At 44.0% G+C, this 46508-nt stretch carries 37 protein-coding genes (1 of these 37 running past the window's edge); 20 read left to right on the plus strand and 17 right to left on the minus strand.

Annotation, left to right across the window (positions count from 1 at the left end; all coding sequences use genetic code 11):
* On the minus strand, window positions 1-1139 hold the 5' end (the start) of the coding sequence (gene putA / locus CWO08_RS02370; protein WP_108019748.1) for a bifunctional proline dehydrogenase/L-glutamate gamma-semialdehyde dehydrogenase PutA. It extends 1999 nt beyond the left edge of the window; only the first 1139 of its 3138 coding nucleotides appear in the window; it begins with the start codon at window positions 1137-1139; the stop codon falls past the left edge of the window.
* A gap of 182 nt (window positions 1140-1321) precedes the next feature.
* The gene (locus CWO08_RS02375) at window positions 1322-2146 is read right to left on the minus strand and encodes an AraC family transcriptional regulator (RefSeq protein ID WP_048660513.1); all 825 of its coding nucleotides are present in this window, start codon (window positions 2144-2146) and stop codon (window positions 1322-1324) included.
* 478 nt (window positions 2147-2624) lie between these two features.
* Between CWO08_RS02375 and CWO08_RS02380 the strand changes: the two genes are divergently transcribed.
* From CWO08_RS02380 to CWO08_RS02390, 3 genes are all read left to right on the plus strand, one after another.
* On the plus strand, window positions 2625-3728 hold the full coding sequence (locus CWO08_RS02380) for a PEGA domain-containing protein (protein WP_055319250.1): 1104 nt from the start codon (window positions 2625-2627) through the stop codon (window positions 3726-3728).
* A gap of 223 nt (window positions 3729-3951) precedes the next feature.
* Window positions 3952-5781 carry an SUMF1/EgtB/PvdO family nonheme iron enzyme gene (locus tag CWO08_RS02385; RefSeq protein WP_108019750.1) on the plus strand — a complete coding sequence of 610 codons (1830 nt, stop codon included), beginning with the start codon at window positions 3952-3954 and terminating at the stop codon, window positions 5779-5781.
* Window positions 5782-6204: 423 nt separating this feature from the next.
* Complete coding sequence (locus CWO08_RS02390) at window positions 6205-6939, plus strand: helix-turn-helix transcriptional regulator (protein ID WP_048664436.1); 735 nt, start codon at window positions 6205-6207, stop codon at window positions 6937-6939.
* A gap of 96 nt (window positions 6940-7035) precedes the next feature.
* Here the strand turns inward: CWO08_RS02390 and pdxH are convergent, their stop codons facing one another.
* A complete protein-coding gene (gene pdxH, locus CWO08_RS02395) occupies window positions 7036-7671 on the minus strand; it encodes a pyridoxamine 5'-phosphate oxidase (protein ID WP_017061203.1) in 636 nt (211 codons plus the stop codon).
* Between the two features lie 167 nt (window positions 7672-7838).
* Between pdxH and CWO08_RS02400 the strand changes: the two genes are divergently transcribed.
* The 6 genes from CWO08_RS02400 to CWO08_RS02425 all read left to right on the plus strand — a co-directional run bounded on the left by CWO08_RS02400 (window position 7839) and on the right by CWO08_RS02425 (window position 17422).
* Window positions 7839-9761, plus strand: a complete 1923-nt coding sequence (locus CWO08_RS02400; protein WP_108019752.1) for an ATP-binding protein — start codon at window positions 7839-7841, stop codon at window positions 9759-9761.
* Window positions 9762-9845: 84 nt separating this feature from the next.
* On the plus strand, window positions 9846-11141 hold the full coding sequence (locus CWO08_RS02405) for a sigma-54 dependent transcriptional regulator (RefSeq protein ID WP_048664434.1): 1296 nt from the start codon (window positions 9846-9848) through the stop codon (window positions 11139-11141).
* A gap of 112 nt (window positions 11142-11253) precedes the next feature.
* On the plus strand, window positions 11254-12645 hold the full coding sequence (locus CWO08_RS02410; RefSeq protein WP_048660519.1) for an HlyD family type I secretion periplasmic adaptor subunit: 1392 nt from the start codon (window positions 11254-11256) through the stop codon (window positions 12643-12645).
* A 59-nt stretch (window positions 12646-12704) separates the two neighbouring features.
* Window positions 12705-13373 carry a transglutaminase-like cysteine peptidase gene (locus CWO08_RS02415; RefSeq protein ID WP_048660521.1) on the plus strand — a complete coding sequence of 223 codons (669 nt, stop codon included), beginning with the start codon at window positions 12705-12707 and terminating at the stop codon, window positions 13371-13373.
* Between the two features lie 5 nt (window positions 13374-13378).
* Window positions 13379-15289, plus strand: a complete 1911-nt coding sequence (locus tag CWO08_RS02420; RefSeq protein ID WP_048664433.1) for a LapD/MoxY N-terminal periplasmic domain-containing protein — start codon at window positions 13379-13381, stop codon at window positions 15287-15289.
* 18 nt (window positions 15290-15307) lie between these two features.
* The gene (locus tag CWO08_RS02425; RefSeq protein WP_102480788.1) at window positions 15308-17422 is read left to right on the plus strand and encodes a type I secretion system permease/ATPase; all 2115 of its coding nucleotides are present in this window, start codon (window positions 15308-15310) and stop codon (window positions 17420-17422) included.
* Between the two features lie 151 nt (window positions 17423-17573).
* Here the strand turns inward: CWO08_RS02425 and CWO08_RS02430 are convergent, their stop codons facing one another.
* The 4 genes from CWO08_RS02430 to CWO08_RS02445 all read right to left on the minus strand — a co-directional run bounded on the left by CWO08_RS02430 (window position 17574) and on the right by CWO08_RS02445 (window position 24047).
* Window positions 17574-19244 (minus strand): DUF342 domain-containing protein, encoded by a 1671-nt coding sequence (locus CWO08_RS02430; protein WP_108019754.1) that lies wholly within the window; start codon window positions 19242-19244, stop codon window positions 17574-17576.
* Between the two features lie 418 nt (window positions 19245-19662).
* Window positions 19663-21756, minus strand: coding sequence for a GNAT family N-acetyltransferase (locus CWO08_RS02435; protein ID WP_108019756.1), 2094 nt, complete (start codon window positions 21754-21756; stop codon window positions 19663-19665).
* A gap of 93 nt (window positions 21757-21849) precedes the next feature.
* Window positions 21850-22824: a ParB/RepB/Spo0J family partition protein gene (locus CWO08_RS02440; protein ID WP_102431371.1), complete on the minus strand. Its 975-nt coding sequence runs from the start codon at window positions 22822-22824 to the stop codon at window positions 21850-21852.
* Between the two features lie 5 nt (window positions 22825-22829).
* Window positions 22830-24047 (minus strand): ParA family protein, encoded by a 1218-nt coding sequence (locus CWO08_RS02445; RefSeq protein WP_108019758.1) that lies wholly within the window; start codon window positions 24045-24047, stop codon window positions 22830-22832.
* Between the two features lie 1261 nt (window positions 24048-25308).
* On the opposite strand from CWO08_RS02445, the gene CWO08_RS02450 reads away from it, so the two are divergent.
* On the plus strand, window positions 25309-27288 hold the full coding sequence (locus tag CWO08_RS02450; RefSeq protein WP_108019760.1) for a replication initiator protein RctB domain-containing protein: 1980 nt from the start codon (window positions 25309-25311) through the stop codon (window positions 27286-27288).
* A gap of 381 nt (window positions 27289-27669) precedes the next feature.
* Here the strand turns inward: CWO08_RS02450 and CWO08_RS02455 are convergent, their stop codons facing one another.
* From CWO08_RS02455 to CWO08_RS02465, 3 genes are read right to left on the minus strand one after another with little or no spacing between them, the layout of a single operon-like run.
* Window positions 27670-28188 (minus strand): transcriptional regulator, encoded by a 519-nt coding sequence (locus CWO08_RS02455; protein WP_102433017.1) that lies wholly within the window; start codon window positions 28186-28188, stop codon window positions 27670-27672.
* Window positions 28185-29117 (minus strand): ATP-binding cassette domain-containing protein, encoded by a 933-nt coding sequence (locus tag CWO08_RS02460; protein WP_048663996.1) that lies wholly within the window; start codon window positions 29115-29117, stop codon window positions 28185-28187. The genes CWO08_RS02455 and CWO08_RS02460 overlap by 4 nt, the downstream gene beginning before the upstream one ends.
* A 9-nt stretch (window positions 29118-29126) precedes the next feature.
* Window positions 29127-29951 carry an ABC transporter ATP-binding protein gene (locus CWO08_RS02465; RefSeq protein WP_102433015.1) on the minus strand — a complete coding sequence of 275 codons (825 nt, stop codon included), beginning with the start codon at window positions 29949-29951 and terminating at the stop codon, window positions 29127-29129.
* A gap of 362 nt (window positions 29952-30313) precedes the next feature.
* Here CWO08_RS02465 and CWO08_RS02470 point away from each other — a divergent pair, with 362 nt between their 5' ends.
* Both CWO08_RS02470 and CWO08_RS02475 read left to right on the plus strand, forming a co-directional pair.
* Window positions 30314-30508: a PA3496 family putative envelope integrity protein gene (locus CWO08_RS02470; protein ID WP_048660531.1), complete on the plus strand. Its 195-nt coding sequence runs from the start codon at window positions 30314-30316 to the stop codon at window positions 30506-30508.
* Between the two features lie 190 nt (window positions 30509-30698).
* A complete protein-coding gene (locus CWO08_RS02475; protein WP_102433014.1) occupies window positions 30699-31229 on the plus strand; it encodes an NADAR family protein in 531 nt (176 codons plus the stop codon).
* Window positions 31230-31368: 139 nt separating this feature from the next.
* Here the strand turns inward: CWO08_RS02475 and CWO08_RS02480 are convergent, their stop codons facing one another.
* Entirely contained in the window at window positions 31369-32127 is a 759-nt protein-coding gene (locus CWO08_RS02480; protein WP_102479832.1) for an ABC transporter substrate-binding protein, read from the minus strand.
* Window positions 32128-32215: 88 nt separating this feature from the next.
* Here CWO08_RS02480 and CWO08_RS02485 point away from each other — a divergent pair, with 88 nt between their 5' ends.
* The 6 genes from CWO08_RS02485 to maiA all read left to right on the plus strand — a co-directional run bounded on the left by CWO08_RS02485 (window position 32216) and on the right by maiA (window position 39935).
* Window positions 32216-34600 (plus strand): response regulator, encoded by a 2385-nt coding sequence (locus tag CWO08_RS02485; protein ID WP_102433012.1) that lies wholly within the window; start codon window positions 32216-32218, stop codon window positions 34598-34600.
* Between the two features lie 327 nt (window positions 34601-34927).
* Window positions 34928-35587, plus strand: a complete 660-nt coding sequence (locus CWO08_RS02490) for an HAD family phosphatase (protein WP_102433011.1) — start codon at window positions 34928-34930, stop codon at window positions 35585-35587.
* Window positions 35588-35962: 375 nt separating this feature from the next.
* Window positions 35963-37036 carry a 4-hydroxyphenylpyruvate dioxygenase gene (hppD, locus tag CWO08_RS02495; RefSeq protein WP_102479834.1) on the plus strand — a complete coding sequence of 358 codons (1074 nt, stop codon included), beginning with the start codon at window positions 35963-35965 and terminating at the stop codon, window positions 37034-37036.
* Window positions 37029-38159: a homogentisate 1,2-dioxygenase gene (locus CWO08_RS02500; RefSeq protein ID WP_102479836.1), complete on the plus strand. Its 1131-nt coding sequence runs from the start codon at window positions 37029-37031 to the stop codon at window positions 38157-38159. Before hppD ends, CWO08_RS02500 begins: the two co-directional genes overlap by 8 nt.
* Before the next feature lie 12 nt (window positions 38160-38171).
* Window positions 38172-39209 (plus strand): fumarylacetoacetate hydrolase family protein, encoded by a 1038-nt coding sequence (locus tag CWO08_RS02505; RefSeq protein ID WP_102479844.1) that lies wholly within the window; start codon window positions 38172-38174, stop codon window positions 39207-39209.
* 21 nt (window positions 39210-39230) lie between these two features.
* Entirely contained in the window at window positions 39231-39935 is a 705-nt protein-coding gene (gene maiA / locus CWO08_RS02510) for a maleylacetoacetate isomerase (RefSeq protein WP_102479846.1), read from the plus strand.
* A gap of 219 nt (window positions 39936-40154) precedes the next feature.
* On the opposite strand, the gene CWO08_RS02515 is transcribed toward maiA, so the two are convergent.
* Both CWO08_RS02515 and CWO08_RS24405 read right to left on the minus strand, forming a co-directional pair.
* The gene (locus CWO08_RS02515) at window positions 40155-41084 is read right to left on the minus strand and encodes a carbamate kinase (protein ID WP_102431585.1); all 930 of its coding nucleotides are present in this window, start codon (window positions 41082-41084) and stop codon (window positions 40155-40157) included.
* A 901-nt stretch (window positions 41085-41985) separates the two neighbouring features.
* Complete coding sequence (locus CWO08_RS24405) at window positions 41986-42186, minus strand: superinfection immunity protein (protein WP_371957750.1); 201 nt, start codon at window positions 42184-42186, stop codon at window positions 41986-41988.
* A 113-nt stretch (window positions 42187-42299) separates the two neighbouring features.
* Between CWO08_RS24405 and CWO08_RS24150 the strand changes: the two genes are divergently transcribed.
* Window positions 42300-42674: a phage protein gene (locus CWO08_RS24150; RefSeq protein ID WP_108019764.1), complete on the plus strand. Its 375-nt coding sequence runs from the start codon at window positions 42300-42302 to the stop codon at window positions 42672-42674.
* 93 nt (window positions 42675-42767) lie between these two features.
* Here the strand turns inward: CWO08_RS24150 and CWO08_RS02530 are convergent, their stop codons facing one another.
* Together CWO08_RS02530 and CWO08_RS02535 are read right to left on the minus strand one after the other, a co-directional pair.
* Window positions 42768-43094 (minus strand): hypothetical protein, encoded by a 327-nt coding sequence (locus tag CWO08_RS02530; protein WP_102549349.1) that lies wholly within the window; start codon window positions 43092-43094, stop codon window positions 42768-42770.
* Window positions 43095-43508: 414 nt separating this feature from the next.
* On the minus strand, window positions 43509-44351 hold the full coding sequence (locus CWO08_RS02535) for a GyrI-like domain-containing protein (protein WP_102431583.1): 843 nt from the start codon (window positions 44349-44351) through the stop codon (window positions 43509-43511).
* A 421-nt stretch (window positions 44352-44772) separates the two neighbouring features.
* Between CWO08_RS02535 and CWO08_RS02540 the strand changes: the two genes are divergently transcribed.
* Window positions 44773-45950 (plus strand): IS3 family transposase gene (locus CWO08_RS02540; RefSeq protein ID WP_102420178.1). Its coding sequence is split into 2 segments (ribosomal slippage): window positions 44773-45031 and window positions 45031-45950, totalling 1179 coding nucleotides; the frame shifts between segments, so codons are not numbered across the junction.
* 92 nt (window positions 45951-46042) lie between these two features.
* Here CWO08_RS02540 and CWO08_RS02545 read toward each other — a convergent pair.
* Window positions 46043-46273 carry a hypothetical protein gene (locus CWO08_RS02545; RefSeq protein WP_108019766.1) on the minus strand — a complete coding sequence of 77 codons (231 nt, stop codon included), beginning with the start codon at window positions 46271-46273 and terminating at the stop codon, window positions 46043-46045.
* A partial coding sequence (gene gspS2 / locus CWO08_RS02550; protein WP_108019768.1) for a type II secretion system pilot lipoprotein GspS-beta occupies window positions 46274-46508 on the minus strand: 235 nt, incomplete at its 5' end.

The raw sequence follows: 46508 nt of genomic DNA on the forward strand, positions 1-46508 counted from the left end.
TCAGTAAAGCCCGCTTGTTGCGACCATTTGATTTCGCTGTCCCAGTAAGCACCTTTAACTAAGCGAAGCGGGATCAAATCACCCTGCTCTTTCGCTAGGCGGTTTAGCCATACTAGAACCGGAAGTGCACGCTTTGAGTAAGCTTGAATAACCAGACCAAATTTACCCCAACCTTTTACAAGATCAGTACGGTACAGTTTTTCGAATAATTTAAGAGAAAGCTCTAGGCGATCCGCTTCTTCAGCATCAATCGTAATCGCAACATCGAGCTCTACTGCTCGGCGCAATAACTGCTCTAGCGTGTCGCAAAGTTCAGTCAGTACGCGGTCTTCGTTCGCTACTTCGTAACGTGGGTGAAGCGCAGAAAGCTTGATAGATACCGATGGCGCAGGGCTCGATTTTGAAGAGACATACGTGTCTCGACCTACAGCTTCAATCGCCATTAGGTAATCTTTGAAGTATTTGTTTGCGTCAGCTGTAGTCAGTGCCGCTTCACCTAGCATGTCGTATGAGTAGGTAAAACCTTTGTCACGCATAGACTTACCGTTCTTCTGCGCTTCAGCAATGCTGCGACCAAGAACGAATTGGTGACCCATCACCTTCATCGCTTGGTGCATCGCTTTACGAATCACAGGCTCAGAAAGCTTGTTCACTAAACGGTTAACCGCTTGACCTGCACTCTGCTCTTTAGATGAAAGTCCAACCACCTTGCCCGTTAACATTAGGCCCCAAGTGGATGCGTTCACAAACACCGAATCAGAATTCTTAAGGTGAGACTTCCAGTCCGCAACGCTCAGTTTGTCGCGAATCAGTGCATCAGCTGTTGCTGAATCAGGAATACGCATCAAGGCTTCCGCCAGACACATCAGCAAGATGCCCTCTTGAGTATCTAAGCTGTATTCAAGCAGCAGTGCATCGATCATCTGGATAGAAGTCTTATCCGCACGGATAGCCTCGATCAATGATGTCGTTTTCTCTGTGATTTGCTGCTTTTCAGACTCAGAAGGGGTAGCTAGTGGCAGAAGTTGCTCTAGCCATTGGGTTTCATCCACCATATATAATGGTGAGATAAGCGACCATAGATCAGCAAGCGGCTGCTCGTTGAATTCTGGCTTTAACACATCAGTAGCTGTAAACATGCGTTTTCCTTAATCTCACACCCGGAATTAGCCCGGGGATCTCTACAATGGCTGCAGTGTATTTAGAGTATATAAGGATTACTTGTCAAAAACTCCGAGTTTTTTGCTAAAAACTCGCTTTATTAACAAAACAAACACAACGTCACATATGAAACTTTAAAATAATATGCCGTTTTGTTTCACTATTTAACAGAAATTTTCTTTTTGTATTGGGATGGTGACATGCCTTGAAGGCGTGAAAAGGTGTGAGTAAAGGAAGATTGACCGGAGAAACCGGCCAATTCTGCAACCTGACCAAGACTCAGATTACCTTGTTCGATCAAGCGGCGAGAGCGGTCGATACGCTTACCTAATACATACTGGTGAGGAGTAATGCCCATTTGCTCTTTGAATAGCATGTGGAATTGGCTTTCGCCCAAAAACACGCTGCCTGCAAGCTGCGCGACTGAGATCTTATTCGCGAGGTGTTGCTCGATGTAACGATCCAGAGCTTCAAGGTCGAAACGCGAATCTTTGATTGAGGTTTCAAACGCCGAGATGTGTCTTTGCATCAATGCGATCACCGTATCATTACAGGCACGGCTTAATAGCAGATCATCAGGGCTTGCCTGCATCTCTTGTACCAACATATGGATAAGTTTTTGAATTTGCGCGTCTAATTGGAAGTAGACATTTGATGACTCTAGCTGGTTAATCTTCTCTAGCATCAGAGGGTCGTCGTCACTCGGCACAGGCATGTTAAGTACCAGAATATCCGACTGACCGACCACACCACCGAAAGCATGATCAGAGCTTGCTGTCACCACACATCCTTGCCCTGGACCGACAAGATTACCCTTACCGCTGACTTCAAATTCCGCCTGACCTTTTAGACCAATCACCACCTGAGAATAATGGTGATCATGACAATCCATATGCGAAGGCAAGGTAATGATCTCTGCGGGACGAGGGCCAGTAAGGCCTAGCGGAGACAAATCTAGGTTTGGAAAGGGTAAAGGTTTTGGCATGACAGCAAAGTACTCAGGTCAACATAGTAAGAATAATACTCTGAAATCTGCACAAGATGAATTTGTAAATGATCATGAGAGTCATTTCCTGACCTCAAACAAAAGATCATCACCGCGATCGTCTTGATCATGCCTCCGGAAAGATGATCAAGAGTGTATAAACTACGGCCATTGTAAAACCAATCGTTCCGGCAAGTTTAGGGGCTTCACAAGCATTCAAGCACGAAAAACCATGTCATCAATAAATGCTTCACCGCTCTAACATAATGAATAAATTTTCTTATATAGCTCAAATAATTGGCTATAAACCTGTAAAAAGTGTATCCGAAGTACCGAAACTTGGCTTTTGAGTAGATTGGATAGCAATAAAACGGTATAAAGACGGGTACTGTGTTAATTGCTAATAACTAGTGACTCACAACTAGGAAGTAGACACTTTATTAACGAGCCAATTTCAATCTACAAGTTGCAGGGACCTATGACTAACTTTCGAATTTCAGCGCTTTTACTTGCGCTATCCCCTCTTTGGGTATCTGCATCGGTATCAGCTGAAGAACTGAATCAAGTCGATCCCGTTTCAGCTATCGATGCAAAGCTAACAGAGAAAAACTCAGATATTGAGCGTATTTCAGCAACCAAAGTATCGGCGACTGAAAACCTAAAACAACTTCAAAACAAGAACAGCAAGTTGTTACGCGAAGGTGAAGAACTTAAGGCAAAACGCAACAGAGCCAAGTCTGTACTCGACAAACAGTACAGTCGCTTGCTTGAAGATCCAGAAACGGATTTGGTCTCTTTCCAGAAAAGTTACCAAGACGCTTGGGCTGCGGTTAAAGAGAATCAATCGGCTCAGCTCGATAACGAACAAGCGATGAACGAGAGCGAAATTCACCTTTCTCAAATCAAGCAAAAGCAAGCTCGCCTGAATAATGAGCTAGCAAACTTGAGAGAGTCAAAAGTTGAAGCTCGTGTAAAACGTATCGCGACAGAATTGCGTGAAAGTGCGGTTCTTGAAACCAGTTACACCACCACATGTTCATCAACAATGACACTGGGTGAGTGTACTGCACAGGGTAAACACCTAACCAATCAGAAAGCCGTGCAAACGTTCAAGAGCCAATTACTTGAGCAGCTCACAGAAAGCACACTAGCGAAGCAAAACTTGCAAGGTGTTCAACTGAACATCCATGTTCAAGACAGCCAAGCAATCAAGAGTGGTTTCTCTGGTAACAACTCTTACTTCATGCAGATGCAAGCTCAGCTTCAAGCAAAACCTGAAGCAGTTGCAGCATGTAACCTATTGAATGTTTCGACTCGCTACTGCTTAACAGGCAGTGACGCTGCGGTCGTTAAGAAGAGTGACAAACAGTGGGCTAACGTGACGGTACGTTCTGATCAGTACAACGACTCAGTAACCATCAACGGCATTAAGTACGGCAGCACGCCTCTTGAGGTTGCGCTACCAAGCGGTCGTCACCAAGTAACCATTTCAAAACAAGGTTACGAGTCTTACAACCGCACAGTTACCATCAACGGCAGCGACACTATTTGGGTTAAGCTTCTTCCTAGCAAAGAAAGCTAAACACCCTTTCTACATAGAGCTAAGCCGATATAAACGCTTAGCTCTATATCAGATAGCCGTGCCTATTTCACAAAGCTGAATGAACACTCGCCATTTTGTTGATAGTTATAAACTGTATGATCGTTATAACCTTGTATAGTCGTTATAAACAGTAGCTGCAGACGAAATGGCGTTCTCGTTTAGAATATTCGATTAACCTAAATTACGATTGAAGTAGCCCATCATGCGCCAAGGTCTTCCTACTCTACTATTTGCACTTGCTCCCTGCCTAATGACTCCTGCTGTTTTCGCAGAAGCAACACCACCAGCGATCGCGCCTTCTGTCACCGATATTGAAAGCTCACTATTCGAAAAGCATGCCGACTTAACGGCTGTTGAGAAGAAACTGGCTGACAAACAAAATGAAGTCGACAATCAAGCGCAACAAACGGCACGTCTAACCAAGTTATCAGCTCAAGCTGAGCAAACACTCGCAAAAGCGAAAGCCAGCCTAGAGCAAGATTATACGCGCATGATTGATGAGCCCGACTTCGACATCTCGCCAGCTCAAAGCCTATTCCAAGACGCGTGGAAAACAGTAAAAGAAGGCAAGCTTGCGATTTCAGACTCTGAGCAGAAGCAGCAAGGCTTGGTGATGGAACTTGAGGCTATTCAAGCCGAGAAAGCGACGGCAGAAGCTTCAATCGCAACCCTAAATCAAGACAAGCTAAGAGCAAGAGCAGAGCGACTAAGAAACGAGATCACTCAGACGGAAGAGCAAACAGTGAGCTTTACTAACCGTTGCAGCAGCGATATGACACTGGCGCAATGTTCAGACCAAACGGTGACCTTGGCACTGCAAAAAGCGGTAAAACAGTTCCAACTTAGTCTGGTAGATAACGCGACTGAATCGAACACAGTGAAAGAACACCTTGCGTCTGCTTCGCTGAATATTCATGTTCTGCAACACAAAGTGAAATCCTCTGGCTTTTCTGAAGATAACCGTTACCGAGCGGTGATTGCGGCGAACCTAGAAACACGCCCAGATAAGAACACACCTTGTCGTCTGCTTGGTATTCAATCATCAAACTGTTTCACGCAAAGCGAGCAACAAGCCAACGACCAGCAAAAAGAAGTCGCTTGGGTTAACTTGGTGGTGCGTTCCAATCAATACAACGACAATGTTTCTATCAACGGCGTGAACTATGGCAGCACACCGGTTGAAGTAATGTTGCCAACGGGCCAGCACATGGTCACGATCGAAAAAGAAGGCTACCTTTCTTTCCATCAAGAGCTGAAGATAGCCCGCGATCAAAACCTAAGAGCCGTACTACAAGCCAAACAGAATTCATTGAATGTCGGCACTAAGTTTGCCGACCCTATGGGTAACGACATTCAGAGCCCTGAAATGATTGTGGTTGGATCTGGTCGCTACCTGCTGGGTGAAAACAATGCCAAGCAAGTGACCATCAAACAGCCATTTGCATTAGCCGCAACTCCGACTCGTGTTCAAGATTTTAAAGCATTCGTTGAAAGCACAGGCTACCAGACAGACGCAGAACTGATGAACACCTGCGATACGTTCGTCAATGCAGAGATCACAACCGTTTCAGACAATGACTGGCAGAACCCAGGCTTTAAGCAAGCAGATAACTCGCCGGTCGTTTGTGTTAGCCAAAATGATGCCAAAGCTTATACTCGTTGGTTATCTAAAAACACAGGCTTCAATTACCGTTTGCCAACGCCACAAGAGTGGGAAGCTGCAGCAAGAGCAGGCCAAGACACCAACTTCTGGTGGGGCAACGAATTCCGCTCTGGCAAAGCCAATACAGGCTGGGCGGGTACACCTTGGTCAAACGTTAGCACATCTCCAGTTAAGTCATTCCTGCCAACGCCAACAGGCTTCTACGACATGGTGGGTAACGTATGGGAATGGACAACCGCTCAGAAAGGCTTAGCGAAAGGTGGCGCGTGGAGCTTCTCTCCTGAAGAAGCGAAAGTGTATAACGAACTGTACGTACCACCTTCAACCGCAGCTAACTATCTAGGATTCCGAGTAGTAAGAGATCTATAGGCTCCCAATAACAGGAGCAAAATCTTAAATATTTACTCTAGGTTCTCAATTATCACATTGAACAGCATTTATAGGGGAATTCCCCCCTTATGCATAAGCACTCCTAGGAGTAGATTCGTCGATAGAGTAGTAAGTCACTCTGGGTATCAAATTGATGCCTCAGTTTAATTTACCTGACCCTCGTAAATTAAACTGAAAATCTTCTACATGTCGACAAGGCATATCTTGTCTTTGGCCAGCCCCTCTTCAGGCTGGCTTTTTTTTGCCTGTTTATTACCCTTTATGCCCATCGATTCTCCGAGATTGACACAGTTAGTCAGCAGTCCGTTCAACTGATATTCACCCTTTACTTCTCGTGTAGAGTTCAAACTCAAATGGCCATTGCAGCACTATAAGAAACTGATATCATTGTGATACCTCTGATTGCGAGATAAAACATTGCCAGATCCACTCAACTCCATACATCGTTCTTTATTCGAGCAACTTCCAGGCTGCTGGGGCTGCAAAGATACTGACTCGGTCTTCGTGTACGCCAACCTTGCTTACAACCAATTGATCGGCTTAAAACAGGGCGAGACTTGTACTGGCTTGACTGACTTCGACATGCCCAGTCAAACCACTGAGTGCGCACAAGATTTCAGAGCTCAAGACAAACATGTGATGGATACACGCAGTACCCTTAAGATCCTCGATATTCACCCTTATCCAGACGGACGCTGGCACGCCCATATCTTTACTAAAACCCCTTGGCTTGATGACGACGACAACGTCCAAGGCACCATCTTCTATGGCCAAGAGCTTACCGATACCGCGATCTTAGAGGTCGGTCATTGGGTTTGTCAGGCAACAGGAACAAAAGGCAATCAGGCATCGCTTGCGGGGTCAGAGCCGCGCGTGTCTAAACTGCAAAAGCGGCTGACTTCGAGAGAATCAGAAGTGCTGTTCTTACTGCTTTTCGGCAAGAAACCACAGTACATCGCGTCGACGTTAAACATTTCAATCAAAACGGTCGAAGGTCATGTCGCTAGATTGAAACAGAAGTTTGATGCACGTAGTAAAAGCCAGTTAATAGAGTATGCATTGGACTCAGGATTAGGCTCAGTGATCCCAGAAACTCTGCTCAAAAAACAGATCTCCGTTGTTCTGCACAGTGACTGATTTACTGTTCAACTGAAAATGCAGACAAAAAAATGCCGTTGATAAGTCTCATCAACGGCATTTTTGGATCGGTTAACAGCTAAGCGATCAAGCAGCCTAAGGCGCTAGGCGATCAATATCCCAGCTGTTGTCTTGGCGAGAGAACAAGAAACGGTCGTGCAAGCGGTGTTCACCACCTTGCCAGAACTCAATGCTATCGACACGAACTCGGAAGCCACCCCAGAAAGAAGGCACTGGGATCTCTCCTTTAGCAAACTTCTGTTTAAGCTCTAGATACTTACCTTCTAAAATCCCACGAGCTGAGATGCGGCTACTCTGCTTACTTGCAATCGCGGCCAATTGGCTCTCTTTTGGACGTGACGAGAAGTACTTCATATTTTCCATAGCCGTCAGCTTTTCAGCCGTGCCCGTAATATGAACCTGTCGCTCAAGTGGATGCCAAGGGAAGTGCAAACTGATTTTGCTGTTGTGCTCAAGCTGGTGCGCTTTACGGCTACCCAAGTTGGTGTAAAAAACGAACCCGTCTTTATCAACATTCTTCAGCAGAACAATTCGTTGGAATGGCTGACCATTTTCATCAACCGTAGCAACTGTCATGGCAGTAGGGTCCGTCAACTTCGCTTCAATGGCTTGCTCTAGCCATAGATTGAATTGCTCAATCGGGTCTGCGGCCAAGTCTTTACGTCTCAATCCACCCTTAGCGTATTCGCGACGAATATCTGTCAGTTCCATTTGGTTGCTCCTTTCAATTTTTTTGTGATTTTGCGCTGTAATCCTTTGAAACACAAGTCTCAGCCATGGTTTTGTTTCACAGAAGCTGTTCGGTGTTAACAAGATCTCGGTACTCTATCCATCATATTGATAATCTTTATACAAACCGATGACAAGCAGAGATCCAAGTGACCAAAATACTGCCTAACCTAATGACTCCTTTTGTTTTATTCTCGTTGTTACTGGGAGCAGCAGGGCTGACCGCAACCCACTTTATGGCAGTACAGTTCCAAGAAAAAATCGTCACTCAGCAACTCAATGAAGCGGCCAATAAAGCCAACCTACAAATTGATTCTGAATTGGACAAATTCAAACAGATCCCGAACTTACTCAGTCATGACCCGCGCTTGCTTTCTTATTTTGACTCATCACCGCAAACAGACAAGATTTCCGCTGCTCAGCTCAATCAATTGCTGTTTGAATGGTCAAATCAAAGCCAGGCCGACACTATATATATCCATGACCCAAGTGGTACTGTGGTCGCTTCCAGTAATTATCAAAAGCCTCGCACCTTTGTGGGTGAGAACTTCTCGTTTCGCCCCTACTTTGCTTCTGCCATTCAAGGTAACAACACACACTACGTCGCACTGGGTGCCCGCTCGAATGTACGCGGTTACTTTCTATCTTCACCGCTGTATGTTGAGAATGACATTGTTGGTGTTATCACCGTAAAAGTGAGCTTAGAGAACCTCGAAAACATCCTAACCAGCGACGAATTTGAGATTGTGGTACTCGACTCTAACCAAGTGGTATTTCTATCAAGCCAAACTCCGTGGCTTTACCATTCATTGTTGCCACTAACGCAGCAACAACAAACGGATATCTCACTTCAACGCCAATACGGTCAAAGCGAAATTTCGATCATCGAAGTATTTCGCTCTTCAAGCTCTCAACCAGAAGCTAACGCTAATCGATCTAACAACCTTCAATCCAACCAAATCCAAAAAGAGCTCACGGCCAACCAGTTATTCAAGCTTGGTACTTTTAATCTTTACCCAGCTGCCGTCAGTAACAATCAGTACCAAGTGGTCGCACTAAAAGAGACCCGGGCTGAGCTTATAAAAGTACTGCAGATCGATGTCATCTTCGTCGTGATTTACAGCTTGGTGATGCTTATTGCTTGGTCATGGCGCCAAACCTACGTAGCGAAAGTGGCGTTGACCCGACTCAACCAAAACTTAGAGCAAACCGTTGATAAACGGACTCACTACTTGAAGCAATCCAATCAACAGCTGCAACAAACCATCTTTCAATACCAAGAGTCGCAGTTGAAGTTAAAGCAGACAGAAAAAGAGCTGACACAAACTGCGAAATTAGCGGTACTTGGTGAGCTGTCAGCCAGCATTAATCATGAAATCAACCAACCACTTGCAGCACTCAGAACCTACAGCGAGAACAGCTTAAAACTGCTTGAAATGGAACGAACCGATTTGGTGAAAAGTAATCTTGAGAAAATGATTGGCCTAAACAACACCATTACCGACATCATCGCGCGACTCAAAGTCTTTACTCGCAAGGTCACCAAACAAGAGCATCATGTAGCCAACCTGCATCAAGCGGTCAACAATGCCACCAGTATTCTCAGCGCACTGATGATCAAGCAAGGCATCACGCTCAGGTTAAGCACGGTACCAGATGACATTAATATCGCGATTCATCCGACCGAGCTCGAACAAGTGCTGGTGAATCTGATTCACAACGCGACTCAAGCTCTTCAGCAGCAAGCCATAGATCAACAAACCTTGCTCCAACAAACAACAGTTCAACAAACAGCAGCCCAACAGGCTATTCCACAGATAGGCGTTGAATGGCAACTGCATGAAGACATGTGTCAGGTGATCATTTGGGATAACGGAATTGGTATGTCTGCCGACAAGCTTGAACAACTTTTTGACCCGTTTTTCACCACTAAGCCTGAAGGTTTAGGGCTTGGACTCTCTATATCTAAACGGATTATTGAAGCGTATCACGGCTCGATCAGTGCAGCCCAGTTGGAGCCGTCAGGCATGGTATTCTCGCTTAATATCCCGTTATACAAAGTTAACAACTGACGCAGAATTGGTATTGTTAACGAGAAAACGAATTTCACATTACTGCTAATCTCACATACAGCTAAGGACTCGGCTTTGCACTCTATGCCCAAACTCTATTTTGTCGACGATGAACCCGCTATCCGAGACTCCGTAGAACAAGCCATGCTGATTGAAGGCATCGATATCGTCTGCTTTCCTAATGCTATTGAGGCTCTAAAGAAGATAAATACCACGCAAGCCGGGATTGTCATTACCGATATTCACATGCCGGTGATGGATGGCATTCAATTAACGCAAAAATTACTGAGCCAAAATCCTCATTTTCAGGTCATTGTACTTACCGGGCATGGTGACGTGCAAACCGCGGTATCTGCGATGAAAGCCGGGGCTTATGATTTTCTGGAAAAGCCGTTTGTGGTCGATGCCCTCCTCACAGCAGTAAGAAAAGCCGCAGATAAGCTCGCACTGGTTGAAGAAAACAACCTATTGCGTAAAGAGTTGGCGATGCAAAATCAGGTGGGCCCAAAACTGATTGGTCAATCGCCATCAATGCAGGCATTACGCCGAGAACTGATCACCTTAGACACCAAAACCAACCCACTTCTATTGTTTGTTGGTGATTTAGGGACGGGGAAAAGGGTCACAGCACAATACACTCATGATTTACACAGTCATCAAACTGCGGAACTTTGCCCTGTTGCTGCGTTTAATTTGCCACGCAGTGACGAAGCGACATTTCATCAGTTTGTTTTGCAACTGTTCTTGAAGCATCAAGGTGGAACGATCTATATCCATGAGACAGAAGCATTAACTCAGGATCAATGGCTGTGGTTAGCGAATCTAAAACCCACTCTACTTCGTGAAAACTCATGCAAGACCAATGCAACTTGTATCATTATCGCAACCAAAATAGTTCCTACTACAATTACAGGTGAACTGCGCCAATTTAATTTACTACCCTTGGCGCAAAGAACGGAAGATATTGGGTCTTTGTTCAAACACTTTGCTCGCGGTGCAGCAAGTCGCTATCAGTTGCCGCCGCCCGTTATTACAGAAAAAGAGATTCAACGACTCATTGCAACGCATTGGGTAGAGAACATTCGCCAGCTTCGCCAGCATGCCGAACTCAGAGTCTTGACTCAAATTAAGCAGCCGTCGCTCGACAGCGATACTAATGAGCAAAATGACGATAACGAACTCGACGTCAGCATTGAAGAACAACAACAGTCGTTAAACCAACGTACCGATAGCTTTGAACAAATTATCTTGATTGAGGCACTACATCGCCATCAAGGTCGTTTAAAAGAAGTACAGCAAGAGCTTCAGGTGTCGCGAAAAACACTGTATGACAAACTAAGAAAGCATCAGCTCGATAAAACCGATTTCAAGAACCGATAAGTCTTAAAAAATATATAAATTCAAAGATTTAAAGGAACAAAATCTTAACATTTATAAGAAGTAAGAATACACTCAATAGGCTTGCACTTTTATTTAGCGAACAAGGACTGTTATGAGTCAGAAAAATTTCAGCAAATTGAACGAGACCGAGCTTGAGTATGTCGACGATAAAACAGCGGCACTACTCCTCAATACGCCCACCAGTGCGCGTATTATGTTGTGGGTGATCGTTCTGTTTTTTATTGCTGCTATTGGGTGGTCTGCTTGGGCAGAGATCGACAAAGTTACCGTTGGCCAAGGCAAAGTGATCCCTTCCTCTCAAATCCAAGTGGTGCAAAACCTTGAAGGTGGCTTAGTTAAAGAGATCTTAGTTAAAGAAGGTCAACGTGTTCAGAAAGGTCAGCAGCTACTGTTGATCGATGACACTCGATTCCGTTCGGACTTCCGCGAACGTGAACAACAAGTGGCGAACTTAACCGCCAACGTGTTGATGCTATCCGCTTCATTAACCAGTGTCGTCATTAACGAAGAGTTCTCTGTTGAAGAGTGGAAAAAAAGCGTGTTGCTTGATTACGGTAAACTCGCCTTTCCACCCAAGTTCTACGAGCTTCAGCCTAAACTGGTTAATCGCCAAAAAGCCGAATATCGTCAAGATCTGAATAACCTAAAAAACCAACTTTCTGTTTTTGATCAACAAGTTGAACAGAAACAGCAAGACCTAGTTGAGATTAAGGCGCGGGTTCGCAACCTAAAACAGAGTTACCAGTTTGCTCGCCAAGAACTGGATATCACCAAACCTCTCGCCGATGAAGGTGTGGTACCACGAATTGAATTACTTAAACTGCAAAGACAAGTGAACGACACTCGCCGAGAAATGACCTCAAGCGAGCTAAAAATCCCTCTGCTACGCTCAGCAATCAAAGAATCCATGCTCAGCCGTATTGATGCTGCCCTGAACTTCCGCTCCGAACAACAAGAAAAGCTCAATCAAGCGCAAGATAAGCTCTCTGCAATGACCGAATCGGCTGTTGGTCTTGAAGACCGAGTAAACCGTACTGTGGTGGTTTCTCCTGTAACTGGCACCGTTAAAACATTGGGCATTAATACTGTCGGTGGTGTTATCCAACCGGGTATGGACATCGTTGAGATTGTACCGACAGAAGACTCTCTCTTGGTTGAAGCGAAAATCGCCCCACAAGATATCGCTTTCCTACGCCCAGAATTGACTGCCATCGTTAAGTTCAGTGCCTATGACTTCACTAAATACGGCGGTCTAGAAGGCGTACTAGAGCACATCAGTGCCGATACCACTCAAGATGAAGAAGGCAACAGCTTCTACATCGTGCGTGTGCGCACCGAAAAACACAATTTTGGACAGAACGAAGAGTTGCCAATCATTCCGGGCATGACTGCCTCAGTCGATATCATCACAGGCAAAAGAACCGTGCTTGAGTACATGTTGAAGCCACTATTAAGTGCTCAAAACAATGCACTAAAAGAGTAAGGACGTTGGATGTTTGATAACGCCTTTCAGTACGCAGTAAATAGACAAGAGCAGAGGCTATGAAGTCTCGGATTTCGCTATTGCTGCTAGTTCTTACCTCTTTTACCTCTGTGGCGCTCAACAAGAGCGACCAAAGGTGGATAGATGCGGTGACCAAAACCTACGGCGATAGAGCCGGAAAGCGAGTAGCAACGTGGCGTTCAAACATGACGTCATACGACAGATTAAGTGAAAAAGAGAAGCTCAGGTCAGTGAACCAATTCTTCAACCAGATGTACTTTGTCGATGACAACTTACTGTGGGGAAAAAACGACTATTGGGCAACACCACTGGAGTTTTTAGGCAGCAATGCTGGTGACTGTGAAGATTTCACTATCGCAAAATACTTCTCTTTGCTTGAACTGGGCGTCCCAGATAAGAAATTGCGATTAGTGTACGTAAAAGCACTGGAGTTAAACCAATTCCATATGGTGTTGGCGTACTACTCAACACCGAGTGCAGAGCCACTAATTTTGGACAACTTAAACCCTGAAATTAAACGCGGTTCCAAACGCCCAGATCTACGACCGATTTACAGTTTCAACGGTAAAAATCTTTGGCTGATAAAATCGGCAGCGGGCAGCGGTAAATTAGCAGGGAAATCTTCAAGATTGAGCTTATGGAACGACTTACGTTCTCGTGAGCGCTCTCTAAAATTAAACAAACCCATTATCAATTACGATGAGTAGGTACAATGACTTTATATAAACAGCTTGTGGTCGGGATGGTTGCAGTGTTCATACTGCTGATGACGTCAGTTTTTATGATCGAATTCAATACCACCCGAGGATACTTAGAGGAGCAGCAACGCTCTGAGGTAAGTAATACCATTAATACTGTTGGACTGGCTCTCGCCCCTTACCTAGAAGAAAAAGACAAGGTGGCAGTGGAGTCTGTAATCAACGCCCTGTTTGATGGCAGTTCTTATTCCGTCGTTCGATTGATCTTTCTCGACAGCGGTGATGACATTCTCCGCTCATACCCTGTAAAGCCAACTGGCGTACCGGAGTGGTTTACCAACCTAAACCTGTTCGAGCCTGTTCATGACCGCCGCGTGATCACCAGTGGCTGGATGCAACTGGCAGAAGTAGAGATCGTAAGTCATCCAGGCCCTGCCTACGATCAACTTTGGCAAGCATTCATCCGCTTATTAAGCATCTTTGGCACGATCTTCTTGCTCGGTTTAGTGTCTATATCTTGGATCCTTAAACGCGCTTTACGCCCGCTCTCGTTGATCATTACTAAGATGGATCAGATCGCCAAGAACCAGTTTGGCGAACCTCTAGCTCGTCCAAAGACAAAAGATCTAACCTTGGTTGTCGACGGTATCAACCACATGTCGACTCAAGTTGAACTGGCATTTAAAAACCAAGCGAAAGAAGCTCAAAAGCTGCGTGAAAGAGCGTATATCGACCCTGTATCTCAGTTAGGTAACCGTGCTTACTACATGTCTCAGTTAACCCAGTGGTTAGAAGAGTCTAGCTTAGGTGGTTTAGCGGTACTAAAAGCCGAATTTATTAGTGAAGAGTACGACGAAAAAGGCTACCAAGAGGGTGATGCCTTGGTTCATCAACTGGCTGAACAGCTACAGGCTTCAATTTCATCACCAGATATCACCATCGCCCGTATTTCTAGTGACGAGTTTGGTTTCATTATGCCGAACATTGACGAAAGCGAACTTAAACTTGTCGCGGGCAGCATCGTAAATTGCATTCAAAACCTAGGTTCAGACCCTACAGGTACGGCGAATCCACACATCGCATTAGGTGTGACATACAGCAACACCCGAAAAAACAGTACCGAAATCATGTCGTTGGTTGATAACGCACTCTCAAGTGCCAAGGCGAACCGAGAGCTTGCTTACGGTTACGTAACCGCAGACGATCACGGCGCTGTGATGGGTAAACAACAATGGCGTATGTTGGTTGAAGAAGCGATCATCAACGACCTCATTACCTTCCGTCTTCAGGCTGCAAATAATGCCTTTGGTAAAACGTATCACCAAGAAGTATTCTCTGCGATTGAAAAAGATGGCGTGCGTTACGGTGCTAACCAGTACTTGTACGCACTAGAACAGCTTGAAATGAGCCACATTCTCGACCAATACGTTATCGAGAAGATGATTGAAAAACTGAATGCGAAAGAAGTAACAAGCCCTGTTGCTATCAATATTTCGCCAAGCAGTATTTCTCAACCAAGCTTCATCCGCTGGATCGGTAAGACGCTTGAACAAAATACTTCAATCGCTCACCTGTTGCACTTTGAGATTCCAGAAAACTGCTTCATCAACGTTCCGCACTACACGGCACTATTGTGTAACACCATTCGCAATGCTGAAGCGGTGTTTGGTGTCGATAACTACGGACGTAACTTCCAATCTCTGGATTACATCAACGAATACCGTCCAAGCTATGTGAAGCTAGATTACCTGTTCACACATAACCTGGATGACGAAAAACAAAAGTTCACCTTAACGTCGATCTCTAGAACCGCTCACAACCTAGGCGTCACCACCATCGCGTCTCGAATAGAAACTCAGACTCAGCTAGATATCTTGTCTGATAACTACGTAGAAGTGTTCCAAGGCTTCATTGTTGATAAATAGTTGTAAGGGTTATATCACATGCAAGATCCACTATTGAACTCACTGATCTACGTTAGCCGATATTACGGGTTAGCTAACTCGCCTGAAGCGTTGATCAATGGGCTACCATTATCAGACGGAAAGCTAACCCCTTTCCTATTCCCTCGTTCTGCAGAGCGAGCAGGATTGGTGGCGAAAGAAAACCGTTCCGACTTGGAAAAGATACCTCACCTGATTCTGCCTGCGGTTTTACTACTTAAACAAGGTGAGGCGTGCGTTCTCAACAGCATTGATTTAGAAAAGCAAGAAGCGGAAATCATTACAGCGGAAAGCGGAATGGTGCCAATCATCATTCCTGTCGAAGAACTGAAAGAACAATTCATCGGCCGCTACTTCTTGGTAAAGAAACAGTTTCGCTATGATGAACGTTCACCAGAGGTTCTAAAAACACGTAAAGGGCATTGGTTTTGGAGTACCATTTGGGAATCAAAAAACATCTACCGAGATGTGTTGATAGCCTCCATTCTGATCAATATCTTCGCGATAGCCGCGCCAATGTTCACACGCTTGGTGTATGACAAAGTCGTTCCCAACCTTGCCTTTGAAACTTTGTGGGTGCTAGCGAGTGGTATCTTTGTCGTGTTCCTATTCGATTTGCTGCTCAAATTGATGCGAAGCTACTTCATTGACGTTGCCGGTAAGAAGTCCGACATCCTCATTTCTTCCAAGCTGTTTAGTAAGGTATTAGGGATTCGTATGGAAGCAAAGCCTGCTTCTGTCGGTGCTTTTGCCAAAAACTTGCAAGAGTTCGAATCAATCCGTGAGTTCTTTACCTCAGCAACCATCGGCTCGTTAATCGACTTACCATTCGCGCTGATGTTCTTGGCGTTGATTTGGTTAATGGCCGGAAACCTTGTATTTGTTCCTGTTGTCGGCGTGGTTATTCTGATCATCTATGCACTGTTAATCCAAGGTCCACTGCGTCGTACTATTGAAGAGGGCTCTCGTCTTGCTTCTCAGAAGTACGCGAACTTGATTGAAAGTTTGGCTGGGTTAGAGACGGTTAAGCTCTTCAGCGCGCAGAGTCAGTTCCAATTCCGTTGGGAAGAAGCGGTTGCGCACATGGCAAATTGGAATATCAAAAGCCGACGCATCACAGACAGCATCCAAAACACCGCCGGCTTTGTTCAGCAAAGTACTAACGTAGGTATGATCATTTTTGGTGTGTATCTCATTGCTGAAGGTGAACTGACTATGGGTGGCTTGATTGCTGCGACCATGCTGAGTGGCCGTGCGATTGGTCCTCTTGTTCAACTGTCTTTGCTTTCTACACGTTATAACCAAGCGAAATCGTCGATGACTCTGATTGAGCAAGTCATGTCGATGCCTGATGAACAAGAAGAAGGCAAACGCTACATTCATCGCCCGATTATCCAAGGTCATATCGCGTTAGACAAAGTGACGTTCCACTACCCTGACTCGCCAGTCGCTTCTATCAGAGACTTAACACTGCATATTAAACCTGGTGAAAAGGTGGCGATCATTGGCCGAATTGGTTCAGGTAAAACGACTCTAGAGCGCCTGATTATGGGCCTGTATAAGCCCACAGAAGGCCATGTTCGCATTGATGACACCGACATGGAGCAACTACATCATGTCGACGTACGACGCAATATAGGCTGTGTACCGCAAGACAGTAACCTATTCTATGGCTCAGTAAGAGACAACATTACCTTAGGTCGTCCATTGGTCGATGACCGTGATGTAATGGATGCTGCGAACCGTGCAGGTGTTACCGCTTTTACTCAGCAAGATCCAGCAGGCTTAGAACGCCAAGTGGGCGAAGGCGGTGGTTTGCTGTCTGGTGGTCAACGTCAGTCAATTGCCATTGCTAGAGCCTTCCTAGGCCGTCCTCCAGTGCTATTGATGGACGAACCGACCAGTGCGATGGATAACCGTTCAGAAATGCACATCAAGCACCAGCTTAACCAATTGCTACCAAGCGAGACGTTAATTCTGATTACACACAAAACATCGATGTTGGACATTGTCGACAGAGTGATCGTAATGGAGAAAGGCTGCATTATTGCTGACGGGCCAAAAGCGCAAGTTCTGTCAGACTTGAAGCAAGGTAAGGTAAGAGCTGCAAGTTAAAGCGCTCATGTGACTTAAAAAATCTAACTAAATCAATATCAGTGACAAGCAAAGGGGGGAGCATCAGCTCCCCCCCCTTTTTTTTATTCGAATATATAGAAAACGGTTCGAACCGATCTAGTCAGAATCATTCAGACTGAGAGTCTTTCAATCACAATGAGATATCTTCTTGTTCCATCTTAAATGAACATTGAATCTCGTATTGATTGAACGAGAATACACTGCCACCATGCGTTCGCTTAGTAGTGACCGTCTCATCACCAAACTGGATCGTCACTCGGGTATACACTTTTTCATGAGCCTCTATGGTGCATTCGGCAAGGTTGGTTTCAAATTCCGCTTCGAGGGTATCCAACTGCGACTTAGTATTTTCAATGGCGAGGTTGTTCTTCTCACGTTGCTGCTCAATTTCTAGGGCTTGCTCCCCGCTTCTCTCAGCTTTCGGGCGCTTCTTAAATTCTAACTCTTGGCGGATCACACCCATGGTTTGCTCTTGAGTGTGTTTATAAGTTTCCTTCAGCTCGGCTATCTTTTGTCGGTAGCCATCGTAGCGTGCAAAACCATGTACCTTGGTTGCGGTGTCTCCCTCAACACCTAAGAACACACATTCTATCTTTCCACCGACTTTGGCTTCGCCACCACTGAGCGTGCCATGCTTTTTCAAACTGTCCATCACGATAAGATTGTTACCACAGCGAATGTCATTACTCATACTGTGCACACCAAGTCGAAGGTCACCGGCGGTTTGTAGCTCGGCATTCTGTGCGTAGCTTGCAGTAATGGAACCTTTACTGAATACCTTACAACTTTTTGGCTCACCCTCTTTGGTGGTGTGGCCGATAATACCTTTCGCGACTTTGATATCTCCCTGAGCTTGAACTTCGGCTGATTCAATAAAACCACCCACCGTGACACTTCCGGTCGCCTTGACGATCATCCCTGGCTCGATGTTGCCAGAGACAAAGACATTGCCTTTGAATTTAACGTGCCCAGTTGAGACATCGACGTTGCTGACACATAAGGCGTCATCCACTTCGATGGTTCGATCTTTAATGATGGGCAATCCAGGGTGTGAGGCGAGTAGTAGATTGGGATCTTCAGGGGAGATGTAGGTACCTTTTCCAGGCTTGATTAAACTGTCTTGTCCAGGAAGCGGTGGGATAACTCGACCTTGGACGGTAAAGCCTGCAATGCCTTTGGTTGCGGGGGTACGTTTCATTAAGTGATCATTTTGACCAACGGTAATGGTTTGTCCCAAATCTCGCATATCGATCTTGCCTTCGTCTTTATTGCGAGGCTTCAAAACTTGGCGAGTAATATCTTCAACCAAAGCGGCAAATTTTGCGTCTTTACCCTTTACGGGTTGTGTCCCCTTGGCGACTGGCTGAGTAAACTTTTCGCCCGGCTTAAGCTTGTTACTCATCATTAATGCTTTTCTGAGCGCTAACTTATTAATTCCTTTTGTTATGTGGGCTTGAGCTAAACAATGAATAATGTCGCTACCACGCAGCGCATGTCCATTATATGGCCCCGTTACCACAAGACTTGCGAGCATCTCATCATCAGATAATTCGACCGTAACATTGGCATTTCGAACTTCTGCAATCAAGATTCCTTCATAAGCTTCCCCCTTACCTTCTTTAGCAAGAGTGACAAAACGCAAAACCTCTTCTTCGAAAATAAAATAGTTTGATGCGTTCAAAGCTTCCAAGGTTGCTGGCAGCGTCTTATTATCAAAGCTTGCGTCGACCACAAACCCAGTTGGCAGACACGCCATCACTTGTTGCTTATCTTCCGACAATGTAACGATGTTATCCCACATTCGAATTGAGTATCCCTAATGACTCAGTTGTTATTCAGTCTATATAATTCGTTCTGCGCTTAGAATCACATTATTAGAATAATCAGCGTCACATCACTTACTTTCGATTCTGCAAACATGACTCATAAATAAGACTGACACATTTTATGATCGGCTTCACCTTTACAAATACATTAGTGAATTTTCCAAGATATTTCGTGCGATTGAATGTTGATACGAGGTTGGGCCAAATAGTAAAGACCAGTAGGTATAAAAGATTAGAGGCTGTAATGGAGAGATAAAACAGAAAGGCTAAAACCGGAAATCCGGGTAAAACCTGATTTCGTTATTGTGTTCCAGTTTACAGTGTAAATCCAAGATTCTAATTTACACTGTAAATCTAATTCGTAGCGGTAAGTTTATTAAAATGATGACCTGTCTATTTACACTGTAAATTTGCTAACAAAACACCGACATCTTTGCGAAACTGACTCTCTGCTTGTTTACGACCAACAAGATTAAACTGCTCGACACAAATCTCCCACTCTTTCTGTTGAACGACCTTTGCGATAAGTAAGTCAGAAACACTGGCTTCTCGATCGTTACTGAGCAGAATCAAATTCAATACGCTGAAGCTAATCGTATCATAACTATTGCCACCGTTTACGTGATTTCTAACTAATTGAGTTTCAAACTCACTCACGGTTTGTACACTCTTTGGCAGCAGTGCGCGCACCATATCCGTTTCAAGTGAAACTAAAGAACCAGAAACAAGAAAACAGTAGCTACGCTCGAAGTGATTTTGAACTTGGTTAATCCAGCTTTGAGAGCTTGAGTTAAGTGCCTTAACCATCAAAACAGAATGACACCCACTTGCCTGGTCTCGCTGGTGGCCAATATGAACAGGCACAAATTCACTATCACGCCAGAAAGAAATCAAATCACTGGTCGCACCGAAGCTTGTCGCCAGGTAATCTGCTTGGCTGATTTGCTGTGATAGCAGCTTCAGCATCCAACGCCCAATTCCCGAACCTTGATGGTGAGTTGAAACTGCGATGCGCATAACTCGAAGGCAACGACTAGTCGCAGCCTGAGTACAGCCAAGTTGGTTTGCGAGTAAAACAGGAGCCAGGTGACCTTGAGGCCTGCGCTTTCCAAGTTGAACCTGAGTGGTCAACTCTTTATCTAAACCGCCCTCCTCCGTCACCAACATACAACCAAGACATTCATCTTTCTGCCAAGCAGCATATAAATGGATAGCTGGATTATTTAAGAACTGCATTAAGTCGTTCGGCGACGTCTGATAATGCGCATCAACGAGAAGAGAAAAACATTGCTGTAGCTGCTCAGGATTAGCCAAGCATTCTGTTTTTGACAACTCGACCAAGTTTAACTGGTTGCTTTCTTCAGCAGAAAAGCTATCTAACTCATGAACTGCGGAGTCACTTAGCGATACGTCGTTACCAAGCAGGAAGCAATCAAACAACCAAGCTTCTAGTGGATCGTTGTTATTCCAACGAATCGGTTGTTCGAGCTTAAAGCCTTTCCACCCCGGACGATACTCAGAAAGCCAAGATTCGAACTTAATACCAAACCCTCGTCCACTACCCTCGTAACCGTGTACCGTGGTTGAAAAAACCATACGGTGATAGATATCGACCATGGATTTAAGCATTGGGATTGGAATTGCAGCCGCTTCGTCAACCAATAACAGATCGCAATCAGGCTTAGATTTAAGTAATTCATCTGGTGGGACAAACCTTAAACTTCCACCTTGATAACCAATGTGAGTCGCGTTAATTGCTTCACACGTATCGAGTCCCTGTAACGCATGAGAAAATACCGGCTCAATCGCTTTCACAGACGGAGCGGTAACAATAATATTTAAGCCCTGTCGCTCTGCCAAAAGCTCCGCAGCTGCAATACCCAAAGTTGAGCTTTTACCTCGCCCTCGGTCTGCAGTTAAAATAAGTGGGCGTTTTCGATGTCCTGTGACGACTTTCTTAACTAACTCGACGGCCATTTTTTGCTGTTCGAATTTGTCCAAACCATTTTTAACGCTTTGCTTCTTAGGAAGAGCGTTAGTCGCTTGAGTAACCCCCTCTGCTTCATTGTGCTGTGAAACAGAGATCAGTTTGTCGAAATGGAGTTTTAACCAACGTTGACCAAAGCTCTCGCTATCTTCAGAGCCATCAATTTTTGGCGGCAACACCAACAACAGTCCACCACCGACTAACGAACCGAGCGCGGCACTAAAACCATTCGCATCAAACTGTTCTCTAAAATCACAAACAAGAACTTGGCACTCACGACCAAGCAGTTGTTGGCCTTTTTTTACTGGAACATGAATTACACCTTCAAATGGCGTACCGCCAATCTGGAAGATGCTCGGAGTGCATGAGTCTTGAAGGAAGGTAAAAACAGCAGAGTTTTGCCAATCAAAATCACCTTCAAAGACCACACCGTAACGGTGATCGTTATGTTGAGCAATATTAGAAAGTGTATGCAGAAAAGAGTTGGTTGGGTTTGTCATAGTTAGCGTCCAGATTCATCTAAACACAGTTTATCACAGCCAAATAAAAAGCCGCATAAAGCGGCTTTAGAGTAGGAATGAAAAGTCGTCGACTTAGTCGAGCTTCGATTGTACGAAAGCAAGGATCTCTTCCATTGTCGCATCATCAACTTTCTTAAGGTTCAACGCTAAGTTTGAACCTTTGCGGCTGTATGAAGCACGGCCTTTAATGAGCTCAACTTTTGGAGAGGCTTTCTTTGCTGGCGCGGGTGCCAATTCAAGAATCCAACCTTCCAAAGTTTCTGTCACGTCTTTGGTTAGACGAGTTACGCCTTGAGCTTCACTACGCTGCCAAACAAAACCTTCAGAAGCATCACACTTAGTCAGCAATGTTTGCTGTTGTTCACTCGTCAATCCACCAAACTGCTTGTGCAGTTTAACAATAGTTGGACGACCAAGGTCGCTCACATTTGGGTAAGCTTGTAGCAATTCAAGTGGTAAAGCGGCCGCTTTCAATGCACCACTCACCAAAGCTTCACTACACTGGAACATTTTCGCCAGTGCTTTTTGGTCTTCAGCTTCGCCTTTATCCAGCTTCGCTTGCATCTCTTTACCCTTCTCGTAAAGAGAAAGCGGTTTATGAGCGTTTGCAACATCAGATAAGAACTTAGCATGGTCGCCGTTAATGTTTTCGGCAACATAGATTAGGAACTCTTTGTCAGCCAAAATACATGACATACGACGACGGCTACCATCAAGAACTTCAATCTTACCGTCTTTGTTCTTACGACCAACCGCTGGGTATTGCTGACCACGTTCTTTTAATGTAGTAAGAACATCAGAAAGCGCGTGCTCGTTTAAGAAAGATTGCTCACGAGCATTCTCTTCAAAAACAACCGTTCGAGTTGCGACATCGGCTGCCGGAATACGAACCAATTCAAATGAAACCAACTCTTCGCCCGCAACTGAAAGTTCAATCACTTGAGCCTGTTCTTTGGCAGCAGTTTGCGCTTCTTGAGGCGTTGCTACGCGACGTTTGTTTGCTTTACCAAATAGCTTTGCATTTAAGTCAGATGTTTTAATTGCCATTGTTGTTATCCCTGATTAAGTGAAGGCCAGTTGCTATGTAATACGCGCTCTAATTCTAGAGCACTTTTTTGTACTGCGTCTTGAGCAACAGCTAGAGTTTTCTTACCGCCCTCAAAGTCGCTCACCGTTAGATCGAAAACCGTGCTGTAAGTGTCGGCACAGGTCTCAAAAGCACGGCTTCTTGGAATGGTTGCCATCATGACTTGGTCATTCAGCAGGTAGTTCATTTCTGTCAAAACTGACACCTGTTTCTTGTTGTCGTCTTCAAACATGGTAGGCATTAGACGAACAAATTCTAGCCCTTTCCAATCATCCGGGAACATTTCGTAAACCGTTGGTAAGTGCTGGAAGAAGTTAACCGTTGAAGCCCAGTCCAAACGCTTCGCTGCACATGGAATCAGAAGTGCGTTCGACGCGTACATTGCGTTCCACACTAGAGGGTCAACGTGCGGGCCGGTATCAATCATAATCACATCAAAATCATCGGCAATTTTATCGATAAGCTTCTCTTTCAACAGACGAACAATATCAAGAGATTGATCTTGTGAAAGGCTTTGCCACGCTTCAGCGTTAAACATCGCATCTTCTGGGAATGCAGAAATTGTCTTCAGGTTTGGATACTGAGTTGGCAATAGTACGTTCTTACGAAGAAATTCTAGGTCTACGTCTTGGCCTTCAGGCACGTTATCCAACATGATATCGACGGCAGAATAGATACTGTCGTGCTCTGCCCCACTAATTTGTGGATTTAGGAACAGACGCAAAGAGCCCTGTGGATCCAAGTCAATTAGACAGATACGGTAGCGCTTATCTAAATTCAAAGATAAACAAGCAGCTAAGTGAACCGCTGTCATTGATTTACCCGTACCACCCTTCTGGTTTTGTACGTTGATAATCCATGGCTTATTGTCAGCGTGCTGCTTACGTTGGTGGAACTTTGGCACTTCTGCCGCGTCCATCAACATGTGAGCTTCTGTCAATGAAATCGAGTAATGATTGGCGTTGTTCTTTGTAAACTGATGGCCATCAGCTTCAAGCTTAGTGATCGCTTCATCGAGTTTGCGACGCGTTAAACCAGAACGAGTCTCCATCATAGTTTTAGACATTGGAGGGAAATGTTCATCACTTCGCTCTTCCAAAATAATCTCAATTCGGTCAGCCTGAACTTGTTGAGTTTGTTCGGCTAGCTGATAGAGCTTATCAATCGTTTGTTCTCTTTTCATTGCCAGTTTCCGTAATGATTAACTAAGTACAAATTGTACAGCGATTAACAACAAACACAACAAAAACATGAACATACATTTATGAGTGAAATCACATAAAATAGACTGTATTTTTACAGTTTGATGAAACAGCGGCTAAGACAAACACAAAAAATGACCATTTTTATCATGTATAACCATGCTATTTCTGACATACATTTAAAGTGTTACAGCATCACTTATTTACAATGTAAATGGAATTTCAGCAAAAAATCTTCGGAACGATTGAAATACAATCATAGATTACGGTTGGTGTGATTTGCATTCTAATTTATAGATTTTCGAGCCAATAAAAATTTAAAAACGCAGAATGGACAAAAGATTCAAAATAGAAGAGAAGCTTGAATGCCAGAAAACAAGATAAGATTAGAGCGTAACCGGAAGAATGATCATGGAATACGTAACGCGTAAGATAATTAATAACGCCAAATTATGAAGCATGATCAAGGCACAAACTTAGCGATATTGATCCAAGTAACTGCACATTAGAAATGATCAACTTCCGGAAAAATGATCAAGTAAATATCGTTCCGGAAGCATATAATTTAGGAGCTAAGTTACGGACAAATGCTTTTGCAATGGGGATTCAACGCCTATAAGGGCTCAACCATTGAAAATTCAATCTACACAGACCAAGAATACACAAACATGACAATTTCATGATCATGCTTCCTAGTTAATACGCACCTGTGCTCAATCCATCAAAGCAATTCATTATCAGCGAATACAGACTAAATTTTGTGCTCAATAGGGTGGGAACGATAAAAAAGTACACTCTCTTGATCATTGTTCCGCTAGATTGGGCGTCAGAAGTGTCCACGGAGACAAGTTAAAAGCGAGTTAGAAACCTATGCTGAATTCCGATCTGTGGATAAGCTGTATAAGTATAATGATCATGCTTTCGAACCAATAATGATCATGCTTACAATGACTTAATGATCATCGTTCTGATGTTCTGTGATCATGCTTTCTTAAGTATAATGATCATAGTTTCGAGTCCTTTATGATCATGCTTTCCAAGCTGATTTATTTTAACACTTTAAATTCAGTAACTTAAAAGCAAACTTACGTCCAGATCATTAGATCACTTAATCATTTAAGATCATATTAATCAAAAAGATCAGTTATTTAAAAGCCAATAAATTCTCTTTATTTATGATCATTCTTTCTTTATCATTCAGGAACTATAGTGAAATTACGGTTAGTGTGATACGGATCAAAAATGAAACCAGAAGAGAAATTGTTAATTAAGGCACGAAGCCACAAAGATGGTCATTTATTTGAGGTATCTGAAACAGCCGTTGAATGGATAGAACAATATCAACACTTCAAAGGTGTCACTAAAAGCATAGTTGAGCTTCTTAATCTAATTTCACTTCGTGGGTTTAGCAGCAAAGACGGGTACGTTTCCACCACTGAGATTATTGAATCAACCGATGGTCAAGTCACTCGCGCAGCCTTACAACAAAGGCTAAGAGCGGCAGTAAATATTGGGTTGTTCAAACAAATCCCCGTTCGCTTTGAAGAAGGCCTTGCTGGTAAAACTATGTTGCATCGCTTTGTGAACCCAAACCAATTGATATCGGTACTGGGTGCCACCAGTTTAGTGACAGAAAGCGTGAAGCAAAATGAAAAGCAAAAACGCTCTAAAGCTCTAGCTCAAACCAAAGTAAACAAGCGCTTACTGAACGAGCATGGACTGAATACACCACCGACAATGAAAGATGAAGCGGATCAATTCATTGTTTCGCCAACCAATTGGGCGGGGATTATTGATCAAGCGTTAGCGCCTCCTAGAACTCGTAAGAGCTACCAGAAATCTATGGTTTCGATCTCCGGCACTCGAGCTGTGATCGAGACACGATCTTCTAAAAATATCATGACAGTTGATGATCTGATGACGCTGTTCGCGTTATTCACGCTTACCGTTCAATATCATGATCATCATCAAGATGATTACCATCTAGACGCTAAACACACACCGAACAAAACACCACTCTACATCACTGACATTTTGTCTTTACGTGGTAAGAAAGATAGTGGCCCGGCACGTGATTCGATCCGCGACAGTATTGATCGTATCGAATTTACGGATTTCCAACTGCATGAGCTTACAGGCCGCTGGCTTAGTGAGAACATGCCAGAAGGCTTTAAGAGTGATCGTTTCCGATTCTTAGCTAGAACCATTACCGCATCCGAAGAAGCGCCTACAGAGGGCTCTGACGGCGAAATTCGCATTAAACCGAACCTATACATACTAGTTTGGGAACCTTCGTTCTACGAAGAGCTGCTAACGCGTGACTATTTCTTCCTATTTCCGCCAGAAATCCTGAAGCAACATACCTTGGTTTTCCAAATGTATTCGTACTTCAGAAGCCGTATGGCACGTCGCCATTCTGATTGCATGTTGCTGAGCGAACTGAATCAGAAATTAGCCCGTAACATCGATTGGCGTCGGTTCTCGATGGATCTGATCCGTGAGCTTAGAAAGTTGGGCGAAGTAGGGGATCATGAAGATACCTTTCTGGTTAACCTTTGGGGTTATCACTTGACGATCACGGCGTTGATCGAAAAAGGCAAAACGACGGATTATCAAGTAGATATCAAATGTAATGTGGAAGAAGTATTACGATATTCAAGAGCGCGCACTACCAACGCCGGTAAGCGTAATATGGCGCCAACGCTTCCGAACCCACTTCGTAACGAGATGGTGTCTAAGCAGAAGCTGGAAGAGTTGTCTGAGATTATCGATGGTGAGTTTGAGCCAATTCAGCGTAAAGCACCGTCGCCAAGAGGCAAATTGGGACGTCGAGTTAAGCAACGTAAACACTCTGTTGAGATCAACGCTGACGAGATCATGATTACTCTCTCTAAATATACCTCTGCAGAGGCTCTAGAACGCAGTATAACGGCTTTATCCGCTATGACAGGGCACTCACATGCCTCAATCAAAGAAGAGTGCTCAGAGCTCATTGAGAAGCTTGATTGGTTGAGAGTAGGGGAAGAGGTTATTCCATACGAAACACTGAGTCGTTTGATTGAGCTGTACAACGATCGTGATAGCACCAGCAATCGACACTTGTCCATTGAACGTTTGATCTCTGGTTTAGCTGTGCGTCGTAAAGTGTGTAAACAGGTTCACGAAGGTCACCTTGACGAAAACGTGTTCCTTGCGCTCGATGAAATGGCGATTGGCCACTAGTCATTATCCTGTAGCGATAAGCCTGTATTTAGCGCTGATGAATGGATAGTTTTGAACACATTAGGTGCTGATTAAAATCGCACCTAACGCTGACAAAGTGATGACAAAGTAACGCATCCAGTTGATTAATATTTATCCCGAATAGACAACCTTTGTCCTTTCTTATGATTAATAGATTGGCTCATATTTTGTTACATCATACTGAATAGATTTTTGCGAGTTCCTAAGGGACTCGCTTTTTTTTGCCTGAAATTCAGCTAACTATTAAAATTCAATAGCTTACAGAATTAATCGCTGAAGCATGATCAAGGCTAGATCATGCTTTCTACGGATCTAACTTTGATGAGGTCCTGATTTGATGTTTGATCGAGAAGGGCTTGATCAGTGGAGGTGGCGTTGAAGACTACCTTGATCATCGTTTCGGGGATGGGCTGCCATAAAGCGTACATGCGATTCGATCAATCTCTCTGATTCTGCTTTCCAACGTGGTTCTTGCTGTTGGTTCGTAAATTCCAAAGCCAATACACACAAATGTTGTAACCGCTGTGTGCACCACTCTTGTAAGTCCGGTTCTGATTTTGAATCACAGGATACGGCTTGGAGCTTGCTATAGGCAAACATCAGGTATTGGTAGGCCTTTTCTTGATGAGTTGAGTTGCTGGCTTCCTGCGAAGCCAACTCCGGATTCAGTGAGTCCGCGTGGTGGCGATAGAAATTAAAGATTCTCAGGCATCCGTCTAGCCAACATGCGATGCCTTTGCTTTGCTCATCCGTGATCAAGGGCCCCCAGAGAGCATCTGGAGGCGTTAAGATCAAAGGTTCTAACCGGTCCACTTGATCATGCTTTCGGTCTTTGTACCAATCTCCGATCCGATCTAACCAAGTGTCTAGTTCATTCATGCAACGTTATCCCACTGTTTTACAAAGTGATTATCAGCAACTTGTTTGATTTTATGCTGTATTTCACTGCTCTGTTCTCGAATACGATCAGCGTCTATTGAATAGTTTGGCTCATTTTTGACGAGTTCGCCAAACGGCAGATCAGGATCAGGAACGGCAGAGATCAACAGTTTAGTGTATGGGTGTTGAGGATTAGTAAGGATCGACTGGGTTGAGCCCCATTCGACGATCTGCCCTTTGTACATCACCGCCGTCTCTTCTGCGATGTAATGTGCCGTGGCAAGATCGTGGGTTATGTACAAAAAACCTATCCCTAACTCTTTCTTCATTTTCTGCATTAGATTGAGCACGCCAAGTCGAATCGAAACATCCAGCATCGAGGTTGGTTCATCAGCAAGAATAACTTCAGCGCCAACCGCAAGCGCTCTAGCTAGGTTAACCCGCTGTCTTTGGCCGCCACTGAGCTCGTGAGGGTATTTGGCGAGAGTTTCTATGGGTAACTCCACCAGCGTTAATAACTCTTTGAGGCGCTCTGTGAGAGCTTGTTTAGTGGCTACCTGTTTATGGATCTTAAGTGGGCGCGTTAAATGGTGCTCAATGGTGTGAGTTGGATTGAGTGAACCAAAGGGATCTTGAAAAACCATTTGTACACGGCTGCGATAATCTAAGATATCTTTACGGCTTTTGAGCGTAGAGATGTCTCTGCCTTTGAACAGTATCTCTCCCTCGGTCGCAGGGTAAACCTTGGTCATCAATCGCGCACAGGTGCTTTTCCCGCAGCCAGATTCGCCAACCAGTGCCAGTGTTTTGCCTGCATGTAAGTCAAAACTCACACCATGCAATGCTCTAAAGATCTCTTCTTTGCCAAATCCCCCACCAACAGTGAATTCTTTGACGAGGTTTTTTACTTGAAAAATAGGTTGTGACATAGAGCTCTCCTAGCAAGCTGTCGCGTGAGCATGTTCGTGAATATTAGGGAAAGAACTCCATAGCTTTTGGGTGTAGGAGTGCTGCGGGTTGTTGCGAATCTCGTAGGCTTGATTGACTTCAACGATTTGACCATGGCGCATGATGGCAATGCGGTCACACAGTTGGCTCATTAATGCTAAGTCATGAGTGATAAAGAGGATTGAGAAGCCAAACTCCTCTCTGAGTTGGTGTATCTGCTGCAGAATCTCACGCTGTACGACCACATCCAAAGCCGTGGTCGGCTCATCCATGATGATCAGTTTGGGATTGAGCGCGAGAGCAATCGCAATCACTAATCGTTGACGCATACCGCCACTAAATTGATGAGGGTATTCCGTGAGTCGGTTGCGCGGAATATTGACTAGGTCGAGTAACTTCTCTGCGCGATCTTTGGCTTGTTCGTAGGTCATGCCTTTGTGGTGACGCAGCACATCAGCAAACTGCTCTTCGATGGTTAATACTGGGTTGAGTGAATTCATGGCGCTTTGGAACACCATGGCGATCTCACTCCAACGTAAAGTATTCAAATGGCTGTCCGATAAGCTCAGCAGATCTTGCCCACCAAACAGTATCTGACCCTCAGAGATGAAAGCCGGCGGCTTATGCAGACGGTTAATGGCAAATGCGATGGTGCTTTTGCCACAACCGGATTCTCCGGCTAAGCCGAAAATCTCGCCTTGGCCTATGCTAAAGCTTACGGACTTAACTGCATTGAAATCACCGTCATCGGTGATGTAGTCGACACATAGATTCTTCACTTCGAGAAGTGGTTTATCTGAATTTCCCACAGACATGATAAATACTCAGTTATGATATTGATAACCATTATCATTAGCATGTGTTGGATTTAGTGGAAGCAACGAGCACGAAAAGGATGAAGTGCCTCGAAATTTATCTTGGGTTATTTCACGAATTTTCAGCAGAAAAGAAGCATTGAAAGAGGGGGAAATGAGAGTTGGATCAAACCACATTTATTATGGGGAATCTTTTAAATGTAATTGCAGAAAATGGCTTTGGCAAAGTTTAAATGAGGCATTTATTAATTAGCTTTATGAAGCGTCGTAATCATCACACTTCAGTACAGAATTTCTTAACAAGCGAAAAAGCATTTGCTACAGATTACCTGTCCATTACATGGTGCTTTTCGGAGGAAAACATGTCCATTAATTCTATCAACCATGATGAAATGACAAATATTGCAAACAAGTGGGATGCTGAAGAAGAAGTAGCTTTCAAACCAGAAAAGAAAATGAAGTCTGCTGAAGCTCGTCGTCGTATCGAGGCTCTAAGAGAAATTAGAGAAAGCGGTTTGAGTCTGGAAGAAGCGAGGGAGTTAGGTCTTATTCACTAATAATCCCCATTGCATTTAGAAGGGTGGTACCATGCCACCCTTTGATTTATAAGTGTTTCTTTCATAAATCTTATCTAGATTAAATCAATATCTTAGTTATTGACCTCACTGTTCCGCTAAGCTGCTCCCTTTTGACATTACGCTTTTCAGATGAAAAGCACACACATGACATACTCTTGAACTTAGTTGTTTGACAGTAATATGCAACGCCACTAATTTTAAAGTTAAAGCAAAAATATGCGATGTCGTTGGTAGGGAGAAGGCTATGTCGAACTCTGTGGCTCAAGCTGAAGAAGTGTTGTTTTATGAACCAGAAGATCCGAACGGATACCTGTCAAATTTCGCCGCTTGCCCGATCAAGGTGGATGGGCAAGTGTGGGCAACCAGTGAGCACTATTATCAGGCGATGAAGTTTTCTTCACCATCGCTGAGAAACATGATTCTTGAAGCCTGCACACCTGCTGAAGCATTCTCATTAAGCCGACAATACGAAGAGCAGGTTCGAGAGGACTGGTACGATATTCGTGTTGAGGTGATGCGATTCATCGTGACCGAGAAATTCACACAAAACCCGCAGTTTGCTTTGTTTTTAACGAGCACGGGTGATTCGGTGATCAAAGAACACTCTCATAAAGACCACTTTTGGGGGGACGGGGGAGACGGAACCGGTGCAAATCACTTAGGAAAAATCTTGATGGCAGTGCGCCAACAACTTCGTTGATCACATCACATTAAGTACACATTAAAAAGGCCGCTCTAGTTAGCTTGTACGCTAAAAACAGAGCGGCCTTTTGTATTTCTGTAGTTCCGGTATCCGAAGTCGCTAGAGGGCGCTAACGAGCCATAGAGTGACGCTAGAACTATAAGTAACTTTGGACGATGTCATCAAGCTGTCCATCGTCTTTCATTTGGTCTAAACGTTGGTTAATAAAAGTCTCGAGCTTAGGATCCATCTCAGGGTCAAACGCTAAATGGATGGGGTAGCTATTGATTACTGAACCAAACTCTTGCATCTGGTAGTCGTCGATACTGAGCTTCTGCTCGTTTAAGTTGTATTTGATTCGTGATTCCATTTCTACAAATACGGTATCACCAGGTGCACGGTTAATAACGCGGAATGCAGCCGTATAATCTTTTACTCGGATCTCATTGAGCTTACCTTGTTGTATGTAAGGCTCTAAGTTTGGATATTCAAATCCCACCAGCAATACCACTGCTTTACCATCTAAATCGTCAATCGTATTGAACTCGAACGGCTTTTTACCGCTGCTGAGTAATACGTGTTTTACATTGTAAATCGGGTCTTTAGACAGGTTAACTGATTGGATATTTCCCCAACTAGGGCTGCCATAGGTTACCCAGTTTGGATTCTCTCTAGCATCGAGCTTATCGATCATTCGATTAAATGGGTAGGTGTGGTAGTTGATCTCATACTGGCTGTCATCAAACACGGCTTCAACGATATCCGAAACCATTCCTCTGTGAGATGACCCGTCAGTTTCGATCTGAAAAGGTTGCGCTTGGCTGGCAATAATGTAGTAGTGAAGAGGTTCGCTTGCAAAAGTATAACTGCTTGAAAACAAACTGACTATGGATGCAACGATAAGATGTTTTTTCATAACCTTCCCTAGTTATTTGATGAATGACTACTACTATACTAGTTGAGTAATTGTAGTTTACTAAGATAACAACATTGGTAATTTTTATATGGTGAAAAAAGGAAAACGCTATATTGGACTCTCTCGACAGTTGATCGGGGCCATCATTGCCATCAGTACCTTATTCACAGTTATAGTGACAGGTCTGGGGCTGTATGTGGAGTACCAAAATCGAGTTTCTTTTATCAGTTCTCAGATCGAGCAGGTTAAAGCTGGCTACCTTTCTGGTTTAACGTCAAGCCTATGGGTTGAAGATCGTGCTCAGTTGTTTGTGCAAGCAGAGGGCATCTCACGCCTCCCTTCGGTTAGTTATCTCCTCATTGAAAACCCTGATGAAAAAATCTTAGAGCTTGGCAGCCCTACTGCTGGGCAATCGTATTCTCAGTCATGGGAAATGGTGTATCAGATGGGGGGAAAAGACTTCCCACTTGCAACCCTCACGGTGCAATCCGATTTAAGTATGATCCTCAATGACTTCGAAGAGCGAGTGCTGTTGCTACTCGCTTTTGAAGCCGTGAAAATCTTTTTGTTGTCATTGGTTTCTTTGGCCATTGTTTATCGCTTGGTAGTCAAACGCTTAATGACCATGTCTTCTCAGATAAACGAGCAGCAAGTTGAAGACAATAAACCACGTTTTTTAACGCCAACCGACTCTACTTATAAAGATGAAATATCGACGTTGGAAAACAGCTACAACCAATCAATTGAACGCATTCGTCAACAGTATCAAGAGTTGATTAAAGCCAAAGAGACGGCTGAAGTTGCTAACCGTAACAAGAGTGAATTTTTGGCTAACATGAGCCACGAAATCCGCACTCCAATGAATGGAATTATCGGACTTTCGTCTCTGCTTTCAGAAATGGATATGCCGAAAGAGCAAAAAGAGTACGTCAACATGCTTAATACCTCTTCGTTGACTCTTCTCGACCTTATCAACGACATTTTGGATTATTCGAAAATTGAAGCAGGTCGTTTAGAACTTCAGCAAGAACCGATGAAAATGATGGGCATTGCTGCTGATGTAGAGTCGACCTTCAGAGTCAAAGCCGAACAGAAAGGGCTCAGATTCCAACTGGCGATTGATCCTAAGATCCCAACCATGGTGATTGGCGATCGAACCCAGTTAAGACAAGTCCTGAATAACCTAGTCGGCAACGCAATCAAATTTACTGAGCATGGTCATGTCACGCTCTCACTTCGCTTGGAAGAAGTCATCGAACCAGAACAAAAGCTCAGAGTGAAATTTGAGGTGACCGACAGTGGTATCGGTATCGCAGAAGACAAGCAACAATCGGTGTTTGATAAGTTTCAACAAGCAGATGGCAGCACTACGCGTATTTACGGAGGCACCGGGCTTGGTCTAACGATATGCGATAAGATCGTAACCCTAATGGGCAGTAAGCTTGAGCTAACCAGTGTCGAAGGTAAGGGAAGTACATTCTACTTTACTGCTGACTTTGACCCGTGTTTGGACGTCGACGAGAGCAACATTGATTTTAATAAAGTCTCTGTACTACTGGTTGATGATAGCCAGCTGAACATGCGTATTACCTCTACACAGCTTCAGTCATTTGGCGTGACCTCCAAGTGCTGTGAAACCGCTACTCAAGCGTTAGATCTGGTTTCAGAGTCTGTTGCGAAGTCGTCACCTTATGATCTGGTGTTGATTGATAAAGTCATGCCTTCCATCGATGGGTTCCAGCTAGCAAGAAGGTTAATGGAGCGATTTGGTAAAGATTGTCCTAAATTGGTAATGATCTCTGCCGACCCAAGAAAACAAGATGAAGTACGCGCTAAGCAAGTGGGGTTTGTTGCCTACATTGCTCGTCCTTATCAAGATAACCAACTTAAATGGACCGTCAGTGAGGTACTCGCAAGATCGGCGGATACTTCAACCTTCACCTATCCAAACCGAGGTGAAGTCGCGTTTAAGGATAATGAGCCTGCACCAACAACTAAACCAGCGGTGGTGGCGAAAGAGAGCGTCAAGGCTGAAGAGTCTAAGCCTGAAACCGCGTTATTTAGCGGAAAAGTGTTGGTGGTAGAAGACTCAAGAGTGAACCAACAAGTCGCCAAAATGATGCTCAAGAAGTTGGGTTTTGAAGTTGACATCGCAGACAACGGTAAAGTTGGAGTCGAGAAATTCAAATACAATGAGTATGTGATGATTTTTATGGATTGTCAGATGCCGGTTCTTGATGGCTTCGAAGCGACTAAACAGATTCGAGCGCTGGAGGAGGGGACTTCTAAACATATTCCTATCGTTGCGCTCACTGCCAACGTTGTACAGCGAGACAAGCACTTGTGCTTCGATGTGGGGATGGATGAGTTTTTACCTAAGCCTGTTAATCAAGGCAAGCTGAGAGAGATTGCCGCGAGTTTTATGTCGGATAAAAGCGATCTCGCGGGCGAAAGTGAGCAGAAGATTGTTTAGGTTCAACTAGCTGATGTCTCGCTAAAGCATACTCAATCAAATAAAACTCCGACTGAATCCGTCGGAGTTTTTTTAGCTAATTAGTACTTGGTTAGCTAACACATATCGAGTTAATCAAAACATTTAGATAGCCAATGCACCGCTTATCAATACAGATTGAATTCATAAGTTGTTGTACTTAAGACGTAAGCAAGGAGGAACGGTTGTCATATGGGTGAAATGCAACTGCCACGAAAATACGCTTAATTTGTCACAATTTCGTAATAGCATACTGCCAACTTGAACTCCTGTTTAACCTTAACGAAATTCAACCTGTGAGAGCCTAAGATGTTCAAACCTTTGTATGTATTTGATATGGATGAAACGCTGATCAATGCCGATGCAGCGATGCTATGGAATGAATTCTTGGTTGAAAAGGGCATTGCCACAGCCCCCAACTTTATCGAAGAAGATAAGCGCTTAATGGGCCTGTATTCAGAAGGTAAGCTGAACATGGAAGATTACCTAAGATTTTCCATGCAGCCACTAGCCGACATGCCAACAGAGCAAGTCACCGCATTGGTTGAAGAGTGTGTCGAACAGCATATTTTGCCTAAGCAATTCAAGCAGTCGAAACCTTTGATTGAACAGCTAGAAAATGACGACATCGATATGCTGATCATTTCTGCCAGCGTAACTTTCTTAGTGGAAGCCGTGGGCCGTAAGATGGGTATCGAAAACGCACTTGGTATCGATTTGATTGAAAAACAAGGCCGTTTTACGTCTCAAATATCAGGTGTACCAAGTTACCGAGAAGGTAAAGTCACCCGTTTAAAAGAGTGGTTAGACAACCAAGAAACCAACTACTCAGACATTCACTTTTATACGGATTCAATCAACGACTTACCTTTGTGTGAACACGCTGATTTTGCTTATTTGGTGAACCCATGCCCGCGTTTAAAAGCGTTAGCCGATCAACCGAATTGGTCGATTCTCGACTGGGATTAACGCGATTCTTATATTCGAATTAGCTTCGTTCTAGAACTCATCAAGCCGCTGACACAGCGGCTTTTTTGCATCATCAGTCTAATGTTCGATTTATTACCTCAGCTGACAAAAGTACGTATGTAACAATTCAATAACATCCATTCCTCAGTTGTAAATCAAACCACCACCTTTCAATCCCTTGATAGCACTCACTTTCCTGCCTTAGCTGTCTGTGTGTAACAAATATTTTACAAATTGACAGGGTTTCATCGAAATTGCCCATTTTCCTCCACCCATTCCATTATCTCGGCTTGTGGGCCAAATTTAATTAAGGACAAAAAACAATCATTTCATAAAAAACGTAACACAAAACCAATAGGTACAAGGAGAAAGTTCATGGTGGATACATACAACCCGCTTGGCACGGATGGATTCGAGTTTGTTGAATACACGGCCGTTGACCACAAGGGAATTGAGCAACTTAAAGCGCTGTTTGTGTCACTTGGTTTTGCTGAGATCGCTAAGCACCGTTCAAAAGAGGCTTGGCTGTATCGACAAGGTGACATCAACTTTATCGTCAATGAACAGCCACACAGCCAAGCTGAAGCGTTTGCTAAGGTACATGGGCCATCGGTCTGCGGCATGGCTTTTCGTGTGAATGAAGCAACGACGGCCATGGAGCAAGCGTTCAAGGGCGGTGGTGAAGAGTACAAAACAGAAATAGGGCCGATGGAGCTGAGCATTCCTGCCATTTACGGTATCGGTGAAAGTTTGCTTTATTTCGTAGACCGTTACGGCAAGCAGAGCATCTATGATGTTGATTTCCGATTCTATGATGATGCGGAAGAGCGTATGGCGAAAGCTGATGTAGGCCTTTACGAGATCGATCACCTCACGCACAACGTGAAACAAGGCAACATGGACCTGTGGTCTGGTTTTTATGAGCGTATCGGCAACTTCCGTGAGATTAGATACTTCGATATTGAGGGTAAGCTAACAGGCCTTGTGAGCCGCGCCATGACCTCACCATGTGGCAAAATCCGTATCCCTATCAATGAGTCTTCAGACGATAAATCACAAATTGAAGAGTTTATTCGCGAATACAACGGTGAAGGCATTCAACACATCGCACTTGCTACAGATGACATCTACAAAACAGTGAAAACCCTGCGTGATCGCGGCATGGACTTTATGCCAACCCCAGACACCTACTATGAGAAAGTTGACGATCGTGTGAAAGGCCACGGTGAAGACACCGACCTGCTTCGCGACCTGCGCGTTCTGATTGATGGCGCGCCGACCAAAGACGGCATCTTGCTGCAAATTTTCACGCAGACAGTAATCGGGCCTGTGTTCTTTGAAATCATCCAGCGTAAAGGCAACGAAGGCTTTGGCGAAGGCAACTTCAAGGCGCTGTTTGAATCGATTGAAGAGGACCAGATTCGTCGAGGAGTATTAGACGATGCATAAATGGATCTCATTTCCTCATCGGGAGGGGGTATGCTCGAAACAAGCGCATGCCGACTTCCCTGAAGAGGCAATCTATGAGCGAGAGGCGGGCCGAAGTGGTTTCTTTGGCCCTGCCGCTCACTTTCATCACCAACATGCGCCAACAGGTTGGTCGGAGTGGGAGGGCGATTTACGTCCTCGCGCTTTTGATTTTACGCTGGTGGAGAAAGCTAGCCAGATAACCCCTTGGGCGGTGCCTCATCTTTTGCACAACGCAGACTGCAAAATCCGCGTATGGCGCATGGATGAGAAGATGGATTTCTTGGTGCGTAACTCTGACGGTGATGAGCTGCTGTTCATTCATCAAGGCAGCGCCGATCTCTATTGTGACTATGGTCATCTAGAGGTGAGTGAAGGGGATTACGTGATGATCCCGCGCTCAACCAACTGGCGCTTGGAGCCAAGCGAGCCGATGTTCATCTTGATGATTGAGAACACCGACGCGGCTTACTCGTTGCCAGAGAAAGGCATGGTCGGCAATCACGCGGTATTTGATCCGGCGGTTCTTGAAACCCCGTCGATCAACGATCAATTCCGCGCTCAATATTCAGAAAACCAAACCCAAGTTCAGGTGAAGCGCCACGACAAAGTCAGTGTGATCACTTATCCGTTCAATCCATTGGATGCAATTGGCTGGCATGGTGATTTGGCCGTGGTGAAGGTGAATTGGCGCGATATCAGACCGCTGATGTCACATCGCTACCACTTGCCACCGTCTGCACACACTACCTTTGTTGGCGCAGGCTTTGTGGTGTGCACCTTTGTACCACGCCCGATTGAGAGCGATCCAGGTGCGCTGAAAGTACCGTTCTACCACAACAATGATGACTACGACGAAGTGCTGTTCTATCACGCTGGTGACTTCTTCAGTCGCGACAATATTGAAGCGGGCATGGTGACCTTCCATCCAGCTGGCTTCACGCATGGGCCTCACCCTAAAGCCTTTAAGGCAGGTCAGGCGCATAAGAAAAAGTTCACCGATGAAGTCGCGGTGATGATCGATACTCGCCATGCACTGCAGTTCTCTGACGAACTTGATAGCGTTGAGAACAAAGAATATGTCTACAGTTGGCAAGAGAAGTAAGGGGCAACAAGGATGAAATTAGCAACCAAGAAAAATGGCACTCGCGATGGCCTATTGATGGTCGTGAGTAAAGATCTCAAACAGTGCGTGCCAGCGACGGAGATTTTCCACGCAATGCATCTTGCACCCACCATGCAGGTAGCCTTGGATAACTGGGACAGCGTTGCTCCTCAGTTAGAAGAGTTATACACCTCGCTCAATAACGGGCATGTGACGGGAAGTGAAGTGTTTGCCACTCAGTATTGTGAATCACCATTGCCACGCGCTTATCAATGGGCTGATGGCAGCGCTTATGTAAACCACGTTGAACTGGTGCGTAAGGCTCGTGGTGCTGAAATGCCAGAAAGCTTCTGGGTCGATCCATTAATGTATCAAGGCGGCTCAGATGCCTTTATTGGTCCACGTGACAATATTGAATTTGCTAGCGACGGGTGGGGTATCGATTTTGAGGGCGAAGTCGCGATTGTGACCGGTGACGTGCCAATGGGTGCAAGTGCTAAACAGGCGCACGAGTCGATTCGATTACTGATGTTGGTGAACGATGTGTCGCTGCGCGGCTTGATTCCGGCTGAGCTCGCGAAAGGCTTTGGTTTCTTCCAGTCTAAACCGTCTTCGGCGTTCTCTCCGGTTGCGGTAACACCTGATGAGCTTGGCGAGCAATGGAAAGGCAGCAAGGTACATCTACCGTTGATATCGACCTACAACGACCAGCCTTTTGGTTGTCCGAATGCGGGCGTCGATATGACTTTCAACTTTGCTGAACTAGTAGTCCATGCTGCGAAAACTCGCCCACTATCGGCCGGTGCAATCATTGGCTCGGGCACGGTTTCTAATAAGCAAGGCACTGACCACGGCACCTCAATTGCCGAAGGCGGTGTGGGTTATTCATGTATTGCCGAAGTGCGAATGATTGAGACGATTCGTGATGGTAAGCCTTCGACTCAATTCATGTCGTTTGGCGATTCGATCAAGCTTGAGATGTTCGATGCAGCGGGTGACTCCATTTTTGGTGCGATTGACCAAAAAGTGAGCCAGTATCGAGCGCTATAATCCACGTAATAGGATTTCTGTATGAGTGAGAGCATCGTGAACAAGAACATTATACTTTACGGTTACTGGCGCTCGTCCGCAGCCTATCGAGTGCGTATTGGATTAAACCTGAAGCAACTCAACTACGAGTCTAAATCGGTGCACTTGGTGCGTAATGGCGGTGAGCAGCATGCCCCACAATATCGTGAGCTCAACGCCAGCCAATTAGTGCCCGTGCTGGTGGATGGTGAAGTTCAACTCAATCAGTCACTGGCTATTCTTCAATATCTCGATGAACACTATTTGTGTGAGAGCAGCCCTGACTCCTCGCTCATTCCAGAGCAAACACCATTGCGCTATCAAGCACTGGCGATGGCTCAGGACATTGCGATGGAAATTCACCCTCTGAATAATCTACGTGTGTTGCAGTATTTGGAGCGAGAGTTGTCGTGCGAGCAAGAGGCAAAAATGGACTGGCTTCACTATTGGATGAGCCAAGGTTTCTGTGCTCTAGAAGAGAAGTTGGCAAAGCACAGAAAAGCACACGGTGACTCGGTGTATAGCCTCACGGATTCACCATGCATTGTCGATATCTGCTTGGTGCCGCAGGTGTATAACGCGCTGCGCTTTGGCGTTGATATGTCGCCGTATCCGTTGATTAACTCGATTGTTGAGGCGTGTAATCAGTTGCCCGCTTTTATTGAGGCGATGCCAGAGAATCAAGCGGATGCGAATGAGTCCATGTAGATTCATTGATGTAAACGCAAATACTCTTCCCTTGCGCTACCAAACCGTTTCTTGAAAGAAGCTGTTTCCAAAAATAAAAATATTAAATTCAGTGAGTGAGTGAGTGAGTGAATATTTATCCCATTTGGCACTAATATGGCCTTAATAAAAAAGCCTCGTTATTAAATAAGAGGCTTTAACCCAAGGTTTTATATTAGTTGTGATTATCATTCGATAATGCTAATAATAAATAACACCTTCGCCTTTCGTAATTAGAGTACCAGCTTCATTGGTAATTATTTTATCTAAATCAAATAGTGAACCAATCGCCGCATTACCCAATCCAGCTTCAACGAATTTACAAACGGCATCAATTTTTGGCCCCATAGAACCAGCAGGGAATGAAAATTCTGCTAAACCAGCAGGCGTTGCTTGCTTCATTTCTGCTTGGTCTTCTTTACCATAGTTACGGAAAATCGAACCATCTGTTAAGATAATAAATAAGTCAGCATGGATTTTTTCAGCCAGTAATTCAGCCGTAAGATCTTTGTCAATTACGCACTCTACGCCAGTACTCTTACCTTGCTCGATACTCACGGGAACACCGCCGCCACCACAAGCGATAACAAGATTTTCTGTATCTAGAAGAGTTTCAATTTGCTGAATTTCAACAATGTTTTTGGGCAGAGGAGAAGGCACAACGCGACGGTAGTACTCGCCATCAGCTTTAAATTGCATTGTGCTCTGAGCCATTAACTCTTTAGCTCGTTGCTCTGTATATACAGGGCCAACAAATTTAGTCGGGTTAGCAAACGCAGGGTCTTTTTTGCATACTTCAGTTTGCGTGACTAGCGTCGCTACGTCTAATTCAGGATCAATGTTTCTTAGCTCTTGTTGTAACATGTAGCCCACCATGCCACAGGTTTGAGAGCCTAGTACATCCATTGGGTACGAGGTCGTCTCTGGTGAATATTCGCTATAAGCTGCGTTTTGTTCCATCAACAAACCTACTTGTGGGCCATTACCATGAACGATAACAATCTCATGCTCGCGAGCGATCGCGGCAATACTCGCCGCGGATTTGATTATATTTTCACGTTGGTTCTCAGCCGTTAATGCTTGGCCTCTTGCTAAAAGAGCGTTACCGCCTAAAGCTAATACTATGCGCATGATAATGTCTCCGATCATTTTATAATGATTTTATTTTACGTAGGAATTAACCGCTTGTTATTTCTAGTTGGGTTCAAGCTTATTAATAACAATGACTAGGTTGTTAATTACTCTTAAGTAATTAACATGCCGAGATAGTATGGGAAAATAACCGTTCTAAATGTGATAGCTATCAAATTATCATTTGACTAGAAATGGAGCTGTGGAAACGGCAATTATTTAAATTCGATTAAATATCCATAAGCTTGGATACAATCTAGCGGTGGAGTCTTTTTTGGTATAAATGATTCGTCTTTAGTGAATATTATCTCAGGCTATAAAATGACTATTTTTCTATTTTTGTTTTAAATATGATGAGCAGATCGCATTAAGAACTTTAGAAAAGGCACGAGGCCATACTGAGGTGAGGATTCACGAGCTTAGTAGTTTAGAATCGGTTTTTATCGGCCAACCAAGGGCTGCTTAAAGTGTTTAGTGTTTAATGCTTCTCCCGTTACTTGCTTCATTCAGTCATCGGTTTTCAATCGGCTGCCTTTACTCCAGATGTTGTCTGATAGCTAAATGCTCCATATATCTTGCACACAACCGTTTGTCGGTAAAAGCCGTTTTACGGGGCACTAATCGAAAAGGGAGAGCTTTTGAACCAGGAAATGCCAAGGGTTAAAAATCATATTGTGACAATTTTGGACAAAAGCTTGCCAGTGCCTTTGCTAATTTAGAAAACCATGAATAATCACAGGTATTGCAAAGTTGTTGGGAAGAGCTAATGCGATTTTACTCATCGCACTAGCAAGAAAGTTGGATTAGTTTAGGTGCGGATTAATTCCTATTATGTTCAATCGCATCCCCCTTACAACGAAGAACGGCTCCCAATCGGGAGCCGTTCTTGTTTCTAAAGCCACTAGTTCTTTTTTACAAAACTAAAAGACCAAGCGAAACAAGCTATCCATACGATGCCAGTCCACCCTAGTAGTAGACTTAAGATAAATATTGGTGTGGAGTTGTGATGCTTCCTGTAACCGGCAATGAAGGAAGGTAAAAAGTACAAAAACAACAAAACCATTAATTGAATGAAACCAAGATCCATTGAAAATTCCACCATGTGAAAAACTACATATTAAACTGATTTAAATCGGTGTTCATTATGCCTGATTGCGCTTAATGGTGCATATCTTATTAGTTCATTGCAACCTATTGTATTTAAAGGTTTTATCATTGAAGTATCGCGAAATGAGTAAGAATTACATTTTTCGAGAGTTAGAGTGCCAAATGACCAAGGAAGAGGTCGCAAAACTGTGTTTTAAAAGTGTGAGAACAGTCACAGGATGGGATGAGGGCAATCCAATACCACCTGAATGTAAAAGGCTTATGAGGATGGCCAAAGGTCGGGAACTAAGCATTAGTGAAAATTGGGAACAGTTCAAAATGTTATATGACAGTATGGATCTGTCAACAGGCCAAGTGGTGAGACCGCAACAAATACTAGCAGGGATTGCGCTATTGGGGATTCAGTCGGAACTAGAAATTAAGACATCGACGTACCTTTTAAGGGTTGCTAGGTCGATAGCAAGAATTAAAGAGAAAGTTTAAACCCTAAATAAGAAACCCAACATTGAGAATAAATTGCTGAGTTTCTTCATCGAATGTTATTTTATAGAGGTTTTGCTTAAAACACTTTACCTGTTATATAAAATGTAGCGGACGCTGTGGGCGCTTCGATGATTTATGGCAAGCCCTACATTTAAAGACTTCCTCATATTCTATGTAACCCTCAGATAACATTATTTGAGGGGGGAAAGTACACTGACAAAGTTTATAGCCTAAAGCTTGGGCTATTTGAGCCTCAGCTAATTTCGTTGCTTTAGTTGCTTCCTCCAATGACTGTTCTATCGCTTGCTTGTTTTGAGAATCTGGCAATGCATCTTTAGTTTGTTTGACCAAGCCAATCGTGTCAGAAAGTAGAGAAATACCAACTCTAACACTTTGCATTGCTGTAGTTAAATCGTCCATTTTATTCTCCAAAATTTATAAAGGCCCTTAGAAAAGGAATTTCTATATTTTAATGTAGAAGTTTTTCATCCTGTACCTTGTTAAAGTAATAATACTAAATACTTTACTTAAAGAACAATAGGTTATGTAACCAAACACGGTGTATTGAGCATAAACTATAATGTTGCTCTATAACGTTTCGAGCATAATTCTAGCGCGTAAGCTTGCAACTAGAGCAGAGCTTTGCAAGCGCTGATAGTTAGAATTTACCCCGTGATACATCTCGGGGATTAACAGCCAACAGCATGAGAAGAATGGATAACTTTTAGTATTGCAAAAGGTCATTAACAGGATATGAACGAGTAAAAGCACTAAGTAGAAATGGGGCAAAAGTGAGTCAGCCGTGATTGACTGACTCAAGGGAAGCTCTCTTAGCTATTTGATCGGAATATAGATTTCGGTTTTTAAATTCTCAGGTTTAGTTCGTCTTGGGTCTCGATTCAGGTACACCTCAAAGCATGGTTGATCTCGCAGTTCAAACCCACTCTCTGGTAGCCATTTCAAGAGTAAATAGCTATAAGCTTCAGAGAGTTTCTCGTAAGTACCTTTGTGTAAGGCCTTGGCATATTTGCCACCCAAGATTGTCTTGCGCTCGATACCTTCAGGTAATTCCATCTCAGTAACGATCGTTGCACATGCATCGTAGCGTATATTATCTACAAGGGTTATATTCGGGTCGTCATGGCTTATTCCTATCGTTATTGTCTCGGGTTGAATTAAGCGATTAGAATAAACAAACGGCATCAGTTGACCCCATGCGGTTGCAGCAGCATCATTGTATTTGCCACTACCTCTGGAATACAGGACTTCCGTAGACTTGCGATCGACAACGTTTATATTCATCTTTATGTCCTCAAAACTAGTGAGTTGTTGCCCTTTTAAGGCAGGAACTGTTTTTTGATGACGAATATACGATGGTGTACAAGAGAACTGCTTTCGCATCGCCTTATTAAAAGAAGCTTGGTTTTCATAGCCACAAGAAAAAGCAATCTCAGTCATGCTCTCATCTCCATAAGCAATACTTCGTGCCGCCCTCTCTAAAAGCAGGCGCTTACGCATCGCATATACACCCTCGCCATAATAGGCTCGGAACAAGTGATGAAAATGGTATTTTGAGAAGTGAAATTTTGATAATAGCTCTTCTATTACCATCGGTTGATCAAGGTGAGATTCTAAATACCTCACTACCTTCTCCAACCTCACATAGTTGTTCTGCATTACTTATACATCCATCCTATTTCGACATAGGTAGTGTCCTATACCGCGAGACTAAGTGATTTTCCATTATTGCTAATTTGTCTGAAAGTTTAGATTCAAGACCGTTTTCAAACCTGACATCAATCTAAAAAATACAAGCAACATAAGAAAAAGTAACTAAAGAACATTGCCAATTTGGCTACTGAATAAAACACTACGGGGCCGAAATGAGTTCGAGCAGTCTGTTGGAACGGCTTAAAGCTAGAGTTAAAAAGTGACAGACATATCCTGACTACTCTACCTAAAAACATCGAATACTAAGATCAAAAAAACCTCCACAGCGTCACTTCATTATCCGTGGAGGGGCGCTTGTAGTGGTACGCTGAATTTGGTCACTTAGTTAGAGGTGATATCATCACCTCATAAGTTAACAGGTGACACTATGACAAAACGTACAAGAAGACTATTTAGCGCTGAATTCAAATTAGAAGCGGCACAACTGGTTCTAGATCAGAACCACTCTGTGACAGAGGCTGCTCAAGCTATGAATGTTGGGAAGTCCACGATGGATAAGTGGGTTCGCCAACTAAAAGAGGAACGTCAGGGGAAAGCACCTAAAGCATCGCCGATGACGCCTGAGCAAATTGAAATACGTGAATTAAAAAAGAAGTTAGCTCGCCTTGAAGAGCATAATGAAATATTAAAAAAAGCCACGGCTCTGTTGATGTCGGACTCACTGAACAATTCTTGATAATCAAGAAACTCAAGCAGAGCCACAGCGTAAAAATATTATGTGAAGTGTTCAATGTTCATCGAAGCAGTTATAACTACTGGCGAAAACGTCCAGTAGAAATTGATGCCGAAACAGCAAAGCTCCGTAGTTTAGTTAGCGAGGCACATGCCGCAAGCAACGGTTCTGCGGGAGCGAGAACCATTGCTGACATAATAACGAGTCAGGGAACTAACCTGAGTCGCTACAGAGCAACGAAGTTCATGAAAGCCCTTGGTCTAGTGAGCTGCCAAGTGCCAAAACACAGGTATCGTAAAGCATCACAAGAACATATTGAGATCCCAAACCTCTTAGGCCGCCAGTTTGCAGTTACGGAGCCAAACAGAGTTTGGGTTGGTGACGTTACTTATGTTTGGACTGGCTATCGTTGGATGTACTTAGCCGTAGTTTTAGACCTGTTCGCTAGAAAAACGATTGGTTGGGCAATGTCATTATCGCCCGATAGTCGATTAACTCGTAAGGCTCTTGCCATGGCTTATGAGTCTCGTGGTAAACCACAGGGCGTCATGTTTCACAGCGATCAAGGCAGTCATTATACAAGCCGAAGTTATCGGCAATTACTGTGGCGCTTTCAGATCAAGCAAAGCTTATCTCGACGAGGAAATTGCTGGGATAATGCACCAATGGAACGCTTCTTTAGAAGCTTGAAGACGGAATGGATACCTACAGTAGGTTATCGGAGCTTTGCAGAGGCACAACAAGAAATTACTCGATACATTATTGGGTATTATTGCCAACTCCGCCCGCACCAATACAACGGTGGTTTGACTCCCAATGAATCAGAACGATTGTTCTGGTTAAACTCTAGGAACGTGGCCAATATCAGTTGACCACTACAATTTTCAATACGTTAAGTGCAAATACTACTAATCTGTCCAAGGTTTAGAGGACCTTGAACAGATTAGGTATACACGAGCTTAAATTAAACGTTGGAACGCGCGTTTTTCTTCTTTGATTTATAGGCTTTCATTGAAATTTTTAAAGCAAGCTGTTTTTGTTTAATTGAAATGAGTTGTCTAGTTACGACCTTATAGTGTAACTCTGTGATAAAGTTTTTTTCCCAAGGTGTAAGGCGGTCAAACCTCAATAAAATAGTGTCATTGAGTACATTGAACAACTCGTATTGGCTTTTATCCATTCGACTGCTAAGCATTCAATTAGAGCACTTAGCTAGAGAAATGACGTTAAGGCTTTCTACTTTCTCATTTTTTCCTAAGGTAATGATTCGATAAGAGATCCCACTCTCTAATAGTGGTCTTATTTCGATGTTGTCACAAAAACTAACGGCGACTTTTTCTACTAAGCGGTCCATATTCAAAGTTTTCTTTTTTACGAAAACAAGAGTGACACTATCGCCCTCTGACTGTGTATTTACGAGTGTGATTGAG

This window comes from Vibrio sp. 10N.286.48.B8 (genome assembly GCF_003050085.1).
GTDB classification, from domain to species: Bacteria; Pseudomonadota; Gammaproteobacteria; order Enterobacterales; family Vibrionaceae; genus Vibrio; species Vibrio crassostreae.

Excerpts from the sequence above, each read along its gene's own strand:
- CWO08_RS02375 (WP_048660513.1), bottom strand. The coding sequence starts at position 2,146 with ATGCCAAAACCTTTACCCTTTCCAAACCTAGATTTGTCTCCGCTAGGC.
- CWO08_RS02380 (WP_055319250.1), top strand. The coding sequence starts at position 2,625 with ATGACTAACTTTCGAATTTCAGCGCTTTTACTTGCGCTATCCCCTCTT.
- CWO08_RS02385 (WP_108019750.1), top strand. The coding sequence starts at position 3,952 with ATGCGCCAAGGTCTTCCTACTCTACTATTTGCACTTGCTCCCTGCCTA.
- pdxH (WP_017061203.1), bottom strand. The coding sequence starts at position 7,671 with ATGGAACTGACAGATATTCGTCGCGAATACGCTAAGGGTGGATTGAGA.
- CWO08_RS02405 (WP_048664434.1), top strand. The coding sequence starts at position 9,846 with ATGCCCAAACTCTATTTTGTCGACGATGAACCCGCTATCCGAGACTCC.
- CWO08_RS02410 (WP_048660519.1), top strand. The coding sequence starts at position 11,254 with ATGAGTCAGAAAAATTTCAGCAAATTGAACGAGACCGAGCTTGAGTAT.
- CWO08_RS02415 (WP_048660521.1), top strand. The coding sequence starts at position 12,705 with ATGAAGTCTCGGATTTCGCTATTGCTGCTAGTTCTTACCTCTTTTACC.
- CWO08_RS02420 (WP_048664433.1), top strand. The coding sequence starts at position 13,379 with ATGACTTTATATAAACAGCTTGTGGTCGGGATGGTTGCAGTGTTCATA.
- CWO08_RS02425 (WP_102480788.1), top strand. The coding sequence starts at position 15,308 with ATGCAAGATCCACTATTGAACTCACTGATCTACGTTAGCCGATATTAC.
- CWO08_RS02430 (WP_108019754.1), bottom strand. The coding sequence starts at position 19,244 with ATGTGGGATAACATCGTTACATTGTCGGAAGATAAGCAACAAGTGATG.
- CWO08_RS02435 (WP_108019756.1), bottom strand. The coding sequence starts at position 21,756 with ATGACAAACCCAACCAACTCTTTTCTGCATACACTTTCTAATATTGCT.
- CWO08_RS02440 (WP_102431371.1), bottom strand. The coding sequence starts at position 22,824 with ATGGCAATTAAAACATCTGACTTAAATGCAAAGCTATTTGGTAAAGCA.
- CWO08_RS02445 (WP_108019758.1), bottom strand. The coding sequence starts at position 24,047 with ATGAAAAGAGAACAAACGATTGATAAGCTCTATCAGCTAGCCGAACAA.
- CWO08_RS02450 (WP_108019760.1), top strand. The coding sequence starts at position 25,309 with ATGAAACCAGAAGAGAAATTGTTAATTAAGGCACGAAGCCACAAAGAT.
- CWO08_RS02455 (WP_102433017.1), bottom strand. The coding sequence starts at position 28,188 with ATGAATGAACTAGACACTTGGTTAGATCGGATCGGAGATTGGTACAAA.
- CWO08_RS02460 (WP_048663996.1), bottom strand. The coding sequence starts at position 29,117 with ATGTCACAACCTATTTTTCAAGTAAAAAACCTCGTCAAAGAATTCACT.
- CWO08_RS02465 (WP_102433015.1), bottom strand. The coding sequence starts at position 29,951 with ATGTCTGTGGGAAATTCAGATAAACCACTTCTCGAAGTGAAGAATCTA.
- CWO08_RS02470 (WP_048660531.1), top strand. The coding sequence starts at position 30,314 with ATGTCCATTAATTCTATCAACCATGATGAAATGACAAATATTGCAAAC.
- CWO08_RS02480 (WP_102479832.1), bottom strand. The coding sequence starts at position 32,127 with ATGAAAAAACATCTTATCGTTGCATCCATAGTCAGTTTGTTTTCAAGC.
- CWO08_RS02485 (WP_102433012.1), top strand. The coding sequence starts at position 32,216 with ATGGTGAAAAAAGGAAAACGCTATATTGGACTCTCTCGACAGTTGATC.
- CWO08_RS02490 (WP_102433011.1), top strand. The coding sequence starts at position 34,928 with ATGTTCAAACCTTTGTATGTATTTGATATGGATGAAACGCTGATCAAT.
- hppD (WP_102479834.1), top strand. The coding sequence starts at position 35,963 with ATGGTGGATACATACAACCCGCTTGGCACGGATGGATTCGAGTTTGTT.
- CWO08_RS02500 (WP_102479836.1), top strand. The coding sequence starts at position 37,029 with ATGCATAAATGGATCTCATTTCCTCATCGGGAGGGGGTATGCTCGAAA.
- CWO08_RS02505 (WP_102479844.1), top strand. The coding sequence starts at position 38,172 with ATGAAATTAGCAACCAAGAAAAATGGCACTCGCGATGGCCTATTGATG.
- maiA (WP_102479846.1), top strand. The coding sequence starts at position 39,231 with ATGAGTGAGAGCATCGTGAACAAGAACATTATACTTTACGGTTACTGG.
- CWO08_RS02515 (WP_102431585.1), bottom strand. The coding sequence starts at position 41,084 with ATGCGCATAGTATTAGCTTTAGGCGGTAACGCTCTTTTAGCAAGAGGC.
- CWO08_RS24405 (WP_371957750.1), bottom strand. The coding sequence starts at position 42,186 with ATGGTGGAATTTTCAATGGATCTTGGTTTCATTCAATTAATGGTTTTG.
- CWO08_RS02530 (WP_102549349.1), bottom strand. The coding sequence starts at position 43,094 with ATGGACGATTTAACTACAGCAATGCAAAGTGTTAGAGTTGGTATTTCT.
- CWO08_RS02535 (WP_102431583.1), bottom strand. The coding sequence starts at position 44,351 with ATGCAGAACAACTATGTGAGGTTGGAGAAGGTAGTGAGGTATTTAGAA.
- CWO08_RS02545 (WP_108019766.1), bottom strand. The coding sequence starts at position 46,273 with ATGCTTAGCAGTCGAATGGATAAAAGCCAATACGAGTTGTTCAATGTA.